Source organism: Kitasatospora sp. NPDC001132, assembly GCF_053598415.1.
Genome location: NZ_JBSFKF010000008.1, coordinates 192,315 through 246,883, shown reverse-complemented (window position 1 = coordinate 246,883; position 54,569 = coordinate 192,315). Strand labels below are relative to the sequence as shown.

At 71.4% G+C, this 54,569-nt stretch carries 57 protein-coding genes and 1 pseudogene (1 of these 58 only partly in view); 39 read left to right on the top strand and 19 right to left on the bottom strand.

From position 1 onward, the window contains the following. Positions 1-490: the final stretch of a serine hydrolase domain-containing protein gene (locus tag ACWDBE_RS14460; protein ID WP_449808167.1), read on the top strand. It extends 614 nt beyond the left edge of the window; the window shows 490 of its 1,104 coding nt (coding positions 615-1,104); the start codon falls outside the window, past its left edge; the stop codon is at positions 488-490. 114 nt (positions 491-604) lie between these two features. Next, the gene (locus ACWDBE_RS14455; protein ID WP_449808142.1) at positions 605-1,780 is read left to right on the top strand and encodes a serine hydrolase domain-containing protein; all 1,176 of its coding nucleotides are present in this window, start codon (positions 605-607) and stop codon (positions 1,778-1,780) included. A gap of 183 nt (positions 1,781-1,963) precedes the next feature. On the opposite strand, the gene ACWDBE_RS14450 is transcribed toward ACWDBE_RS14455, so the two are convergent. Together ACWDBE_RS14450 and ACWDBE_RS14445 are read right to left on the bottom strand one after the other, a co-directional pair. Further along, complete coding sequence (locus ACWDBE_RS14450) at positions 1,964-2,665, bottom strand: response regulator (protein ID WP_449790843.1); 702 nt, start codon at positions 2,663-2,665, stop codon at positions 1,964-1,966. Then, positions 2,662-3,891, bottom strand: a complete 1,230-nt coding sequence (locus ACWDBE_RS14445; RefSeq protein WP_449790842.1) for a sensor histidine kinase — start codon at positions 3,889-3,891, stop codon at positions 2,662-2,664. Before ACWDBE_RS14445 ends, ACWDBE_RS14450 begins: the two co-directional genes overlap by 4 nt. A gap of 397 nt (positions 3,892-4,288) precedes the next feature. Here ACWDBE_RS14445 and ACWDBE_RS14440 point away from each other — a divergent pair, with 397 nt between their 5' ends. Next, a complete protein-coding gene (locus tag ACWDBE_RS14440; protein ID WP_449808141.1) occupies positions 4,289-6,535 on the top strand; it encodes an MMPL family transporter in 2,247 nt (748 codons plus the stop codon). Between the two features lie 392 nt (positions 6,536-6,927). On the opposite strand, the gene ACWDBE_RS14435 is transcribed toward ACWDBE_RS14440, so the two are convergent. Beyond that, complete coding sequence (locus ACWDBE_RS14435; RefSeq protein WP_449808140.1) at positions 6,928-7,245, bottom strand: hypothetical protein; 318 nt, start codon at positions 7,243-7,245, stop codon at positions 6,928-6,930. Between the two features lie 202 nt (positions 7,246-7,447). On the opposite strand from ACWDBE_RS14435, the gene ACWDBE_RS14430 reads away from it, so the two are divergent. The 3 genes from ACWDBE_RS14430 to ACWDBE_RS14420 are packed head-to-tail and all read left to right on the top strand — an operon-like array spanning position 7,448 to position 10,171. After that, positions 7,448-8,773, top strand: coding sequence for a sensor histidine kinase (locus ACWDBE_RS14430; RefSeq protein ID WP_449808139.1), 1,326 nt, complete (start codon positions 7,448-7,450; stop codon positions 8,771-8,773). Further along, on the top strand, positions 8,764-9,408 hold the full coding sequence (locus ACWDBE_RS14425; protein WP_449790838.1) for a response regulator transcription factor: 645 nt from the start codon (positions 8,764-8,766) through the stop codon (positions 9,406-9,408). The genes ACWDBE_RS14430 and ACWDBE_RS14425 overlap by 10 nt, the downstream gene beginning before the upstream one ends. A 16-nt stretch (positions 9,409-9,424) precedes the next feature. Beyond that, positions 9,425-10,171 carry a DUF4097 family beta strand repeat-containing protein gene (locus ACWDBE_RS14420; protein ID WP_449808138.1) on the top strand — a complete coding sequence of 249 codons (747 nt, stop codon included), beginning with the start codon at positions 9,425-9,427 and terminating at the stop codon, positions 10,169-10,171. A gap of 69 nt (positions 10,172-10,240) precedes the next feature. Here the strand turns inward: ACWDBE_RS14420 and ACWDBE_RS14415 are convergent, their stop codons facing one another. Beyond that, positions 10,241-10,396 carry a hypothetical protein gene (locus tag ACWDBE_RS14415; RefSeq protein ID WP_449808137.1) on the bottom strand — a complete coding sequence of 52 codons (156 nt, stop codon included), beginning with the start codon at positions 10,394-10,396 and terminating at the stop codon, positions 10,241-10,243. A gap of 2 nt (positions 10,397-10,398) precedes the next feature. On the opposite strand from ACWDBE_RS14415, the gene ACWDBE_RS14410 reads away from it, so the two are divergent. The 4 genes from ACWDBE_RS14410 (at position 10,399) to ACWDBE_RS14395 (ending at position 12,348) form a co-directional block, all read left to right on the top strand. After that, on the top strand, positions 10,399-10,641 hold the full coding sequence (locus ACWDBE_RS14410) for a hypothetical protein (protein ID WP_449808136.1): 243 nt from the start codon (positions 10,399-10,401) through the stop codon (positions 10,639-10,641). 79 nt (positions 10,642-10,720) lie between these two features. Then, the gene (locus tag ACWDBE_RS14405; RefSeq protein WP_449790835.1) at positions 10,721-10,876 is read left to right on the top strand and encodes a hypothetical protein; all 156 of its coding nucleotides are present in this window, start codon (positions 10,721-10,723) and stop codon (positions 10,874-10,876) included. A gap of 46 nt (positions 10,877-10,922) precedes the next feature. Beyond that, positions 10,923-11,633: a class I SAM-dependent methyltransferase gene (locus ACWDBE_RS14400; protein WP_449790834.1), complete on the top strand. Its 711-nt coding sequence runs from the start codon at positions 10,923-10,925 to the stop codon at positions 11,631-11,633. Positions 11,634-11,652: 19 nt separating this feature from the next. Then, positions 11,653-12,348, top strand: a complete 696-nt coding sequence (locus tag ACWDBE_RS14395) for a hypothetical protein (RefSeq protein ID WP_449790833.1) — start codon at positions 11,653-11,655, stop codon at positions 12,346-12,348. Between the two features lie 73 nt (positions 12,349-12,421). Here the strand turns inward: ACWDBE_RS14395 and ACWDBE_RS14390 are convergent, their stop codons facing one another. After that, entirely contained in the window at positions 12,422-12,625 is a 204-nt protein-coding gene (locus ACWDBE_RS14390) for a cold-shock protein (RefSeq protein ID WP_045694210.1), read from the bottom strand. Positions 12,626-12,856: 231 nt separating this feature from the next. Next, positions 12,857-13,030 (bottom strand): 50S ribosomal protein L32, encoded by a 174-nt coding sequence (locus ACWDBE_RS14385; RefSeq protein ID WP_449808135.1) that lies wholly within the window; start codon positions 13,028-13,030, stop codon positions 12,857-12,859. 50 nt (positions 13,031-13,080) lie between these two features. Here ACWDBE_RS14385 and rpmG point away from each other — a divergent pair, with 50 nt between their 5' ends. Together rpmG and ACWDBE_RS14375 are read left to right on the top strand one after the other, a co-directional pair. Next, entirely contained in the window at positions 13,081-13,245 is a 165-nt protein-coding gene (gene rpmG, locus ACWDBE_RS14380) for a 50S ribosomal protein L33 (protein ID WP_030289986.1), read from the top strand. A gap of 30 nt (positions 13,246-13,275) precedes the next feature. Next, positions 13,276-13,539 carry a type B 50S ribosomal protein L31 gene (locus ACWDBE_RS14375; RefSeq protein ID WP_279094886.1) on the top strand — a complete coding sequence of 88 codons (264 nt, stop codon included), beginning with the start codon at positions 13,276-13,278 and terminating at the stop codon, positions 13,537-13,539. 193 nt (positions 13,540-13,732) lie between these two features. On the opposite strand, the gene dnaK is transcribed toward ACWDBE_RS14375, so the two are convergent. Further along, positions 13,733-15,589: a molecular chaperone DnaK gene (gene dnaK / locus ACWDBE_RS14370; RefSeq protein ID WP_449808134.1), complete on the bottom strand. Its 1,857-nt coding sequence runs from the start codon at positions 15,587-15,589 to the stop codon at positions 13,733-13,735. A gap of 112 nt (positions 15,590-15,701) precedes the next feature. Here dnaK and ACWDBE_RS14365 point away from each other — a divergent pair, with 112 nt between their 5' ends. Then, positions 15,702-16,043: a helix-turn-helix domain-containing protein gene (locus ACWDBE_RS14365; RefSeq protein ID WP_449790829.1), complete on the top strand. Its 342-nt coding sequence runs from the start codon at positions 15,702-15,704 to the stop codon at positions 16,041-16,043. A 46-nt stretch (positions 16,044-16,089) separates the two neighbouring features. Here ACWDBE_RS14365 and ACWDBE_RS14360 read toward each other — a convergent pair whose 3' ends face one another. From ACWDBE_RS14360 to ACWDBE_RS14350, 3 genes are all read right to left on the bottom strand, one after another. After that, positions 16,090-16,488 carry a DUF2267 domain-containing protein gene (locus ACWDBE_RS14360; protein ID WP_449790828.1) on the bottom strand — a complete coding sequence of 133 codons (399 nt, stop codon included), beginning with the start codon at positions 16,486-16,488 and terminating at the stop codon, positions 16,090-16,092. Between the two features lie 54 nt (positions 16,489-16,542). Further along, a complete protein-coding gene (locus tag ACWDBE_RS14355) occupies positions 16,543-16,947 on the bottom strand; it encodes a DUF2267 domain-containing protein (protein WP_449790827.1) in 405 nt (134 codons plus the stop codon). A 139-nt stretch (positions 16,948-17,086) separates the two neighbouring features. Beyond that, positions 17,087-17,521, bottom strand: coding sequence for an Hsp20/alpha crystallin family protein (locus ACWDBE_RS14350; protein ID WP_449790826.1), 435 nt, complete (start codon positions 17,519-17,521; stop codon positions 17,087-17,089). A 109-nt stretch (positions 17,522-17,630) separates the two neighbouring features. On the opposite strand from ACWDBE_RS14350, the gene ACWDBE_RS14345 reads away from it, so the two are divergent. The 4 genes from ACWDBE_RS14345 (at position 17,631) to ACWDBE_RS14330 (ending at position 19,518) form a co-directional block, all read left to right on the top strand. Then, positions 17,631-18,314 carry a type III effector protein gene (locus tag ACWDBE_RS14345; RefSeq protein WP_449808133.1) on the top strand — a complete coding sequence of 228 codons (684 nt, stop codon included), beginning with the start codon at positions 17,631-17,633 and terminating at the stop codon, positions 18,312-18,314. Beyond that, positions 18,289-18,540: a hypothetical protein gene (locus ACWDBE_RS14340; RefSeq protein WP_449808132.1), complete on the top strand. Its 252-nt coding sequence runs from the start codon at positions 18,289-18,291 to the stop codon at positions 18,538-18,540. The genes ACWDBE_RS14345 and ACWDBE_RS14340 overlap by 26 nt, the downstream gene beginning before the upstream one ends. Before the next feature lie 142 nt (positions 18,541-18,682). Then, the gene (locus ACWDBE_RS14335) at positions 18,683-19,204 is read left to right on the top strand and encodes a J domain-containing protein (RefSeq protein WP_449790823.1); all 522 of its coding nucleotides are present in this window, start codon (positions 18,683-18,685) and stop codon (positions 19,202-19,204) included. Further along, complete coding sequence (locus tag ACWDBE_RS14330) at positions 19,195-19,518, top strand: STAS domain-containing protein (protein ID WP_449790822.1); 324 nt, start codon at positions 19,195-19,197, stop codon at positions 19,516-19,518. Before ACWDBE_RS14335 ends, ACWDBE_RS14330 begins: the two co-directional genes overlap by 10 nt. A gap of 128 nt (positions 19,519-19,646) precedes the next feature. Here the strand turns inward: ACWDBE_RS14330 and ACWDBE_RS14325 are convergent, their stop codons facing one another. The 3 genes from ACWDBE_RS14325 to ACWDBE_RS14315 form a co-directional block, all read right to left on the bottom strand. Continuing rightward, positions 19,647-20,288, bottom strand: coding sequence for a hypothetical protein (locus tag ACWDBE_RS14325; protein WP_449808131.1), 642 nt, complete (start codon positions 20,286-20,288; stop codon positions 19,647-19,649). Positions 20,289-20,518: 230 nt separating this feature from the next. After that, positions 20,519-22,468, bottom strand: coding sequence for a molecular chaperone HtpG (htpG, locus tag ACWDBE_RS14320; RefSeq protein ID WP_449808130.1), 1,950 nt, complete (start codon positions 22,466-22,468; stop codon positions 20,519-20,521). A 191-nt stretch (positions 22,469-22,659) separates the two neighbouring features. Next, positions 22,660-23,346 carry a type III effector protein gene (locus ACWDBE_RS14315; RefSeq protein WP_449790819.1) on the bottom strand — a complete coding sequence of 229 codons (687 nt, stop codon included), beginning with the start codon at positions 23,344-23,346 and terminating at the stop codon, positions 22,660-22,662. Between the two features lie 115 nt (positions 23,347-23,461). On the opposite strand from ACWDBE_RS14315, the gene ACWDBE_RS14310 reads away from it, so the two are divergent. The 7 genes from ACWDBE_RS14310 to ACWDBE_RS14280 all read left to right on the top strand — a co-directional run bounded on the left by ACWDBE_RS14310 (position 23,462) and on the right by ACWDBE_RS14280 (position 29,829). After that, entirely contained in the window at positions 23,462-23,899 is a 438-nt protein-coding gene (locus tag ACWDBE_RS14310; protein WP_449790818.1) for an Hsp20/alpha crystallin family protein, read from the top strand. A 175-nt stretch (positions 23,900-24,074) separates the two neighbouring features. Then, entirely contained in the window at positions 24,075-24,509 is a 435-nt protein-coding gene (locus ACWDBE_RS14305; protein ID WP_449808129.1) for an Hsp20/alpha crystallin family protein, read from the top strand. 246 nt (positions 24,510-24,755) lie between these two features. Beyond that, positions 24,756-24,881, top strand: coding sequence for a hypothetical protein (locus ACWDBE_RS14300; RefSeq protein WP_449790816.1), 126 nt, complete (start codon positions 24,756-24,758; stop codon positions 24,879-24,881). 363 nt (positions 24,882-25,244) lie between these two features. Continuing rightward, the gene (locus tag ACWDBE_RS14295) at positions 25,245-25,454 is read left to right on the top strand and encodes a ferredoxin (RefSeq protein ID WP_449790815.1); all 210 of its coding nucleotides are present in this window, start codon (positions 25,245-25,247) and stop codon (positions 25,452-25,454) included. Beyond that, positions 25,444-26,814: an NAD(P)/FAD-dependent oxidoreductase gene (locus ACWDBE_RS14290; RefSeq protein ID WP_449790814.1), complete on the top strand. Its 1,371-nt coding sequence runs from the start codon at positions 25,444-25,446 to the stop codon at positions 26,812-26,814. Before ACWDBE_RS14295 ends, ACWDBE_RS14290 begins: the two co-directional genes overlap by 11 nt. A gap of 36 nt (positions 26,815-26,850) precedes the next feature. Further along, positions 26,851-28,050 (top strand): cytochrome P450, encoded by a 1,200-nt coding sequence (locus ACWDBE_RS14285; RefSeq protein WP_449808128.1) that lies wholly within the window; start codon positions 26,851-26,853, stop codon positions 28,048-28,050. 516 nt (positions 28,051-28,566) lie between these two features. After that, positions 28,567-29,829 carry a hypothetical protein gene (locus tag ACWDBE_RS14280; RefSeq protein ID WP_449808127.1) on the top strand — a complete coding sequence of 421 codons (1,263 nt, stop codon included), beginning with the start codon at positions 28,567-28,569 and terminating at the stop codon, positions 29,827-29,829. A 77-nt stretch (positions 29,830-29,906) separates the two neighbouring features. On the opposite strand, the gene ACWDBE_RS14275 is transcribed toward ACWDBE_RS14280, so the two are convergent. Next, complete coding sequence (locus ACWDBE_RS14275; RefSeq protein WP_449790811.1) at positions 29,907-30,815, bottom strand: LysR substrate-binding domain-containing protein; 909 nt, start codon at positions 30,813-30,815, stop codon at positions 29,907-29,909. 266 nt (positions 30,816-31,081) lie between these two features. Here ACWDBE_RS14275 and ACWDBE_RS14270 point away from each other — a divergent pair, with 266 nt between their 5' ends. From ACWDBE_RS14270 to aspA, 5 genes are all read left to right on the top strand, one after another. Next, complete coding sequence (locus ACWDBE_RS14270; RefSeq protein ID WP_449790810.1) at positions 31,082-31,870, top strand: gamma-glutamyl-gamma-aminobutyrate hydrolase family protein; 789 nt, start codon at positions 31,082-31,084, stop codon at positions 31,868-31,870. Further along, on the top strand, positions 31,867-32,034 hold the full coding sequence (locus tag ACWDBE_RS14265; protein WP_449790809.1) for a hypothetical protein: 168 nt from the start codon (positions 31,867-31,869) through the stop codon (positions 32,032-32,034). The genes ACWDBE_RS14270 and ACWDBE_RS14265 overlap by 4 nt, the downstream gene beginning before the upstream one ends. After that, complete coding sequence (locus ACWDBE_RS14260) at positions 32,031-33,470, top strand: amino acid permease (protein ID WP_449790808.1); 1,440 nt, start codon at positions 32,031-32,033, stop codon at positions 33,468-33,470. Before ACWDBE_RS14265 ends, ACWDBE_RS14260 begins: the two co-directional genes overlap by 4 nt. 108 nt (positions 33,471-33,578) lie before the next feature. Further along, complete coding sequence (locus ACWDBE_RS14255; RefSeq protein ID WP_449790807.1) at positions 33,579-34,595, top strand: asparaginase; 1,017 nt, start codon at positions 33,579-33,581, stop codon at positions 34,593-34,595. 37 nt (positions 34,596-34,632) lie between these two features. Beyond that, entirely contained in the window at positions 34,633-36,042 is a 1,410-nt protein-coding gene (gene aspA / locus ACWDBE_RS14250) for an aspartate ammonia-lyase (RefSeq protein ID WP_449790806.1), read from the top strand. A 103-nt stretch (positions 36,043-36,145) separates the two neighbouring features. Here the strand turns inward: aspA and ptsP are convergent, their stop codons facing one another. Together ptsP and ACWDBE_RS14240 are read right to left on the bottom strand one after the other, a co-directional pair. After that, positions 36,146-37,804 carry a phosphoenolpyruvate--protein phosphotransferase gene (gene ptsP / locus ACWDBE_RS14245; RefSeq protein ID WP_449808126.1) on the bottom strand — a complete coding sequence of 553 codons (1,659 nt, stop codon included), beginning with the start codon at positions 37,802-37,804 and terminating at the stop codon, positions 36,146-36,148. Next, complete coding sequence (locus ACWDBE_RS14240) at positions 37,801-38,073, bottom strand: HPr family phosphocarrier protein (protein WP_449790804.1); 273 nt, start codon at positions 38,071-38,073, stop codon at positions 37,801-37,803. Before ACWDBE_RS14240 ends, ptsP begins: the two co-directional genes overlap by 4 nt. Before the next feature lie 338 nt (positions 38,074-38,411). Between ACWDBE_RS14240 and ACWDBE_RS14235 the strand changes: the two genes are divergently transcribed. The 5 genes from ACWDBE_RS14235 (at position 38,412) to ACWDBE_RS14215 (ending at position 43,973) form a co-directional block, all read left to right on the top strand. Continuing rightward, positions 38,412-39,173 carry a DeoR/GlpR family DNA-binding transcription regulator gene (locus ACWDBE_RS14235; RefSeq protein ID WP_449790803.1) on the top strand — a complete coding sequence of 254 codons (762 nt, stop codon included), beginning with the start codon at positions 38,412-38,414 and terminating at the stop codon, positions 39,171-39,173. After that, positions 39,170-40,141, top strand: coding sequence for a 1-phosphofructokinase (pfkB, locus tag ACWDBE_RS14230; protein ID WP_449790802.1), 972 nt, complete (start codon positions 39,170-39,172; stop codon positions 40,139-40,141). Before ACWDBE_RS14235 ends, pfkB begins: the two co-directional genes overlap by 4 nt. 115 nt (positions 40,142-40,256) lie before the next feature. After that, the gene (locus ACWDBE_RS14225) at positions 40,257-42,275 is read left to right on the top strand and encodes a PTS fructose transporter subunit IIABC (protein ID WP_449808125.1); all 2,019 of its coding nucleotides are present in this window, start codon (positions 40,257-40,259) and stop codon (positions 42,273-42,275) included. 558 nt (positions 42,276-42,833) lie between these two features. After that, complete coding sequence (locus tag ACWDBE_RS14220; protein ID WP_449790800.1) at positions 42,834-43,232, top strand: hypothetical protein; 399 nt, start codon at positions 42,834-42,836, stop codon at positions 43,230-43,232. A 537-nt stretch (positions 43,233-43,769) separates the two neighbouring features. Next, positions 43,770-43,973: a cold-shock protein gene (locus ACWDBE_RS14215; protein WP_280697877.1), complete on the top strand. Its 204-nt coding sequence runs from the start codon at positions 43,770-43,772 to the stop codon at positions 43,971-43,973. Positions 43,974-44,073: 100 nt separating this feature from the next. On the opposite strand, the gene ACWDBE_RS14210 is transcribed toward ACWDBE_RS14215, so the two are convergent. Further along, the gene (locus ACWDBE_RS14210; protein WP_449808166.1) at positions 44,074-44,799 is read right to left on the bottom strand and encodes an RNaseH domain-containing protein; all 726 of its coding nucleotides are present in this window, start codon (positions 44,797-44,799) and stop codon (positions 44,074-44,076) included. A gap of 232 nt (positions 44,800-45,031) precedes the next feature. Here ACWDBE_RS14210 and ACWDBE_RS14205 point away from each other — a divergent pair, with 232 nt between their 5' ends. Next, the gene (locus ACWDBE_RS14205; RefSeq protein ID WP_449808124.1) at positions 45,032-46,933 is read left to right on the top strand and encodes a DNA/RNA helicase domain-containing protein; all 1,902 of its coding nucleotides are present in this window, start codon (positions 45,032-45,034) and stop codon (positions 46,931-46,933) included. Positions 46,934-46,968: 35 nt separating this feature from the next. Here the strand turns inward: ACWDBE_RS14205 and ACWDBE_RS14200 are convergent. Next, positions 46,969-47,257: pseudogene (locus ACWDBE_RS14200) on the bottom strand (phosphorothioated DNA-binding restriction endonuclease); the annotation flags it as partial. A gap of 520 nt (positions 47,258-47,777) precedes the next feature. Between ACWDBE_RS14200 and ACWDBE_RS14195 the strand changes: the two are divergent. Continuing rightward, positions 47,778-47,906 (top strand): DUF6408 family protein, encoded by a 129-nt coding sequence (locus ACWDBE_RS14195; protein WP_449808123.1) that lies wholly within the window; start codon positions 47,778-47,780, stop codon positions 47,904-47,906. A gap of 56 nt (positions 47,907-47,962) precedes the next feature. On the opposite strand, the gene ACWDBE_RS14190 is transcribed toward ACWDBE_RS14195, so the two are convergent. Further along, entirely contained in the window at positions 47,963-50,038 is a 2,076-nt protein-coding gene (locus ACWDBE_RS14190) for a DUF2075 domain-containing protein (protein ID WP_449808122.1), read from the bottom strand. 1,289 nt (positions 50,039-51,327) lie between these two features. Between ACWDBE_RS14190 and ACWDBE_RS14185 the strand changes: the two genes are divergently transcribed. The 3 genes from ACWDBE_RS14185 (at position 51,328) to ACWDBE_RS14175 (ending at position 54,439) form a co-directional block, all read left to right on the top strand. After that, entirely contained in the window at positions 51,328-52,083 is a 756-nt protein-coding gene (locus tag ACWDBE_RS14185; protein WP_449808121.1) for an oxygenase MpaB family protein, read from the top strand. Between the two features lie 251 nt (positions 52,084-52,334). After that, positions 52,335-53,042: a beta-propeller fold lactonase family protein gene (locus ACWDBE_RS14180; protein ID WP_449808120.1), complete on the top strand. Its 708-nt coding sequence runs from the start codon at positions 52,335-52,337 to the stop codon at positions 53,040-53,042. Positions 53,043-53,560: 518 nt separating this feature from the next. Beyond that, complete coding sequence (locus ACWDBE_RS14175) at positions 53,561-54,439, top strand: SDR family NAD(P)-dependent oxidoreductase (protein ID WP_449808119.1); 879 nt, start codon at positions 53,561-53,563, stop codon at positions 54,437-54,439. The last annotated feature ends 130 nt before the right edge of the window (positions 54,440-54,569 follow it).

The following is a 54,569-nucleotide window of genomic DNA, read 5'->3' as shown; positions in this document are numbered from 1 at the left end:
CCGGCGCGTCGTCGACCGCATCGGCCTGCGCCACACCTACTTCCCCACCCCGGGGGACACGAGCATCCACGAGGCCCACCCCAAGGGTTACCACCGGGACGCCGACGGCTCGCTCCGCGACTACACCGAACTGGACCCGTCCTGGGGCTGGGCGGCGGGCGCCGTCGTCTCCACCGACAGCGATCTCAACTCGTTCTACGCCGCGCTCCTAGGCGGCAGGCTCCTGCCCGCGGCGCAGCTCGCCGAGATGCGCACCACCGTCCCCGCCGACGTGGTGGCTCCGGGCATCCGCTACGGGCTGGGCCTGATGAGCCGGCCGCTGCCGTGCGGTGGCGTGTACTGGGGCCACGGCGGGACCATTCCGGGCTACGACACCGCCGGGGGCGCCACCGATGACGGCCGCGCCATCAGCATCACGGTGACCAGGATCCCGGATGACGCGGCCAAGAAGCACGTGGAAGCCACGGTGGACTCCGCCCTGTGCCGCTGACCCTCCCCGATCCGGCCTGAGCGTCCGCACCGGCACGACCAGCGGGTTCTGCGCGCCCCTGCGCGCAGAACCCGCGCGCCCCACCGATTCCCCCTCCAGCAGAGGAGTTCCCCCATGAACGAGCACGTCCAGCACGACCGGGCCCGCCGACGCCGCCGTGGCCGGCGCGGGTTGGCGGTGGCCGTGGCCTCCGTGGCCGCCGGCGTCGTGGCGGCCTCGGCACTGGCACCGACCGCGGCGTTCGCGGGCGGCAGGCCGGACAGCGTCCAGTCGAGCCTGAACGCGCTGGTGAAGGACGACGGCATGCCCGCCGCGCTGGCCTCCGTCAAGGGCCGCGACGGCCGCACCCGCAACTACACCGCCGGCGTCGGCGACCTCGCCACCGGAGCCAAGGTCCCCGTGGACGGGCAGATCCGCGCCGGCAGCAACACCAAGGCCTTCACCGCCGTCGTCGTCCTCCAGCTCGTCGCCGAAGGAAAGCTGGGCCTGGACTCCCCCGTCGAGACCTACCTCCCCGGCCTGCTGCGCGGCGACGGCATCGACGGGCGCGACATCACCGTCCGTCAGCTGCTCCAGCACACCAGCGGCCTGCCCGACTACATGGGAACCCCCGCACTCCCGGACTTCCCCACGATCCAGTACCGCTACTTCGAGCCCCGCGACCTCCTCGACAGCGCCCTCGCCCAGAAGGCCCACTTCCCCGCGGGTACCGGTTGGGAGTACAGCAACACCAACTACATCGTCGCCGGACTCCTCGTCCAGAAGGTCACCGGGCGGCCCGCCGGCGAGGAGATCACCAGGCGCGTCATCGACCGCATCGGCCTGCGCCACACCTACTTCCCCGCCCCCGGGGACATGAGCGTCCACGAGGCCCACCCGCACGGCTACTACCGCAGCTCGCCGGACGCGCCTCCGGTCGACTACACCGAGATGGACTCCTCGCCGGCCTGGGCGGCGGGGGCGGTCGTCTCCACCAACACCGACCTCAACTCGTTCTACGCCGCGCTCCTCGGCGGCCGGCTCCTGCCCGCGGCGCAGCTCGCCGAGATGCGCACCACCGTCCCCGCCGAGCCCCTGGGCCCGGGGGTCCGCTACGGGCTGGGCCTGCAGAGCAGGCCGCTCTCCTGTGGCGGCCTCTTCTGGGGCCACGGCGGGACCACCGCGGGATACCGCTCCCGCAACGGGGTCACCGACGACGGTCGCGCCGCCGCCATCACGGTCACCGCCGTCCCGGGCGAGGTCGGCGCGCAGCACATGGCGGACGCCCTGGACGCGGCCCTCTGCCGCTGACCCACCCCTCGGAGCGGAACGGGCCCAGGCCCCGGCAGTCACGGAGCGTCGCAACAACTCCGTGATCGCCGGGGCCGTTTGCCTGCTTTCCCGCCGGGGTCCCCGTCCATGCCCCGCTGCGCGACCTCTCAGCCGGGCCCGGTTCGACCCTGCCCGGCCCGGCGGCGGCCGGCCGGCCCGCTTTCAGCCCGCCGGGTTGGCGCGCCGGGCCTCCACCAGGCCCGACTCGTAAGCCGCGATCACCGCCTGGGCTCGGTCGCGGACACTCAGCTTGGCGAAGATGCTGGTGATGTAGTTCTTGACCGTGGAGACGCTGATGCCCATCGCCGACGCGATCTCGGCGTTGTCGAGGCCGGTGGCCAGCAGGTGCCACACCTCGATCTCACGGGGCGTCAGTTCACCCAGGTCGGACACCGGCACCGGTGAGGACGGCTGCGGCAGGCGGGGCGTGGTGACGTACGTGGAGATCAACCGGGTGAGCAGGCGCGGCGCCACCGCCGCCTCCCCGGTGTGCACGGTGCGCACGGCCGCCGAGAGCTCCTCCGGGGAGACGTCCTTGGGCAGGAACCCGGAGGCGCCGGCGCGCAGGGCAGCCACCACGTACTCGTCCATGTCGAAGGTGCTCAGCGCCAGGACCCTGCAGGCGGGCAGCTCCCGCGTGATCCGCTCGGTCGCCTGGACCCCGTCGAGAACCGGCATCCGGATGTCCATCACGACGACGTGCGGCCGGTGCCGGTGCGCGAGGTCGACCGCTCGCTGCCCGTCGTCCGCCTCGGCCACCACCTCGAACGCCGGGTCCGGTGCCAGGATCAGGGCCAGGCCCCGCCGCACCAGCGGCTGGTCGTCCGCGATCAGCACCCTGATCCGCTCCGGGGTTTCCGTCATCCGAGCAGTTCCTCTCCGTCGGCCGGCGCCACCGGCAGGCTGGCCACCACCCGGAAGCCACCACCGTCGACGCCGCCGGCCACCATGCTGCCGCCCAGCAGCGCGACGCGTTCGCGCATGCCGATCAGACCGTACCCGGTGCGGCCCGCCCTCGGTCCGGCCGCACTGCCCGCCCCCGCCAGGGCCCCCACCAGGGTGTCGGCCGGCGCGGCGGCGCCGTTGTCGGACACCTCGACGGTGACCCGGTCCGGGTGGTACGTCAGCTGGACCCGCGCCTCGGCCCGGCCGGCGTGCTTGCGGGTGTTGGTGAGGGACTCCTGGACGATCCGGAACACCGCCAGGCCGGTGCTCGGCGGCAGCGGACGCTCCTCCCCCAGGACGGCGAACTCCGTGGGCAGACCGGCCCTGCGGGACTCCTCGACGAGCCCTGCGACGTGCCCGACACCGGGCTGCGGCGCGGACGGCGCCCCGTCCGCCTCCTCCGGCGCGTCGCCGGCCCGGAGCACGTCGAGCAGTTGGCGCATCTCGCGCAGCGCCATCCGCCCGGAGCCCTCCAGCGTGACCAGGGCGTCGCGCACCACCTCGGTGTCATTCCCGAGGTTCGCTCTGGCACCGCCGGCCATCAGCTGCATGGTGGTGATGTGGTGCGCCACGATGTCGTGCAACTCCCGTGCGATGCGGCGCCGTTCCTGCGCCACCGCGCGGTCGGCCAGCAGCCTGCGCCTGACCTCCATCTCGTGCTGCCAACGCTTCAGCACCTCGGCCGCGGCGACGACCAGCGCCGCGGCGAACACGTTGACCGCCATCTCCCCCACCGGAGGGGGCAGCGGATGCCCCCGGCCCAGCAGTGGCACGGCGGCCGCCACCAGGGCGGCCGGCGCCGCCACCGCGATGCCGCGGGAGCGGGCCACGGCGAACAGCGCGACGCACAGCGTGGAGTTGAAGTGCTGCGGCACCGGCCCGCTCAGGTTCAGTGCCAGGCCGAGGACCAGCACACCCGCCAGTGACGCCAGCGGGTAGCGGCGCCTGGTGAGCAGCGGCATGGCCGCCAGTACGAGCAGAACCAGGGCGGTCAGGGCGATCGGCTGGCTTCCGTCCGGACCGCCGACCGTGTAGCCGAGGAGGTCCAGGGCGGCCGCCCCGACGGCCACCAGCGCATCACTGGCCGTCCAGGGCACGCCGTCGGCTCTCGGCGACGGCGGCAGGGGCCGGTGGTGCGTCGACATGCTGGTGCTGGTCCTTTCTGTGGCCGGTCGGCACTGGCCTTCGCCGGTTCACCGTGACCGTCTACCGTGAGTCGTGTGCCGTTCCCGCAACGGCCTGCGGTCCCCGGGGGAAAGCGTCCGCGGTCATTCTCGCAGCGGTTCCCGGTCCCGGGCAGGCACCCGGGACCGATCCCCGACCAGGCCCCTGGTCCTGGTCACCGCCGTGTGCCGGGCCCAGGTCCTGACGGCGTTCTCCTCCTCCGCTCGGACGAGAAGGCCCGGTACGGCGTGATGGTCTGGAGACGTGCCGGAACCCCCGGCGACAGCACCGCAGCCGGAGGACATCGTGATCCGCGCCCTGACCGGATTCTCCACCAGAAATCCGTGGAAGGTGATCGCCGCATGGGCGGTCCTGGGAATGCTCCTGACCGTCCTGAGCCAGACCCTGATCTACCGGGTGACCCAGACGCAGACGGCCGACTTCCTGCCGAAGAGCTACGACTCGGCCGCCGCCATGAAGATCGCCCACGACCACTTCGGGACGAAACCCGACGCCAACCCGGTGACCGTCCTGGTGGCGCGGACCGACGGCCGGGCGCTGACCCCCGCGGACCACGAGCAGATCGACGCCGGGGCGAAGCGGCTGAGCCGCTTGAAGGTCACCATGCCCAAGCCCAAGGACGCGGCGCCCCTTCAGCGGGACTACTCGCAGATCCCCCAGGTCGGCCCGGCCATGGCGGCACCTGACGGAACCTTCGAGCTGCTCTCCGCCAACCTCACCGGAAACCCCGCCGACCCGGGCCTGGAGAACACCTTCCGGGCGTTCCGGGACAACGCCCGGGCGGAGTTCGCCGCCCAGGGCCTGCGAACCGGCTTCACCGGCGCACTCGCCGACCAGGTCGACTCCGCCGACGACGGGAAGACCCTCGCGACCATCGCCTCCGCCTGCGCCGTCGCCCTGATCGTGCTGCTCCACGTCCTGGTGTTCCGCAGCGTCCTGGCCGCCCTGCTGCCGCTGGTCTCGGTGGCCCTCATCAGCGGCGTGGCCGCCGGCGCGGTCGTGGGCACCGCGCTGCTCACCGGCATCAAGCTCGACCCCTCCGTACCGAGCCTCATCGGCGTGGTGCTCCTGGGCATCGGCATCGACTACTTCCTGTTCCTGATGTTCCGCTTCCGCGAGCAGCTGCGGGCCCGACCCGATCGCCACCACCGCACCACCGCCGCCGAGGTCAGTCAGAAGGTCGGCACCGCGGTCACCTCGGCCGCGCTGACCATCGTCGCCGCCTTCGCCACCCTCGGGATCGCCGGCTTCGGCCAGTTCCGGGTGCTCGGCCCGGCCGTCGCGGTCTCGGTCCTGGTCATGCTGCTGGCCAGCCTCACCCTGATGCCCGCCGTGCTCGCGGCGTGCGGACGCAAACTCTTCTGGCCCTCACGCGCCCTCAAGGCCGAGCCCCGCGACGGCACCGCGGCCCGATTCGCCGACCTGGTGGCCCGCCGCCCGCTGACCATGGTCCTCGCCTCGATCGCCCTCCTGGGCGCCCTGGCCGGCGGGCTGGCCGGGATCAAGATGGACTACGGCCTGGGCGGCGGCCCACGCACCGCGTCCCAGACCACCGCCCTCGAAATCTCGCGCGCCCTGCCCGCCGGCGTGGCGGACCCGACCAGCGTCTACGTCGAAACGAAGAACGCCGGCCCCCTCTCCCCCGGCGCACTCGACGGCCTGGCCCAGCGCCTCACCCGGGTCGCCGGCGTCGGCCAGGTGGCCAAGCCGGTCCTGAGCGAGAGCCGGCAGGCCGCGCGGATCGACCTGTTCCTCACCGAGGACCCGCAGTCCCAGCAGGCCCGCGACCTGGTCTCCGGCCCGATCCGCGCAGCCGTCGCCCAGAGCACACCCGCCGACCTGACCGCGCACGTCGGCGGCACCCCGGCCGTCTTCGCCGACGTCTCCACCGCCGTCGGCCGCGACCTTCGGCTGGTCTTCCCGGTCGCGGCGGTACTGATCGGGCTGATCCTCCTCCTGCTGCTGCGCAGCCTGCTCGCACCGGTGGTCCTGATGCTCTCCGTCGGCCTCGGCTTCGCGGCCACCCTCGGCGCGGCCGCCCTGCTGTTCCAGCACGCGATGGACAAGCCGGGCGTCAACTTCACGCTGCCCCTGGTCCTGTTCCTGTTCGTGGTCGCGCTCGGCACCGACTACAACATCCTGATCAGCGACCGGATCAGGGAAGAGATGGAGCACCCCGGGCCGCCCCGGGCAGCAGTCGCGCGCGCCCTGCGGCACACCGCCCCGGCCATCGCGACGGCGGGCCTCGTCCTGGCCGGCTCCTTCGCCGGCCTCGCGGTGACGCCGCAACCCTCCACCCAGCAGATCGGCTTCGCCACGGCGCTCGGCATCCTGCTCTCCGCGTTCCTGCTGTCCATCGTGCTGGTGCCCGCCCTGGCCGCGGTCCTCGGCCGCGGCCTGTGGTGGCCCCTGCGCCCCGGACGCACGACCACCCGACCCACCGACCAGCACCGCACGGACACACCGCACTCACCGCAGTCGCCGCCCTGCTCCCGGTGGCCCGCGCCGCCGCACCAGGACGCCCACCCCTACCCCCAGCCGTACGCGCCCCAGGAGGAACGGGGCACAGACCCCTCCTGGGCCCACCGGAGCCACCACTCCTAGGAGGCGGGTCCTCGGCCACCGAGCGGTCGTCCTCCTCGAAGGGCGCCGAGGTGTCCGCACGCCAGAACTCGGCGACCCCGAGCAGGATGCCACGGGCCAGCAGCGGGGCCGCGATCATCGAGTGCACGCCGTGGTCCATCAGGGCGCGGGTGGCGGGCGGGTCGTGCTCCTGCCACGCGGTGGCGTCGGCGAGGCGGGGTTCGAGCCTGGACTGTCCGGTGCCCAGGCTCCAGCCCTGAGGGGTGGCCGGGCCGAAGGCGGTGGTGCGGCCGAGCGGGTAGAAGTGCCCGCCCCTGGGGCCCGCCGACCCGTACCGCAGCCGACTCGTCTGATCGCCCCTTGGCACAGCAGTCGCTCCGGAACGACTGCTGCACGCCGACACCCGCGGCCCGTCACGAGCGGCGCGGGATCCGGGCGCTCTGTGACAGCGACACGCAGATGACGGAGGTGGCGGCCCACACCAGGGGGACTGTCCCCGGGCTCCACCACATGAGCGCCAGCGAGACGGCCGCGGCCGCCAGCAGCGCGACGGTGACCGGCAGCACGACGTCGCGCCGGTACCCCCTCAGCTGCTCGCCGAGGACCTCCTCGACGATCTCGGCGACCCGGTCGTCGATGGTGTCCCCGTAGTGCGCGAGGAACTGCTCGATGTCGTCGGTCCTGCCGGCCGGGCCGGGGCGGACGGCGGCGCTCGAGTGTCGATCGGTCATGACCCCACGATGTCGCACCGGGCGGCGCCGGGTCGGCAGCGTGAACCCACCGGCCGGACGGGGGGTAGACCCTACCCCCCGCTGGTGGGCTCTCCTCGCTGTCGACGGGTGGTCGGGTTGGGTACCGTCCCCCTGTTGAACCGAGGCGCGGACGGTGACCTGGTCGCCGCCCGCACTGCCCACGAGAGCGGGTCCGAAGCAGTTGACCGAGAACATCGCCGGCCGTGCCACCGGCATGGCCTGGAGGGACGCCCGGCCACCCCGCGAGGTGGTGCCGGGCAATCCGCTGCGCGCGCTGGCCTCCCCCGTGCTGTGGCGGGCGTCGATCCACCTGGCACTTGACGGTCTGGTGGCGCTGGCGGGACTGGCCGTGCTGGTCGTGCTGGTCGTCGCCGTCTGCCTGGCGCCGGCCGGCCTGGTGGGCCTGCCGCTCACGGTGGCCGCGGGGTGGGCGCTGTTCCGGCTGGCCGCCGTCGAGCGCGCCCGGTTCGCCGTGACCTGCGGGCTGGAGCTGGACGAGCTGCCGGCGCCGGTCTCTTCGTGGCGGTTGGTCAAGTCGCTGCAGTCACTCGTCCACAACCCCTGCACCTGGCGGCTGATCGGCTACCAACTACTGCTGATGCCGGTGGCGGCGGTGACCGTGGTCGGGGTGGCGCTGATCTGGGCCGTGCCGCTGACCCTGGTGCTGCTTCCGGCCTACTACCGGGGCCTGCCCGGCGGGCAGGCCCAGCTCGGGCCGTTCCTGGTGGACTCCCTGCCCCGGGCGCTGCTGGTCGCGGCGGTGGCGCTGCCGGTCGGCGCGGTCCTCTCCCCCCTGATCGTCAAACTCCTGCTGGCACTGGACACCGCGCTGGCCGTCGCACTGCTCTCCAGGCCCCGCGGCATGGAGCTGGAGCAGCGGATCAACGATCTGACGGAGAGCCGCGCCCGGGTGGTGGACGCCGCCGAGGCGGAGCGCAAACGGATCGAGCGGGACCTGCACGACGGTGCCCAGCAGCGGCTGGTGGCGATGTCGATCACCCTGGGCCGGGTCAGCTCGCGGTTGAAGAAGTCCGGCGACCACGAGACCAACAAGCTGGTCGAGGACGTCCGGCGGGAAACCCTCAGCACCATCGCCGAGTTGCGCAACCTGGCCCGTGGCCTGCACCCGCCGGTGCTGACCGACCGCGGCCTGGAGGCGGCGCTCTCCGCCGTCGCCGCGCTGGCTCCAGTGCCGGTGCGCCTTGACGTCCTGGTGGAGCCGCGCCCCTCCCCCACCATCGAGGCGGTCGCCTACTTCACGGTGACCGAGGCGCTCACCAATGTGGCCAAGCATGCTCGTGCGACCCGCGCCTTGGTGGAGATCCGCCGGGAGGGCGCCCGATTGAACGTTAGGGTTGGCGATGACGGACGTGGCGGAGCCGATCTCACGGCCGGCACGGGTCTAACCGGTCTGGCGGACCGGGTGTCCGGGGTGGACGGGCGGTTTCGGCTCAGCAGTCCGGTGGGTGGACCGACCGTGATCGAGGTGGAATTGCCATGCGGGTAGTGCTGGCCGAGGACTCCGCGCTGCTGCGCCAGGGCATCGAACTGCTGCTCAGCGAACAGGGGATCGAGGTGGTCGCCGCGGTCGGCGACGGGGAGCAACTCCTGCGCGCGGTGGCCGAACACCGGCCGGACGCCTGTGTGACGGACGTCCGGATGCCGCCCACCTTCCTGGACGAGGGCCTGCGCGCCGCACTGGCGGTACGCGCCCGCTGGCCGGAGACCGGTGTCCTGGTGCTCTCCAACTACGTCGAGGAGCGCTACGCCATCGACCTGGTCAACACCAATGACAACGGGGTCGGCTACCTGCTCAAGGACCGGGTGTCGGACGCCGAGGAGTTCGTGGACGCGCTGCGCCGGGTCGCCGCGGGCGAGACGGTCCTCGACCCGGAGGTGGTCAAGCAGTTGCTGGCCGGCAGCCGGCAGCGGGATCCGCTGTCCACCCTGACGCCGCGCGAACGGGAGGTCCTCACGGCCATGGCGGAGGGCCGTTCCAACGCCGGAATCGCGGCCGATCTGGTGATCGGCACGGCGGCGGTGGAGAAGTACATCCGCAGCATCTTCGTGAAATTCGATCTGCAGCAGGAGGCGGGAGACCACCGCCGCGTGCTCGCGGTCCTGCGCTACCTGGGAGCTTGAGATCAGTACCACACCGATGAAGCGCCGCGGATGCCTCCTCATAGGGCTGGCCGCCCTCGTCGCGGTCGTCTCCGTGGCCAGTTGGATCGTGGTCGACTCGCTTCCGGCGCACCACCCGTACAGCGGCGACTGGCAGCAGGACGCGGCCGGCGCCGACCGGGTGACGGTCCAGACCGACCGACTCGGCGTGACGCTGAGCCAGGACGACTCCTCGCAGGTCACGGTGGCCATGAGCGGCAGCTACACGGGCCGTGTCCCGCAGGTCTCCGTCACCCGGTCCGGGTCGGACGTCACGGTCACCGCCGGCTGCTCCGACGACTGCTCGGGGCACCTGCAGGTCACGGTGCCGGCCGGCCTGGCCGCGCAGGTGAGCACCGGGGGCGCCGGGATCCAGGCGAAGGGTCTGACCGGCCGGCTGGATCTGGCCACCGGGCGGGGCGGGGTCGAGGTGGACCAGTCGTCCGGCCCGCTGACCGTGCGGAGCACGTACGGCGCGGTGACCCTCGCCGACAGCAGCGCCCCGGACGCCGAGGTGATCACCACCGACGGCGAGGTCAGCGCCTCCTTCACGGCGGCACCCGCCTCCCTGAAGGTCACCACGGACTGGGGCCGGGTCGACCTCAAGGTGCCTCACGACGCCTCCTACCGCGTCGACGCGCAGAGCTCCTGGTCGTCGCCGAGCGTCTCGCTGCCGAACACCGCCACGGACGCGCCGCACAGTGTGGTGGTGAAGACCACGCGCGGCGACATCGCGGTCCACTGAGAACGCCCGTGCCGCGAACGACGGTGGCGTCCCCGGGATCTCCCGGGGGCGCCACCGTCGTTCGGACGATCAGCCGGCGACCAGCGAGGGGTCGACGCTGATCTTCGCGTGCCGCTCCGGCGCGCCCAGTTCGGCGGTCGCCCCGGCCAGTCCGTCCAGGCCGATGACGCCGGCGATGACGGTGATGACGGCACCTTCCGAAACGGCGTGTCGGGGGTGGATCACGGATGCCGGATGAGTCCGGCGAGGAGGCGAAGTCGGCCGGTGCAGCGGTGACTTCGGCCGGTCGCCCCTGCTGGGTCCAGTGCCTCGTGGCCGCGGCCGCCGCCGCACCGGCGGCGATCACCCTCACCCTCGTCACGCCCGCCATCGCGTCCGGAGTCAGCGCCGCCGCGCAGCCGCGGGCCGCTGCCGCCCCGGCCGACACCACCGGCACCACCACCCCGCCCGACGACAACGGCGGGGACTGACAGGGGGGTTGTCCGTACCCCGGTTCGGTGGGCCTGCCACGTGTCCGGCCCGGCTGAACTGCTGTTGGCTGGAGGGCAGATGGTCGGTGCGACCTCGCGGGTGCCCTCGAGCACCGGCTACCGGATCGACGCCCACCGCAGCAGCTCCGCGCCGCGGATCGACCTGCCGAACTCCGACGGCGCGTCGACCTCCCTCACCGTGGCCGCCTCCGACGGAGGCATGCACATCCACTGAGCGGGCACCACCGCCCCACGCCGACGACCGACGTTGGAGAAGAACCATGCGCCACCCCTCCTCACCCCTGCGCGCCCCGTTCGGCAAGGCCGGCACCTGGGCCCTTGCGGGCGCCTCGGTCGCGGCCGCGGCCACCGCCTGGTGGGTGACCGACTCCGCGCCGTACCCCTACGCGCAGCACCGACTGCTCGACCTGCCGCTGCCGTTCCTGTCCTGGGAGCGGCTGGCCGAGCAGCTCCAGCCGCTGCCCGGCGAGCGGATGCTGGAGATCGGTCCCGGCACCGGGCTGCAATCGCTCCGGGTGGCGCCCCGGCTCGGCGCCGACGGCCGGCTGGACATCGTCGACATCCAGCAGGAGATGCTCGACCACGTGATGCGCCGGGCCGCCGGATCCGGCCTCGACACCATCGTCCCCACCCTGGCCGACGCGCGCGAACTCCCCTTCGACGACGCCACGTTCGATGCCGCCTACCTGGTCACCGCGCTGGGAGAGATCCCGGACGTCCCCGCCGCCCTGAGCGAGCTGCGCCGGGTCCTCAAGCCGACCGGTCGCCTGGTCGTCGGCGAGTTCTTCGACCGCCACCGGATCCGCCCGGCGACCCTGGCCCGGCACGCCAACGCCGTCGGCCTGCACGTCATCCGGCAGTCCGGACCGGCCCTGGCCTACTTCGCGCTGCTGCGGCCGTGCACCTCGGGCTCCGACGTCCGGCCGCCCGCCGGTGCCGCGGACCGGCGTGCGGCCACCATCGGCTCCTGATCGGGACTGGAGGACCGTCGTGAACGATCCCGGCATCCGGCGCGCGGCCGAGAGCGAGTGGGGCCCGCTCTACCGCCGTGCGCACGCCCGGCTGCGGGCCAGGGGCGCCGCCGCACTGACCCTCACCGTGGTCTCCAGCTGCCTGGTGCTGCTGTTCGCGGCGGTCGACGAGTTCCCGAGCGGGGCGGCCTTCGTCTCCCGGATAGGCGTGGTCCGGGCCGCCGAGCCGTGGGACGTCGCGCTGCCGCGCTTCCCGGTCTCGATATTCGTGCCGGCCCTGGGCCTCCCGGTCTGGGGGGCGCTGGCCCAGGTGTTCGTGGTCTTCGCGATCGCCGAGCTGACCCTCGGCCCGTGGCGCACGCTCGCCGTCGGGTACACCTGCTCGCTGGTGGGCACCTGCTACGCGCGCTTCGGGGTGTCCCGGCCGCCCGGCCACCTGCTCCACCTGCCCGCCGCGTTCGCCCAGGTCCGGGACACCGGGCCGTCGGCGGCCGTGATCGGGCTGGGACTGCTGGTCGCCTGGCGGTTCGGGGCGCGCTGGACCGCGTTGGGCGTGGTGCTGCTGACGGCCGCGATCACGGCGGTGGACCCGGTGTTGGCGGGTTACGAACACATGGCCGCGCTGGTGACCGCCGCCTTGCTGCTGCTCGCGGACGGGGTCGCCCGCGGGCTCACCGCCCGCGGTGCGCACGGCTCCGCCACCGTGGCGCGATGACCGAGGGGCCCGCACCGGGCACGTGTGCGCGGTGCGGGCCCCTCACTGCCAGGCGGGTGCCGTGGCAGAAGAACTACAGCGGGCGAATGTTCTCGGCCTGCGGGCCCTTCTGGCCCTGCGTGACGTCGAACTCGACCTTCTGGCCCTCGAGCAGCTCACGGAAGCCGTTGGCGTTGATGTTCGAGTAGTGGGCGAAGACGTCGGGGCCGCCACCCTCCTGCTCGATGAAGCCGAAGCCCTTCTCCGAGTTGAACCACTTCACAGTGCCATTAGCCATTAGAAATCTCCTTCAAGGGACTGTCCGAAGCACGCACGGCGCGGGCTTCGAGTCACCGCATGGAGCGCCCACCGGGGAAGAGCCGGGGAACAAAAAATGCGCCTGCAATACATCAGCAGGCGCACACAAAGTTCATGGGAACCACTACTGCAACTCCCACGACTGTAGCAGGCCAGGGCCCTGCGCGGCGGGAAGGCCGGCGCCCTGCCGATGCCGGCGCCCCCGCCGTGCTCACCTCTCGTCGGCGGCCAGCAGGCCGCGCTGGTAGGCGCGGACCAAGTGCTTGGGGACGAGGTGGCGACGGCCGTCGATCTCGATCGGGACCAGGATCGCGGCCTCGGCCCGGGAATGCCGTGGCCGCAGGTGACGTTGCCACCCTGCACGCCTAATGGAAACGAAAACCATTTCGCTATGATGGTGGCTCAACCGTCACCGATCCGCCCCAGGAGGACGCCGTGGCCCGCAACGACCTGCGCCCGATCATCAAACTCCGGTCCACCGCCGGTACCGGCTACACGTACGTGACCCGCAAGAACCGGCGCAACGACCCGGACCGGCTCGTTCTGCGCAAGTACGACCCCGTGCTCGGTCGCCACACCGAGTTCCGCGAGGAACGCTGACCCCGACCCCGCCCAGCCAAGGAGAATCCGATGAAGCCCGGCATCCACCCCGCCTACCGCCCCGTCGTCTTCCGTGACCGCGTCGGCGGGCTGACCTTCCTCACACGGTCCACCGTCACCAGTGACCGCACCATCGAGTGGGAGGACGGCAACACCTACCCCGTGATCGACGTGGAGATCTCCTCCGCCAGCCACCCCTTCTACACCGGCCAATCCCGCGTGCTCGACACCGCGGGCCGTGTCGAGCGCTTCGAGCGCCGCTACGGCGCCGCGGCCGCCCGCCGCAAGGGCTGAGACCGGGACCGCGTACGAATGCCGGTGCGCCCTCTCGGATCCGAGGTGGCACACCGGCGTTCGCGCGTACCGGGGCGGGTCATCGCGGCCGCAGGTGCTCGATGCGGGCGAAGGCCTGGTCGAGCGGTTCCGCCACGCGGTGGTCGTGAAGGGCGCGGACGACCCGCCGCCACCGCCGGCGGGCAGCCCACCGTCAGGGTGCGGTGCCGCCTCCCTTGTGCTCGTCCTCGTCCACGATCTCGGCGTCCACGACCTCCTCTTCCGAGCCTTGCGGACCGGTCGCGCCGCCCGGTGCACCGGGGGCGGTCTGGGCGTACATGGCCTGGCCGAGCTTCTGGCTGACCTGGGCGACCTTCTCGCTCGCCGCGCGGATCGCGGCGGTGTCCTCGCCCTTGAGCTTCTCTCTCAGCTCCGTCAGAGCGGCCTCCACCTCGCTCTGCACGTCGGCCGGGACCTTGCCCTGGTTGTCCGTGAGGAACTTCTCGGTGGTGTAGGCGAGCTGCTCGCCCTGGTTGCGGGTCTCGGCGGCTTCCTTGCGGCGGCGGTCCTCCTCGGCGTGCTGCTCGGCCTCGCGGATCATGCGGTCGATGTCGTCCTTGGGCAGGGCGGAGCCGCCGGTGACGGTCATCTTCTGTTCCCTGCCGGTGCCGAGGTCCTTCGCGCCGACGTGCATGATGCCGTTGGCGTCGATGTCGAAGGTGACCTCGATCTGCGGCAGGCCGCGCGGGGCCGGGGCGATGCCGGCCAGCTCGAACATGCCGAGCTTCTTGTTGTACGCGGCGATCTCCCGCTCGCCCTGGTACACCTGCACGGTGACCGAGGGCTGGTTGTCCTCGGCGGTGGTGAAGACCTCCGAGCGCCGGGTCGGGATCGTGGTGTTGCGCTCGATGAGCTTGGTCATGATGCCGCCCTTGGTCTCGATGCCCAGCGACAGCGGGGTGACGTCCAGCAGCAGGACGTCCTTGACCTCGCCCTTGAGGACACCCGCCTGGAGCGAGGCGCCGATGGCGACGACCTCGTCCGGGTTGACGCCCTTGTGCGGGTCCTTGCCGGTGAGCCTCTTCACCAGGTCCGTGACGGCCGGCATCCGGGTCGAGCCGCCGACCAGGATCACGTGGTCGATGTCGGAGACCTCGATCTTGGCGTCCTTGACGGCCTGATGGAACGGGCCCTCGCAGCGGTCCAGCAGGTCGGCGGTGAGCTGCTGGAACTGGGCGCGGGTGAGCTTCTCGTCCAGGTGCAGCGCGCCCTCGGCGGAGGCCGTGACGTAGGGCAGGTTGATCGTCGTCTCGGTGGCGGCGGACAGCTCGATCTTGGCCTTCTCGGCGGCCTCGCGGAGGCGCTGCACGGCCATCTTGTCCTTGGACAGGTCGATGCCGTAGCCGTTCTTGAACTGCTTGACCAGGTGGTCGATGATCCGCTGGTCCCAGTCGTCACCGCCGAGGTGGGTGTCGCCGGAGGTGGCCTTCACCTCCACCACGCCCTCGCCGATCTCCAGCAGCGACACGTCGAACGTGCCGCCGCCGAGGTCGAAGACCAGCACCGTCTGGTCGTTCTCCTTGTCCAGGCCGTACGCCAGGGCGGCGGAGGTCGGCTCGTTGATGATCCGCGCCACCTTCAGGCCCGCGATCTCGCCGGCCTCCTTGGTCGCGGTGCGCTGGGAGTCGTTGAAGTACGCGGGCACGGTGATCACCGCGTCCGTCACGTCCTCGCCCAGGTAGGACTCGGCGTCGCGCTTCAGCTTCTGCAGCACCCGCGCGGAGATCTCCTGCGCGGTGTAGCTCTTGCCGTCCACGTCCCCTTTCTCCGGGAAGTGCCAGCCGCTCTCGCCCATGTGCCGCTTCACCGAGCGCGCGGTGCGGTCAACGTTGGTGACGGCCTGCCGCTTGGCGACCTCGCCGACCAGCACCTCGCCGCCCTTGCCGAAGGCCACCACCGACGGGGTGGTGCGCGCGCCTTCGGCGTTCGTGACGACGGTCGGCTCGCCGCCCTCCAGCACGCAGACCACCGAGTTCGTCGTTCCCAGGTCGATACCGACTGCGCGTGCCATCACGGGCCTCCTCTCTTGCCATCCCTCCCGTCTTGCCTCACCGGGAGGAAGGAAACTTGAGCCTCATGACATCAAGGGTAAGTCGACGCCGTGGCTGGAGGAAATCTGTAACGTGGAAGTGAGGTTTCATTTCATCGAGCGGCGAGGTGAGGTCGCGGTGGTGGAGCTGCCCATTGATGACGCGGATGCCGCGCTGTACACGGTGGGGCAGGTTGCCGCGATGCTGCACGTCCGGGTGGCGTTCCTGAGGCGACTGGACGAGCTGGGCGCGGTGGTGCCCGTGCGCTCGGCAGGCGGCCAGCGGCGCTACTCGCGCCGGGAGATCAACCGCATTGCCGCACTGGTCAAGCTGATCGGCGAGGGACTGACCCTGGAAGGGGCGCGCCGGGTGCTCGATCTCCAGGCCCGAGTGGAGGAGCTGGAGGCCGACCTGGGGCGGACCCGCGGCCGGTGACGTCCGGCGCCCGCCGCCTGGACCCGCCCGCGCTGCTGGGTGGGGTTCAAGCGGCGGCGGCGAGGTCGGCGCGGCCGAACAGGAGCGCGTAGCCGCTGGGCAGGCAAGCGAGAAGGCGGTCGGTGAGCCTATCGCCGGCGAGATCGGCGAGGGCGGCCAGGACGGAGGAGGCATCCCAGCGGGCGCTGGTGAGGCTGATGTTCAGGGCTCGGGCGACGGCTTCGACGAAGGCGGGGGCGGCGACGGGTTCGGGCAGGGGGATCTGCGAGGCGAGGACGGCGCGGGCCCGCTCGGGCAGCGCGGCGGCCAGCTCGCAGCGTTCGTCGCCGGTGAGCTGGGAGCCGAGGACGGCCAGGACGGTGTCGAGGACTCGTTCCGCTTCCTCGTCGCTGGGGTGACGGCCAAGGGTGCGGACCTGCTGGATCAGGCGGCGGTGCCGGGTCATGGCGGTGGCCTTCCGATACGGGCCGCCGCGGTGCACGCGGCGGCACGAAAGCGGTCAGGATCGGTGGTCGGGGGCGGGGCGGCCGAACAGGACGTCGTAGCCGGGCGGCAGCTGGAACAGCACGCGCTCCAACAATTCGTCGCCGGCGGCGTCGGCCACCGTGGACAGGACGGCTCCGATGTCCCACACGGCGGTCTTCTCGGTGGCGCCCTCGATCCAGGCGGCGGTGGCGCGTACGAACCGTTCGGGACTGAGCGGCTCGGCGGCCTGCAAGGGGTTCAGCAGGATCAGGGCGAAGGTCTCGGGCAGACGGGCCGCGAGCTTCGCGCGCACGTCGCCGACCAGGTGGGCGCCGAGCAGGGCCAGCACGACGCGGGCCGCGCGATCGGCGTCCTGGGGTGTGTCGTACTCTCCGCGTTCCTGGACCTGGTCCAAGAAAGCTTCCCATCGAAGAGTCACCGCGATTCCTCCCTGTCGATTTCACCGAAGGCCCTCACCACGAACGGTGCCGGTCCGGGCGGCAGGGGGCCGACTGCGGGAGTGTTCCGCGCCGTCCGCTCGGGGGGTGCGGGCGGCGCGGAACGGCAGAGGGACGCCGTCAGGCCTTGATCTCCTTGCGGCTTCCGCCGTGGCCGATGGCGATCTTGCGGGGCTTGGCCTTCTCGGCGACCGGGATCTTCAGGGTCAGCACGCCGGAGTCGTAGTCGGCGACGATCCCGTCGGGGTCGAGCGTGTCGGAGAGCATGACCTGCCGGGAGAAGACGCCGAGCGGACGCTCGGACAGCTCCCACTTCACGTCCTCGCCCTGGTGGCGGGGACGGCGTTCGGCCTTGACGGTCAGCATGTTCCGCTCGACATCGATGTCGATCGCATCGGGGGCCACCCCCGGCAGGTCGAAGCAGATCACGTACTCGTCGCCGGCGCGGTAGGCGTCCAGCGGCATCGGGGTCGGCCTCGACCAGGTCCCGGTCGTGCCGAAGAACTGCTGGGTCAGCCGGTCCAGCTCGCGGAACGGATCGGTGCGCATCAGCATCGCGAAACACCTCCACTGATCGATGGGTGCCAGTGCGCTTCACCTGAAACCGTTCTAACATGTCATCCATCCAATGACAAACCCTGATGTCGCCAAAGGAGTGACACCCATGAGAAAGCGGCCCCAAGAACCCGCCACCAGTGGCGGACCGTCGAGGGGCCCGGCGTCCTTCCTCGCCGCCGCCGCGGCGCTCGCCGCCATAGACGACGCCGTCCGCACCGCGCAGGACACCGAAGCCACGACCCCGCCCACCACCCAAACCGACCCCGAGCAGGCACTGGCCGCCCTGCTGCTGCTGCGCGAGCTGCGTACCGAACTCGCCGACTGGGAGGCCCCGCTGGTGGAGACCGCCCGCGCCGCCGGCGCCACCTGGGCCGACCTCGCCCGCCCCATGGGCGTCGCCAGCCGTCAGGCCGCCGAGAACCGCTACCTGCGCCTTGCGCCACCCGCCACCGGCACCCCGGGCACCACCGGGGCCAAACGCGTCAAGGCCGTACGCGACCGCCGCGCCGCGGAGCGCTCCGTCGCCGACTGGGCCCGCGCCAACGCCGCTGACCTGCGCCGGCTCGCCGCCCAGGTCGCCGCCCTGACCGACCTCGCCCCGGCGGCCCGCCCCGCCCTCGACCACCTCCACACCGCGCTCGGCGCCCCCGACGCCACCGAACTCCTCGCATCCCTGGCCGCCGTCCGCCCCCACCTCGGCGCCCACCACTCCCAGATCGCCCACCGCCTCGACGACCTCGCCCAGCACACCGACCGACTGCGCCATGACAGCGACCACCGGCGCGCCTGACCCCCTGGCCGCCGCCGAAGAGCGCTGGCAGCGGATCGAGGACCAGCTCGTGGCCGTCGGGCACCGGATGCGGACCGACGGCGACGCCGCCCTCGCCTCGCTGGACGCCTGCCTCGCACGCCTGGAAGCCATACGCGAAGCCCTCCACACATCCCTGGCACAGGTCGCACAGGACATCGCCGCGCAGACCGGGGCCGGCGCGGCGCATCACACCGCCGGATACTGAGGGGGGTCATGCCGACGGCAGTGGGGGCACCCATAGCCCGTATACCCCCATTTCGGACATCTTGACAAGCGTTGGCCAAGGTTCTATCCAAGTCAATGAGGAGGTTTGCCGGGGTCGCCGGTCGCCCGGGAGGTGGTCCGCCATGACGGGATCGCGAGACCGACGCGATCACTACGCGGTGCTGGGAGTGGAACCCACGGCGTCCGCGCGGCAGGTCACCTCGGCCTATCGCACCCTGGTCCGGCTGCTGCACCCGGACACCCGCCCCGTCGAACCGGGATCGGCGGAGCGACTCGGCGCGGTGGTCGCCGCCTACGAGGTCCTGCACGATCCCGAGCTGCGCGCCGCCTACGACGCCGAACGCGAGACCGCCCGGCCCCACCCGGGGACCGCCCGCGCCTCGGCCCCTCCCCCGACCGCCGGCCGACGGGTGCCCGTACGAGTCGTCCGGAAAACCGGTGGGGCGGGGCCTGCGCGCACCGCGCCGACTCCCCTCGTCGGAGCGATGCCGCGAGGAACCGAACCGCTCGTTCGAGTGGGCCCCGTGCGGACCGCACCGCCAGGTGCGTCGACGTGGGCGCGGGATGCCGGCGACCTCTGGGAGTGGGGCGACTTCTGGGAGTGGATGGTGCACCGGCTGTGGGAGGTGGAGCCATGGCTGTGAACGGCAACGACTTCCGCACCGCCGTCTCCCGGTGGGACGGCCAGGTCACCATCGCGATCACGGGCGAGATCGACCTCGCCACCGCCGCCGAGCTGGAGAGCCGCGTCAAGGAGTTCCTGGCGAACCGGCCCAGGCGCATCGACCTCGACTTCGCGCAGGTGAGATTCTGCGACTGCTCGGGCGCGCACGCCCTGGAACGGCTCCGTCACCAGGCGCAGGAGGAAGGCGTCGTCCTGAAGGTCACGGATGTGCGGGCCCCGCTCGTCGCCCGGGTGATCGACCTTTTCGGCCTCGCCGACCTGGTGGAAGGCTGACGCCGGGCCGCGTACCGCGGCGCTGCCACCATCGCGCGCTCCGAGGCACCGATGGCGCGAGTGCGGGCCGCCGCTTCAGGACCATCCTCCCGGCCGCCGGTCAGACTCCCGGCACCGGCCCGTCGTGTTCAGCTGGCCGTGGCCCACCGGGTGGCCCGCGCGCGCAGAGGGGAGACGACGGCGGCGTAGCAGTGTCCGGGCAGGTCGGTGACCCAGTCGAAGGTGTCGAGGGTGATGCCGTGCCTGGCCGCGGCGTGGAGCATGTCGGCCAGCAGAGCCGTCGCTGCGGCTTTCTGCTCCTCCGTGCCGGGAGTGGTGCGGCGCTCGGCGGCCTCGTTGACGCGGTCGGTGAGCTCGCGGCGCCGCAGGACGGCGCGGTAGCAGGTGCCGGGCAGGTCGGTGACCCAGTCGAAGGTGTCGAGGGTGATGCCGTGCTGGGCCGCGGCGTGGAGCATGTCGGCCAGCAGAGCGGTCGCGGCGATCTTGTCCTGCTCGGTGCCGTGGTCCGGACGGCGCTCGGCGGCGGCATTGATCCGGTCGGCCGGGGTGCGGTGCCTGACGATGGCGCGGTAGCAGGTGCCGGGCAGGTCGGCGACCCAGTCGAAGGCCTCGAGGGTGATGCCGTGCTGGGCCGCGGCGTGGAGCATGTCGGCCAGCAGAGCGGTCGCGGTGACCTTGTCCTGCTCGGTGCCGTGGTCCGGACGGCGCTCGGCGGCGGCGTTGATCCGGTCGGCCAGGGTGCGGTTCTTGCGGTCGGTGTACTCGTACACGCGCGGATGTCCTCGGTCGGTCGGGTGGCTGTCGGCGGTGGCCGGCTTCCGTCCCCGGCTGCCGAAACGGGTGAGGGAAGCGGTGCTGCGGGCCGCACTCCTGCCAAGGGTGATGCAGCCCGGCCCCGGGCCGGTGCGCGCCCGCCCGCTGGCGGGCGGGTCTGGCCAAGCGGCGTGGGAGTGCGGCCGGCCGGGCTCTGTCAGCCGCGGCCGGCCGCACCTGCAGGGGGTTAGAGGGTGTGGGTGAGGCGGTCGGTCAGGAGACGGGTGAAGCGGGCCGGGTCGGGCAGGTCGCCGCCTTCGGCGAGCAGGGCGCTGCCGTGGACGAGTTCGGCGGTGTCGGCGAGCGCGGGGTCGTCGGCGTTCGCCGCGTGTGCCTGGTGCAGGGCGGTGATGAGGGGGTGGGTGGGGTTGAGTTCCAGGATCCGCTTGACGGGCGGGAGTTCCTGGCCCATGGCCCGGTACATCTTCTCCAGGGTGGGGGTCAGGTCGTGGGCGTCGCCGACCAGGCAGGCGGCGGAGGTGGTGAGCCGGGTGGAGAGGCGGACCTGCTTGACGTGGTCGGCCAGGGCGTTCTGGAGCCAGCCGAGGAGGGCGGCGAAGTCCTGCTCGCGCTGGGCCTTCTCCGCCTTCGCCTCGTCGCCGGCGTCGCTGTCGGCATCGCCGTCGAGGTCGACCTGGCCCTTGGCGATGGACTGGAAGCGGTGGCCGTCGAAGGCGGGGATCTGGTCCGTCCAGACCTCGTCGACGGGGTCGGTGAGGATCAGGACCTCGTAGCCCTTGGCGGTGAAGGCCTCCATGTGCGGGGAGTTCTCCACCATCTGGCGACTCTCGCCGGTCAGGTAGTAGATGGTGTCCTGGCCGTCCTTCATCCGCGCGACGTACTCGCGCAGCGTGGTCGCCTTCTCCGGGTCGTTGGTCGAGGCCGCCGAGACCAGCTCCAGCAGCGCGTCGGTGTTGTCGCGGTCCTCGATCAGGCCTTCCTTGATCACCCGGCCGAACTGCTCCCACAGCTTGGTGTAGGTGTCGGACCTGCCGGCCTGCATGTCCTTGAGGGCGCCGAGGACCTTCTTGACGAGGCGTCGGCGCACGGCGGTGATCTGGCGGTCGTGCTGCAGGATCTCGCGGGAGACGTTCAGCGACAGGTCGTGGGCGTCGACGACGCCCTTGACGAACCGCAGGTAGTTCGGCATCAGCGCGTCGCAGTCGTCCATGATGAACACGCGCTTGACGTACAGCTGCACGCCCCGCTTGGTGTCACGGGAGAACAGGTCGAACGGGGCGTGGGCGGGGATGAACAGCAGCGCCTCGTACTCGAAGGTACCCTCGGCGCGCATGTGGATGGTCTCGGCCGGGGCCTGCCAGTCGTGGCTGATCTGCTGGTAGAAGTCGTGGTACTCGGCCTCGGTCACCTCGCTGCGGGGACGGGCCCACAGCGCCTTCATCGAGTTCAGCGTCTCCGGCACGACGACGGCCTTCTCGTCCGTGGCGGATTCGGCGCCCGCCTCGACGGGCTCGACGGGCTCGGCGGCCATGCGGATGGGCCAGCGGATGAAGTCCGAGTACCGCTTGACGATCTGGCGGATCTTCCACGCCGCGAGGTAGTCGCCGAGCCCGTCCTCGCCGTCCGCCGGCTTGAGGTGCAGCGTGACCGAGGTGCCGACCGGCAGATCGTCGGCCTGCGCGATGGTGTAGGTGCCCTCACCGTCGGACTCCCACACGGTGCCCTGCTCGGTGCCGGCCCGGCGGGTCCGCAGAGTGACCTTGTCGGCGACCATGAACGCGGAGTAGAAGCCGACGCCGAACTGGCCGATCAGGCTCTGCGCCGCGTCCGCGTCCTTGGCCTCCTTGATCTTGGCCAGCAGACTCGCGGTGCCGGACTTGGCGATGGTGCCGATCAGGTCGACGACGTCCTCGCGGGTCATGCCGATGCCGTTGTCCCGCACCGTCAGGGTCCGGGCGTCCCGGTCGACGTCCAGCGTGATGTGCAGGTCGGAGGTGTCGACTGCGGGGCCGCTGTCGGTGAGGGATTCCAGGCGGAGTTTGTCGAGGGCGTCGGAGGCGTTGGAGATCAGCTCGCGCAGGAAGATGTCCTTGTTCGAGTAGATCGAGTGGATCACCAGCTGCAGCAGCTGGCGGGTCTCCGCCTGGAACTCCAGCGTCTCGGTCGGGCTGGCCACGGGAGGCGTCTCCTTCATGTGCGGGTAGGGGAAAGGGTCACGGACGACGCGGCGCCGTCACGGGGAGTGGTCTTCACGTCGAGGGCCTCAGGGCCTCTCGACTCGCACCTCGCGGGCCGGGCAGGCTTTACGACGGTGAACAGGTCCGCTGACATGCGGGCCGCAGCCCGGCAGGGCCGCGGCCGGGGTGCTCACGGGCCGGCCTGGGGTGTGCGGCGCAGCCGGTCGCTCTCGGCACGAAGCTGTTCGGTTCGGGCGGTGAGTTCGTCGAGGCGGTCGGCGATCGCCGGGTGGTCCGCCTCCAGGAGGGGCCGGGTCTCGGCGAGCGGGGCGAGCAGGCGGGCGGGGTCGTCGTGACCGAGCGCGTCCAGCAGGCGTTCCACGGCAGGGGCCGCCGAGGCGGTGAGGTCGTCCAGGGCGCCGATCTGTCCGGCGAGGCGGCGCAGGTCCGCGGCGTTGTCGCGGGCCCAGGTCGTCACCGCGCGGTCGGCGGCACGCTGGTCGCGGGTGGCCTGGACACGCTGCTCGCCGGTGCTGCCCGCCTCGGTGCCGGCATCGGCGTTCGGGCGCATGCGCAGGTAGCGGCGCTCGGCGGCCTGGCGGCTCTGGACGCCCATCGGTTCGGCGAGGTCGGCCCAGGTGGCGCCCGCGCCGCGGGCCGTCTCGATCAGACCGGTCTCCCAGCCGGCGAGTTCCTCGCGAAGGTGGCGCAGCATCAAGAGCGCGGACAGGGCAGGGTGCGGGTCGCTCTGGCCCGCGTCGTCCGGGGGTGCGTGGCGGGCGGTGCGGGCGGCGGCGTCCATCATGCCCAGCGCGGCGGCGGCGGCCAGGAACGAGGCCGGCCCCACCCCGGCCGCGCCGGTGTCCTGCGTATCCATGTCGTCACTCTTTCGCTGACTGGGTGTTTGTCATCACCTGGACGACATGTTACAACGGTTCGTGTCGCGCCGCACCGGTGCGAACAAGACCTTCTGGACCGGAGGTGTTCCGACGATGTCCATGCCCACTGCGGTGACCCACCAGGCGCCCCCCGGGTCCTGGTCGCGGCCGGCCCCGATTCCGATGGACGCCTGGCGCGAGGACGAGCGCTTCGTGATCGCACTCGACCTGCCCGGTGTCGCACTGGAGGCGATCGACGTCGACGTGCTGGGCCGGATGGTGACCGTGAAGGCCGAACGCCGTCCCACCCCGCGCGGCGAGGGCGCGCGCACCCGGCTCGCCGAGCGGACCCACGGGGTGTTCGAGCGCCGGATCCAGCTGGCCGACAGCCTCGACCCGAGCCGCATCGCGGCCCACCTGCAGGACGGCGTCCTGACCCTCACCGCCCCCGTCGCCCCGGCTCACCGGCCCCGCAAGATCACCGTCCGGGCCAGTGAGGCCGGCCAGTCGCCCGAGGAGAGCAGCCAGGCCGTTGTCGCCGCGGCGGCGTGAACCCGCGCGGGCCCTGAAGGCCACTGACACCGGGGCCCGGCCCCAGGACGCCTGACCATCCGCTCTGTCATCTATCCGGCGACATGTGCGACGAGTCGCCGAGAAGGTGACATACCAGGAGGGATGTGTGAGCGCGTCGAAGTCGCCCGTTGATTCGACGAGGAGGTATTCGACGATGTTGATGCGCACTGACCCGTTCCGCGAGCTGGACCGACTCACCCAGCAGTTGTTCGGCACGGCCGGCACCTGGTCGCGCCCGTCCGCGATGCCGATGGACGCCTGGCGCGACGGCGACACGTTCTACGTCCAGTTCGACCTTCCCGGCATCAGCCCGGACGCGATCGACCTGGACGTCGAGAAGAACGTGCTCACCGTCAAGGCCGAGCGCCGCCCCACGCAGCGCGGCGGCAACGCCGAGGTCCAGCTCTCCGAACGCCCACTCGGAGTCTTCTCCCGGCAACTGTTCCTCGGCGACGCCCTCGACGCCGAGCACATCACCGCCGCCTACGAGGCCGGCGTACTCACCCTCACCATCCCGGTCGCCGAGACCGCCAAGCCCCGCAAGATCCAGATCAGCGGCGGCAGCGACCGCAAGGCACTCCAGGCCTGACCACCCGTCGGACCTGGTCCCCCAAAGGGAAACGGTGCCGCGCGGGCGGAACACCCTTCGGCCGCCCGCGCGGCGCCCCGACCCGAGACCCTGCGCCGAACGGCGCAGGCCACGAATTTCCAGGCCCGACCTTGGCCCTCGGGCCTGGAACCCACGGAAAGTGACAGGGTCGGGTGCCGCGCGGAACCACGGGCTCCTTCCCGGGACCCACCGCGCGGCACCCCAGTCAGCCGCGGTCTGCGCGCCATGACCGCGCAGACCGCCGAAGCCGTGGACGAGGCGCTCTGGGGCCTGGTCTGTGACGACCCGGCCGCCGCCGAGCAACTCGCCCGCGTCATCGACGCCCACCACCGCCTGACCGACGCCCTTTGACCGCCATGGCCGACGGTCCGCACGCCGGCCCCGCAAACACCAGCCGCTCGGCCACCGGTCACCCGTCCGGAGCAGCCGCACGGGGCGACGGTCGTCGCGGGTCCTGCCCGCATCAGCCCCCTGCCCCGATGACCTCGCAGGCCCGGCCTTCCGCCCGGCTCCCGGCCGCTCGACAGCCGGGAGCCGGGCCGGCTTCGTTTCAGCCGGTCGCGGTCCGGGGCGACGTCACCGCCAGGACGCGCCGGATGATCGGCCGGCGTTCTCCGCTCCCCGGCCCTTCTCGCCGCGGATGGCCCGTAGCCATGCGAAGGTCCGGTCCATCCCCCACTCTGGAACGGAGGGGGTGACGGAGGGAGTCATGGGATGCAGATCGTTGTGGACCTCACACGCTGCCAGGGCTACGCGCAGTGCGTGTTCCTCGCGCCGGAGGTGTTCCAGCTGCACGGGGAGGAGGGGCTGCTGTACGCCCCGGCCGTTCCCGATGACCAGCTGGATCGCGTGCGCCAGGCCGCGGCGGCGTGCCCGGTCCAGGCCATCCTCCTCGGCAAGGAGGTGAGCCCCGATGGCCGCTGACCTTCGAGAAGGCCGGATCGTCATCGTCGGCGCGTCGCTGGCCGGGTTGCGGGCCGCCGAGGCGCTGCGCGAGGAGGGCTTCACCGGCTCCCTGACCGTGGTCGGGGACGAGCCCCATCCGCCCTACGACCGGCCGCCGCTGTCCAAGCAGGTCCTGCTCGGCAAGGTCGCGGCGGACTCCACCGCCCTGCCGATGCGCCGGGACCCGGACGCCGACTGGCGGCTCGGGGTCCGTGCCACCGGCCTGGACCCTCTCGGGAAGCGGGTGCTGCTGGCCGACGGCGATTCGCTGCCGTTCGACCGGCTGCTGATCGCCACCGGCACCCGGGCCAGGCCCTGGCCCAAGGTGGCGGAGGCCGCCCTGGACGGAGTGTTCACGCTGCGTACCCGCGAGGACGCCGCCGGGCTGGCCGAGCGGCTGGCAGCGGGGCCGCGGCGGGTACTGGTGATCGGCGGGGGCTTCACCGGTTCGGAGATCGCCTCGGCCTGCCGGGAACGCGGTCTCGACGTCACGGTCACCGAACGTGGCCCCGCCCCCCTGGTGGGCGCGCTCGGCGGCACCTTGTCGAAACTCGCGGCCGCCATGCATCGCAACCACGGGGTGGACCTGCGCTGCGGGGTGACCGTCACCGCCCTGAGGGGCAACGGGAACGGCCGGTTCACCGGTGCGGACCTGTCCGACGGCAGCCGTGTGGAGGCGGACGTGTGCGTGGCGGCCCTGGGGGCGGTCCGCAACGTCGAGTGGCTGGCGGACTCCGGACTGGCGGCAGGCCCGCGCGGGATCGCCTGCGACGCCGGGTGCCGGGCCTTCAACATGTACGGCATCGTCACCGACGACGTCTTCGTGGCCGGTGACGTCTCCCGGTTCCCCCACCCACTGTTCGGCTACCAGATGCTCTCCCTGGAACACTGGGGCAACGCGGTCGCGCAGGCCGAGGTGGCCGCCCACAACATGGTCAGTCCCGGCCCTCTGCGCCGCCCGCACCTTGCCCTCCCGACGTTCTGGTCGACCCAGTTCGGGCTCAACATCAAGTCCGTGGGCGTGCCCACCTTCTCCGACCACGTGGTCATCGCCCAGGGCAAGCTGGAGGAGCGTCGCCTGGCGATGGTCTACGGCTACCAGGGCCGGGTCACCGCCGCGGTCACCGTCGACATGGCCAAGTCACTCGACTACTACGCGCACCTGATCGAGACCGCCGCCCCCTTCCCACCCGCGCCCGGCGCGTCCGACCGCCCGCTCGCGGCCGAGCTCCCGCTCCCCTCCGACGTGCCGGATCCGAAGGGGCTCTCCCACGGCCCGACCGTCGCGCTCACCGGCCACCTGCCCGACCGCCGACTGACCCTGGTCCAGCCCACCTGACCCACCACCCCGCCCAACCACGAGGAGCCCCACCCCATGGCCGCCGCCGACACCCTCCTGGAACGGATCACCGACTACGCCAACCGCCCCGACCCCTACCCGCTCTACACGGAACTGCGCGAAGCCGGTCCCGTCGTGCGGCAGGCGGACGGCAGCTACCTGGTCGGCACCTACCACGAGATCACCGCGCTCCTCCACGACCCACGCATCAGCGCCGATCCCCGCAGCCTCGCCACCCCGCCCGAGGGGGCGCCGAAGCCGCCGTTCCTACGGCTCGACGACCCCGAGCACCACAGACTGCGCGGTCTGGCCATGCGGCCGTTCGGCCCGCCGCACAGCGCCGGCCGCGTCGACGCCATGCGCGGCCAGATCACCGAAATCACCGAAGAACTGCTCCAGAACCTCCAGGACCGCACCCCGATCGACATCGTCGACGACTTCGCCTACCCGCTGCCCGTCACCGCCATCTGCCGACTGCTCGGCGTCCCCCAGGAAGACGAACCGCAGTTCCGGCAATGGTCCGACGCGATCGTCGCCTCCGCCGACGTCAGACCCGACGAGGAGTCCTCCGCCGAGCGGGACCGGGCCGGTGAGCAGGCGCGGATCGAGATGGGCCAGTACCTGGTGAACCTCGCCGAACAACGCCGCGGCCACCCCACCGACGACATGCTCTCCGCCTACATCAACGAACCCGACCCGGCCATGCGGCTCACCCACGAGGAACTCGCGGAAACCGCCGTACTGCTCCTCATCGCCGGACACGAAACCACCGTCAACCTCATCACCAACGGAGTCCTCACCCTGCTGCGCCACCCCGACCAACTGGACCGGCTGCGCCGCGAACCCGACCTGCTACCGGCCGCGGTGGAGGAGCTGCTGCGCTACGAGCCCCCGGTCCACATGCGGCAACGCATCCCCCTCGCCGACGTGGACATCGCCGGCACCACCCTCCCCAAGGGCACCTCCGTCGTGCTCGCGCTGGCCTCCGGCAACCGCGACCCCAAGCGGTTCCACGATCCCGACCGGTTCGACCCCACCCGCCCGGACAACCAGCACCTCGGCTTCGGCGGCGGCGTCCACCTGTGCTACGGCGCACCCCTCGCCCGTATCGAAGCCCAGGCCGCGCTCGGCGCACTGATCCCCCGCCTCACCAGCGCAACCCTCCTCCAGGACCCACCCCCCTACCGGCACGCCGCCATGCTCCGCGGCCCCCGCCACCTCCCCATCCGATTCTGACCGCGACGTTGCCCGCGACCTGCTCCGGCCCGCGCGAAGTCTCGGTAACGGCTGGTCCGTCTCGACCGACGCCCAGTCACCAAACGTGTCGCCAAAGGGAGTTGGCCCCGTTGCGGCCAACCGTCAGACGGTCGCCACAAGTGAAACTGACGGCATTTCAGCTACCTCCTCGCCGATCCACCTCACTCTCTCGCCGGACAGGTGAGTCATAGCGCGTGCGCCCAACTGGCCTCTCCGACCGCCGCGGTTGGCTCTTCAACGGGCGGTCATCCGGAGCGGATCCCGGCGCGCCCCCAGCGCAGCGCCGCCTGTTGGTCGACCGGTCCGAAGGTTCCGGGACCCGGCGGGCAGCGTTCCACGATCGCCTGTCGTCAGCCCCGTCGCGTTCGCACGTGGGCGGACTTTCCTTGGGCGACAAGTCCACAAGTGATCGGATTTGATCGCAACAGCTCCCACAGGGCAGGCTCGGTGCCGCACAGTGGCGGATCCGCCACTGTCCGGCGCGGAGGGAGTCGCATGTCCGGGACCGAGAACAGCAAACCGACTGCACATGTCGTTGTCGGGTACACCCCGCAGGACGGTTTCGTCGCCGTCCAACTCAATCCGCCCCCAGCGGAATACGTGTGGCACGACCAGCGGGCCGAGCACGACCGGGAACGGTTCGGGCCGGGCAACGGCTACCAGCAGTGGCTCGCCGTCGACGCCGCCACCGGTGCCGTTTGGTTCGGGGACACCGACTGGCGAACCCAGGACGAGGGCACCGCCCCCTGGCTTCCGGGGCACCGCCGGGCCGCGGCCGGCGATGGCGCTCTGCCTTCCCCGGCCGTGTTCGCGCTCCTGCTCACCCACCGCACTGTCGACGAGCAGGGCGCCGATACCTGGCGCTTCTTCAGCGCGGAGGAGCTCTACGCACTGGTCCGACGGATCCTGCCCGTGGTCCAGCGGGTGATCGGCTCGCTGCACCGTGTGGGCCCGGCCGGGGATCTGGAGTGGTCCGCCGAGGCTGCCACGGCCTGGACCGATCTCGAACAGGCCTGCCTCTACACGTTCGACGCGACGGGCACGGTGGCCTGGTCCGAGCCCCGCATGAGCCCCGTTCCCGGATGGCGGGTGGAAGTGGCGGACTTCCTCGCCCGGAATCCGGAGCTTTGCGATCCGGATTGGGCGACGGCTACCGACGCCGAGCTGGACACCTACGCCACGTACGAACCCGATTCCGGCTACGGCGGCGTTCCGGGACGCATGTGCACTCCGGCGGGCGTCCGGATCGAGGAGGGCTACACCTTCTACGGTCACCGTGCGGCTCTGTACGCCTACCGCGCGGCCGCTTGCGGCGACCGCGCCCCGGTCGAAGCCGGGCTCTGGCTGCGGACCAGCGATGCCGGACGGAGCAGTTGGGAGGACGCGAAGGTCGTGGGAGCGAGTCTCGCCGACGCCACTGACTGGGTGTTGGACCACCTCGCCGAGACGTTCCGCAGCGCCGCGGCCGACGACGGTGTGGTCCTCACCGGCCTGGCGGCCTACCTGCGGCAACAGCGGGCCGAGGAAAGGGCGGCGGTCGATGACACGCTTTCCGCCACCGGGGAGGAGCTGAAGCGCTTGGAGGAGTTGCTCAAGGAGGTCCGCCTGGTCCGGAACACCGTCCTGACCCGGGTCCTCAGCTGGACCGACGGGCGGGACGACGAGGTGATCGCCCGTCTCGCGGCGATGTCCCCCGTCGCCGTGGCCGAGTGGCGGGAGCGGCTCACCGCCGACCGGATTGTCCGACCGGAGGGGTGAGAGGCTGCCCGGAGGGCCCGGCCCGCAGGCGGGCCGGCGACGTTCGGGTCCGAACTCGTCGGGGCATGGTCCCCGCCTCATGAGAGGGCGGTCAGTGCCTGCGCGGCGAGCATGCGTTCCAGGTCCAGGAGGGCGCGTGGGGCGTGCCGGGTGTCGATGCGGACGGTGTAGATGAAGCGCGTCAACTCCGGTCCTGCGAGGGGGCGCGCCACCACCTGGGTGCTGCCCGGGGGGAGGGCCAGCCGCGGCATGACGGCGACGCACAGGCCCGCGGCCACGAAGCCGAGCACGGTGTTGAAGTCGTCGCCGTCGTATTCCAGGCGGGCCTGGAAGCCCGGTGTCTTGGCCATCTGAGCGAGCAGTTCCAGGCGCAACGCGGCCTCCGGAGCCGCTATCCAGGTCTCGGCCGCGAGGCCGGCCAGGTCGATGACGTCCCGGTGGGCGAGGTGGTGGTCGGCCGGGACCACCGCCACGACCGGGTCCCGTGCGACCAGCGTTCGGCGCAGCGTCCGGGGCGGTGGCACCGGGATGAAGTCGTAGTCGTAACTGAGGGCCAGGTCCATGTCTCCCCGCTTGAGTCGGCTGTAGCCGGCTTCGGGCTCCACTTGGGAGAGGCTGACCTCCACACCGGGATAGGCCGCGTGAAGCTCTGCCAACGCCTGCGGGACGATGCCGGCGGCGGCCGAGGCGAAGGCGCCGAGCCTGATCCGTCCGGCAGTGCCCGCACGCATGGCGTCGAGTTCCACGGAGGCCGCCGCCAGTGCGCTTCGGACGCGCTGTTCGGCGTCGAGGAGGACCGTGCCGGCCGGGGTGGCGCGTACGGGGCGGCGCTCGATCAGGATGAGACCGGTGCGGCGTTCGAGTTCGGCGATCTGTTGCGAGACGGCGGGCGCGCTGTAACCCAGCTCGCGTGCGGCGGCGTTGAAGGAGCGGTGGCGGACCACGGCTTCGAGGGTGGCGAGCAACCGGGGGTCGAGTCTCTGCACGGAGTTAAGGCTCACTTATCTGTCGCGAAGATGTCTTTTCTTGTGCTTAAGCATGAACGGCAGCAGGATTCTTGCTCGCGGCCCGGATGCGCAAGCCTCCGCCCCCCGGGTCCGCGACCCACCACCTCCCTCGTCGGGCGCTTTCGTGCGCCCGCGGCGCCGTGCACCCCCTCTTCCGCAGCATTCCTGACCCGCGTCCGTCGGGTGGGTGGGCTGCGGAGGAGACGGCCGTCGACGATCGACTCCCGCCCCTGAAAGGAAGTGGTATGCCCAAACCACTCATCGGACTGACCACCTACCTCGCCGACGCTCAGTGGGGGGAGTGGGAGCTGCCCGCCGCGCTGCTGCCCGCGGCGTACATCAGCTGTCTCCAGGCGGCGGGCGGCCGCGTGGTCCTGCTGCCGCCGGACGCGCCGGAAGCCGCGGCCGATGTCGTCGCGCGCCTGGACGCGATCGTCCTGACCAGCGGCGAGGACGTGGATCCCGCGCTGTACGGGGCGCGGCCGCATCCGTGCACGGGACCGCCGGTCCGCGAGCGCGACCAGTGGGAGTGGGCGGTGCTGGCCGAGGCTCTCGCGCGTGACATACCGGTGCTCGGAGTGTGCCGGGGAATGCAGTTGATGAACGTGCACGCCGGCGGCACCCTGATCCAGCACCTCCCCGAAACGGTGGGTCACCACGGGCACAACCTGCACGGCGGCCACTTCTCCCCCCATGCCGTCACCACGGTGCCGGGGACGCGGATCGGCGCACTCATCCCGGGGACCCGCCAGGTCGCCACGCACCATCATCAGGCGGTGGACTCCCTCGGGGCCGGCTTGATCGTGGGCGCCCGCACGGCGGACGGCACCATCGAGGCGATCGAGAGCACCCGGCACCGCTTCGCGGTCGGCGTGCAGTGGCACCCCGAAGTGGCTTTCGATTCGGCCGTGGTGCACGCCCTGGTGGCCGCCGCCAAGTCGACCCCGAACCCCGCTCCGGGTCGCGTCGCCGAGAGCGAGGTGCGCATCCGGCGGGGTACACCGGAGTCCGCTCCGTCGACCCCGGTGTCTTGACGCCGCTGCGCCCCGACCCCGGCGACTACGCGGCCGGCGATCTCCTGGAGGTGTGCCGGCACGTGGCGATGTCCCACCGCCTCCACCGCGTGGAGGCCACCCTCACCGACATCGTGCGCCCCCAGCGCGCGGACACCTCAAGAGAAGGCAGAGCCGAGGCGTGAGCGAGCAGTTCCTCAACGACGAGAAGCGCCCCACGACCCGTCACGTCGACGCCGGTGACACCGGCTACAGCAAGTCCCTGAAGCCCCGGCACGTCAACATGATCGCCATCGGCGGTGCCATCGGCACCGGCCTGTTCCTCGGCGCGGGCGGACGGCTCGCCGACGCCGGGCCCTCCCTGTTCGTCGCGTACGCCGTCTGCGGCGTCTTCGCCTTCCTCGTGGTGCGCGCGCTCGGCGAGCTCGTGCTGTACCGCCCGTCCTCCGGCGCCTTCGTCTCGTACGCCCGGGAGTTCCTGGGCGAGAAGGGCGCGTACACCGCGGGCTGGATGTACTTCCTCAACTGGGCGACCACCGGCATCGCCGACATCACCGCCGTCGCCACGTACACCCACTACTGGCACCTGTTCTCCGACGTCCCGCAGTGGGTGATCGCTCTCATAGCCCTGGCCGTGGTCCTCACCGTGAACCTCATCTCGGTGCGGATCTTCGGCGAACTGGAGTTCTGGTTCGCCATCGTCAAGGTCGGCGCCCTGGTCGTCTTCATGGGCATCGGGATCTTCCTGCTCGTCACCCGGCACCCGGTCGACGGCGTCGTACCCGGCCCGTCCCTGATCGCCGACAACGGCGGGATCTTCCCCAACGGCCTGCTGCCGATGCTGCTGATCATCCAGGGCGTCGTCTTCGCCTACGCCTCCGTCGAACTGGTCGGCGTGACGGCCGGGGAGACCGAGAACCCCGAGAAGATCATGCCGAAGGCGATCAACTCGATCATGTGGCGCGTGGGCCTGTTCTACGTCGGCTCGGTCCTGCTGCTGTCGATGCTGATGCCGTGGAACAAGTACACCTCCGGCCAGAGTCCCTTCGTGACGGTGCTCTCCCACATCGGTGTCCCGGCGGCGGACAGTGTGATGAACCTGGTCGTCCTCACCGCGGCGATGTCCTCGCTCAACTCCGGCCTCTACTCCACCGGCCGCATCCTGCGCTCCATGGCCGTCAACGGATCGGCCCCGCGTTTCACCGCACGGATGAGCCGCACCCAGGTGCCCTACGGCGGCATCCTGCTCACCAGCGGCATGTGCGTCCTCGGTGTCGGCCTCAACTTCGTGGTCCCCGCCGACGCGTTCGAGATCGTGCTCAACCTCGCGGCCATCGGCATCATCGCCACCTGGGGCATGATCATGGTCTGCCACCTCCTGTTCTGGCGGAAGACCACGGCCGGCGAACTGACCCGCCCCGGCTACCGCCTGCCCGGCTCGCCCTGGACCGAACTCGTGACGCTGGCCTTCCTCGCTGCCGTCCTGGTCCTCATGTACGCCGACGGCGGCGCCGGACGCACCACCGTGCTGTGCGTACCGCTCATCGCTGCGGCACTCGTCGCCGGCTGGTACGCGATCCGCGGGCGCATCGCGCGCGCCGCCGCCGGAGCCGACGACTGAACCCGGGCGGCCCGGGGGACCCCGCGTACCCACCGCTCGTCCGCCCGGGCCCGCCGCCTCCAGGCACACAGCTCACCAGCCCCACGCCAATCACCGATCGAGGCAGTCATGCTCACCAGCCCCCTCGCGGACGCGCCCGCGGTCCGCGAGCCCCGCCACACGCCCGTCGCCCACGTCACCCGGGGCGGCGTGGTCGAGAGCACCCACTACGGTTCCGTCGTCGTCCTCGGTGGCGACGGCGAGGTCCGGTTCCACCTCGGCGACGCGGAGGCCGCGTGCTACCCGCGATCGGCCCTCAAGCCCGTCCAGGCCGTCGCCATGGTCCGGGCGGGACTGCCGCTCGACGGCGAACTACTCGCCCTCGCCATGGGCAGCCATTCCGGCGAGGAACGCCACCTCGCCGGTGCCCGGCGGATCCTGGCACTTGCCGGCCTCACCGAGGACGACCTGCGCAACGTCCCCGACCTGCCGTACGACCCGGCCGTCCGCGACACCTGGATCCGGGAGGACCGCCCGCCCTCCCGGCTCGCCCAGAACTGCTCCGGCAAGCACGCCGCGATGCTCCACCTCTGCAAGCTCAACGGATGGCCGCTGCAGGACTACGACGCCCCTGAGCACCCGCTCCAGCGGATGATCGCGGAAGTCGTGGAGGACCTCACCGGCCAGCGCATCGCGCGCGCCACCGTGGACGGCTGCGGCACCCCCCTGTTCGCCGTCTCCCTGCACGGCCTGGCCCGCGCGGCCGCGCGCATCGCCACCGGCGCGCCCGGGACCCCTGAATTCCGGGTGGCGGACGCGCTGCGCACCCACCCGGAGATGGCCTCCGGTGCGGGGCGGGACGTGGCCGTGCTGATGCGCGCGGTACCCGGGCTGCTCGCCAAGGACGGCTTCGAGGGCGTCCAGATCGCAGCGCTGCCGGACGGCCGCGCCGTCGCCCTGAAGATCGCCGACGGGGCGAACCGGGCGCGCATCCCGGTGGCGGCGGCCGCCTTGGCGCTGGCGGGAGTCGACCCCCGGCTACTGGCCGGGTTCGCGGGGGAGCCGGCGACCGGCGGCGGCCGGCCCGTCGGCGGCGTGCGGCCGGTGGCGGTGCTGGACCCGTCGGCCCTGTTCGCCCCCGCGTGACCCGACCCACCACTCCGAGAAGAGGACCCGCACACCCATGACCGCCGCCACCCGCAGCGAACACGATCTGCTCGGAGACCGCGACGTCCCCGCCGACGCCTACTGGGGCGTCCACACCCTGCGCGCCACCGAGAACTTCCCCATCACGGGCACGCCCATCTCCGCCTACCCGCACCTGATCGACGCGCTGGCCGCGGTGAAGGAGGCAGCCGCCCTCGCCAACGAGGAACTCGGCCTGCTGGAACCCGCGAAGGCCTGGGCCGTCGTCGCCGCCTGCCGCGAGATCCGCGGCGGAGAGCTGCACGACCAGTTCGTCGTGGACGTCATCCAGGGCGGCGCCGGCACCTCGACCAACATGAACGCCAACGAGGTCGTCGCCAACCGGGCGCTGGAGCTGCTGGGGCACGCCAAGGGCGAGTACCGGCACCTGCACCCCAACGAGGACGTCAACCTCGGCCAGTCCACCAACGACGTCTACCCGACCGCCGTCCGGATCGCGACGGTGTTCGCGGTACGGGGCCTGCTCGACGCGATGGCCGTCCTCCAGGACGCCTTCGCCCGCAAGGCCGTCGAGTTCCGCGACGTGCTGAAGATGGGCCGCACGCAGCTGCAGGACGCCGTACCGATGACGCTCGGACAGGAGTTCTCCGCCTTCGCCGTCATGCTCGACGAGGACCGCAGCCGGCTCGCGGAGGCCGTCGAGCTGATCCACGAGATCAACCTCGGCGCGACGGCGATCGGCACCGGCCTCAACGCCCCCACCGGATACGCCGAGGCCGCCCGGCGCCACCTCGCCGACATCACCGGGCTGCCCCTGGTCACCGCGGCCAACCTGGTCGAAGCCACCCAGGACTGCGGCGCGTTCGTCCAGATGTCCGGGGTGCTCAAGCGCATCGCCGTCAAGCTGTCCAAGACCTGCAACGACCTGCGGCTGCTGTCCTCCGGGCCGCGCGCGGGCCTCGGCGAGATCAACCTGCCGCCCGTGCAGGCCGGTTCGAGCATCATGCCGGGCAAGGTCAACCCGGTGATCCCCGAGGTCGTCAACCAGGTCGCCTTCGAGGTGATCGGCAACGACGTCGCGATCACCATGGCCGCCGAGGCCGGTCAGCTCCAGCTCAACGCCTTCGAGCCGATCATCCTGCACTCGCTGTCGGAGTCGATCACCCATCTGCGCGCCGCCTGCCTCACCCTCGCCGAGCGTTGCGTCGTCGGCATCACCGCCAACACCGAGGTGCTGCGCGCGACCGTCGAGAACTCCATCGGCCTGGTGACCGCTCTGAACCCGCACATCGGGTACACGGCGGCCACCGACATCGCCAAGGAGGCCCTGGCGAGCGGCCGGGGCGTGGCCGAACTCGTCCTGGAGAAGGGCCTGCTCCCGGCGGAGCGGCTCGCCGCCCTGCTGCGGCCCGAGGTCATCGCCGGCAGCGGTGCGGCCGTGGCCTGAGGACGACGCCCCGGCCGGCCGCCCGGTCGCTCCCGGGCGGGCGGCCGGGCGGGCCCGGCCGCCCTCGGTGAGGCGGGCCGGGCCCGGCGCCCGGAGGGGTGGATCAGCCGCCGGCGATCCTCGACCGGACCTTGCCGCGGGCGTCGGCGGCGTCGTCGGCCCGCAGGGCGAGCTCGGCGAGTTCGCGGCATTCCTCGAGGGTGTGGGCGGCCAGCGCGGCCCGTACCTCGGGGAGCGAGGAGGGTGCGGCGGACAGGCTCGTGACCCCGAGGCCGACCAGGACCAGGGCGAGGGCCGGGTCGGCGGCGGCCTCGCCGCACACGCCGATGGGGCGGCCGTGGTCCGCCGCGGCGCGGGCGGCGGTGGCGACCAGGGTGAGCAGGGCCGGCTGCCACGGGTCGAGCAGTTCGGCGAGGGCGCCGAGGGTACGGTCGGCGGCGAAGGCGTACTGGGCCAGGTCGTTGGTGCCGACGCTGAAGAAGTCGCAGACCTCGGCCAGCCGGTCGGTCCGCAGGGCGGCCGCCGGGACCTCGATCATCGCGCCGGCCAGCGGCAGCCCGTGCGCGCGGACCCGGGCGGCGAACTCGGCGGCCTCACGGGGGACCGACACCATCGGCGCCATCACCCACACCTGTGCACTGCCACTCCCGGCGGCCTCGGCGATCGCGGCGAGCTGGGTCTCCAGGAGCTGGGGGTCGCGGGCGGCGGTCCGCAGGCCCCGGACGCCCAGGGCCGGGTTCTCCTCATCGGTGGAGGTGGCGAAGGACAGCGGCTTGTCCGCGCCCGCGTCGAGGGTGCGGACGACCACCCGGCGGCCGGCGAAGGCGTCGAAGACCTGCCGGTAGGCGGCGGCCTGTTCGGCGAGGCCCGGTGCTTCGGCGCGGTCCAGGAAGAGGAACTCGGTGCGGAACAGGCCCACGCCCTCGGCGTCGGCGGTGGCCGCGCCGGCCAGTTCGTGCGGCGCGCCGAGGTTGACCAGCAGCGCGACGGGGTGGCCGTCCGCCGTCCGGCCCGGTCCCCGGACCGCGGCCGACAGCGCGCGGCGGCGTCGCTCCCGTTCGGCGGCCCGCCGGAGCGCCTCCGGGCTCGGGTCGGGTTCGACCACGCCGTCCGCGCCGTGCACCAGGACCTGCCGGCCGTCCTCCAGCACCATCGCGCCGGCGCAGCCGACCACGGCGGGCACGCCGAGCGCCTTGGCGAGGATGGCGGTGTGGCTGGTCGGTCCGCCGCGGACGGTGACGAGGGCCAGCACCCGGGCGGGGTCGAGCAGCGCCGTGTCGGCGGGTGCCAGGTCGTCGGCGACCAGGACGTACGGGTGCCCCGGGTCCGGCAGGCCGGGTACGGGCAGGCCGAGCAGGTGCGCCACTGCGCGGTCGCGGAGGTCGTCCAGGTCGGCGGTCCGTTCCGCGAAGTGACCGCCGGCGGCGAGCAGTGCGGCGCGGAAGCCGTCGAAGGCGCCGGCGAGCGCGTGGGCGCCGTCGGTGCCCCGCTGGACCAGCGCGGCCGCCTCGTCGGCGAGGACGGGGTCGGCGGCCATCATGGCTTGCGCGGCGAGCACCTCGGAGGCGGGGCCGCTCACGCGGGCGGCACGCTCGTCCAGGTCGGTGACGACGGCGGTGAGGGCGGCGCGGACCGCGGCCGCTTCGGCCGTCGGGTCGGGGACGGGCCTCGGGGCGGGCAGCGCGGGTGCGGGCGCCATCCGGGCGACCGGGCCTGCCGCGCTGCCCGTACCGACGCCGATCCCGCGGATCGGAGCGCTCATGCCGCTGCGTCGAGGTCGGAGGCGAGCAGGTCGGCGAGCGCCTTCAGCGATTCCTGGGCCTGGTCGCCGGCGGCGGTGAGCTCCAGGGTCTCGCCGCGACCGGCAGCGAGGGCGAGGACGGAGAGCAGGCTGCGGGCGTCGACCGAAGCCTGGCCCGGGCGGCCGACGGTGACCTTGACCGGCTGGCGGGCGGCGGCCTGGACGAACAGCGAGGCCGGGCGGGCGTGCAGGCCGCTACGGGATCCGACGGTGACCTGGATCGAGTGCATGGGAGTCCTTGAGGGAGAGGGAAGCGCCGACCCGGGTGGGAGCCGGGTCGGCGGACGAGGGGCACGGTGGCCCCGCGCGGAGGGTGAGCGGGGTGAGCCGAGGGGAGCCGGTCTCCGCGGTACGGGGGCGGTAGCGGAGAGACCAGGCATTCTGTGGCTTCACGCCCGCTAGCGTGTTGTTTTGATTGGTTCTATGCCCGATCTGCAAGTGGTGTCAACACGTTCGGGCAAACTCAAAGATGACGGTACAAGTCGGTGCGACCTCTTGCTTTTCCGCTCCGAGCGCGTATGGTCGGCCTGAACCAAGCGCGAACAGACATGAACGGACCCAATCCCACATGTATGCACCCGAGCGGCAGCAAGAGATCCTCCGCCTCGCCCAGGAACAGGGCCGGGTGGACGTGCCGACGCTGGCCGAGGAGTTCGGCGTGACGCAGGAGACCATCCGGCGTGACCTGAGCGCCCTCGACCGGGCCGGTCTGCTGCACCGGGTGCACGGCGGCGCGCTGCCCGCCGGCGCGCTGCACCTGGAGCCCGGCCTCGCCGAGCGCGACTCCACGGCCGCGGCCGAGAAGGAACGCATCGCCAGGGCAGCCCTGGCCCTGCTGCCCAGCGAGGGCAGCGTCATCCTCGACGCCGGCACGACCGTCTCGCGGCTGGCCGGCCTGCTGCCCGCCGACTGCACGCTCACCGTCGTCACCAACGCCCTCCCGGTCGCCGCCCGGCTGGCCGACCACCGCGGGCTCGCCCTCCACCTGGTCGGGGGTCGGCTGCGCCACCGCACCCAGGCCGCCGTCGACGCGTGGGCGCTGCGCGACCTGGCCGACATCCACGCGGACGTCGCGGTCGTCGCCACCAACGGCTTCTCACCGGAGGGCGGCCTCTCGACGCCGGACCTCGCCGAGGCGGCCGTCAAGCGGGCCATGCTCGCCGCTGCCCGGCGGGTGGTCCTGGTGGCCGATTCCTCCAAGTACGGCGCCCGCCACTTCGCCGGCTTCGGCTCGCTGGACCAGGTGGACGTGCTGGTCACGGACACCGGGCTGACCGACGAGCAGACCGCCGAGATCGAGAACCACGGACCGGAAGTCATCCGCGCATGATCGTCACCATCACCCCCAACCCCAGCCTCGACCGCACCTACGAACTGGGAACCCTCGTCCCGGGCGAGGTCAACCGGGCCTCGCATGACCGACTCGACCCCGGCGGCAAGGGCGTCAACGTCTCCCGCGCGCTCACGGCCGCCGGCCACCGCACCAGCGCCGCCCTCCCCCTGGGCGGCCCCTCCGGGCAACTGCTCGCCGACCTGCTGCGCCGCCAGGGCATCGATGTCGCGGCGGTCGCGATCGCGGGCGACACCCGGATCAACGTCTCGATCGCCGAGGACGGCGGCAGCCTCACGAAGATCAACGCGGTGGGCCCCGAGCTCAGCGCCGCCGAGTCCGCCGCACTGCTGGCGCTCGTCCGCGACGTCCAGAGGACCGGACAGGACGTCGGACAGGGCACCGGGAACGACGTGGACTGGCTCGCCTGCTGCGGCAGCCTGCCGCGCGGACTGGCACCCGAGTGGTACGCCGAGGTGGTCGCCCAGGTGCACTCGGGCGGCGCCCGGATCGCCCTGGACACCTCCGGCCCCGCGCTGCTGGCCGCGCTCTCGGCCCGTCCCGACGTGGTCAAGCCCAACCGGGAGGAACTCGCAGAGGCCGTGGGCCGCCCGGTCCTCACCATCGCTGACGCCGTGGACGCGGCCGAGGAGCTGCGCGAGCGCGGCGCCCAGCAGGTCCTCGCCAGCCTCGGTGCGGACGGGATGCTGCTGATCGCCGGGGAGGGCCGCTGGTACGGCAGAGCGCCGGTCGCCGCCGTCCGCAGCGACGTGGGCGCGGGCGACGCCTCACTCGCGGGCTTCCTCGGCGCGGGCGGCACCGGCCCCGAGGCGCTCGCGGCGGCACTGGCGCACGGCGCCGCCGCCGTACAACTGCCGGGGAGCGTCATGCCGACCCCGGCCGATCTGGACCCGGCCGCGGTGGTCGTGACGGCGGACCTCCCGCTCGACCGACCGCTCAGCGGCTGAGAACGTCCTCCGGCGGCCACCGCCGGAGGCAGCACGCCCGACCGTGTGGGACGGGAAGGGCGGCAATTCCCGGGGGCAAGGGACACCGTCAGGCACCAGTCGAAGGACCGACACGATGAGCGACACCAGCGGACTGATCACACCCGCACTCGTTGACCTCTACCTCGCCCCCGAGGACAAGAGCGAAGCCCTGCACGCCCTCGCCCAGCGGCTGGTCGCCGAGGGCCGGGTCACCGACCTCGAGGGTTTCCTCGCCGACATCGCCGCCCGCGAGGCCCAGACCCCGACCGGGATGGGCGACGGGATCGGCATCCCGCACTGCAGATCGCCCCACGTCACGCAACCGAGCCTGGCCTTCGGCCGCAGCGCCAGGGGCGTCGACTTCGACGCCCCGGACGGACGGCCCGCCGACCTGATCTTCATGATCGCGGCACCGGCGGGTGCGGACGACACCCACCTGCAGATCCTCGCCGCGCTGGCCCGCCGGCTCATGGACCCCGCCTTCACCGGCGCCCTGCGCGAGGCCGAGAACCCGAGCGCGGTCGCGGCGCGGATCAACGGTGAGGAGGCACCGGTCGCCGCGAAGGAGGCGGACCCTGCTCCGCAGACGCCTGCCACTCTCCAGCCGACCGCTGCCGACGGCGGGCTGCGGCTGGTCGCGGTCACCTCCTGCCCGACCGGCATCGCCCACACCTACATGGCCGCCAAGGCCCTGGAGCTCGCCGCCGCCCGGGCGGGCGCGCGGATCCAGGTCGAGACCCAGGGCTCGGCCGGGACGACGCCGCTCGACCCCGAGGTGATCGCGGCAGCCGATGCGGTGATCTTCGCCCATGACGTCGAGATCCGGGACCGGGCCCGCTTCGCCGGCAAGCCGACCGTGGACGTGGGCGTCAAGGCCGGCGTCAACCGCGCCGACGACCTGATCGCGCAGGCCGCCGGGCTGGTCACCGGCGCCGGCACCCGTCCCACCACTGCCGCGGTCACCGCTCCCGCCCCGGTCGTCACAGCGAGCGCGCCGGGTGAGCACTGGGCCCAGCGGCTGCGCACGTACCTGATGACGGGCGTCAGCTACATGATTCCGTTCGTCGCGGCCGGCGGTCTGCTGATCGCCCTCGCCTTCGCGATCGGCGGCTACCGGATCGCCTCCGCGCCATCCGTGCTGGGCCACTTCGACTGGACCTCCTCGCACAGCTGGGCGGCGATGCTGTTCCAGACCGGCAAGACCTCGTTCGGCTTCCTGGTCCCGGTCCTCTCCGGGTACATCGCCTGGGCGATCGCGGACCGGGCGGCACTGGCCGCCGGCATCGCCGGGGGTGCCGTCTCGGTGGCGGTCGGCGCGGGCTTCCTCGGCGGCCTCGTGTCGGGCCTGGCCGCGGGCTTCCTGGTGCTGTGGATGATCCGCTGGAACGTGCCCCGGGCGATCAGGGGCATCATGCCGGTCGTGGTGATCCCGCTGCTGTCGGTGGCCGTGGTCGGCTTCCTGATGTTCGTGGTGGTCGGCTCGCCGATCGCCTCGGCGATGAACGGCCTGACCGACTGGCTGAACGGCCTCTCCGGCTCCAATGCGATCATGCTCGGCGCGCTGCTCGGCGCGATGATGGCCTTCGACATGGGCGGTCCGCTCAACAAGGTCGCCTACACCTTCGCGGCCGGTGCGCTCACCACCGCCGGAACCACCCCGGATGCCGGCAGCCTCAAGGTGATGGCTGCCGTGATGGCTGCCGGCATGACCCCGCCGCTCGGCCTGGCGCTGGCGACCGTCGTCCGGAGCAGGCTCTTCAGCCCCGAGGAGCGGGAGAACGGCAAGGCGGCCTGGGTGCTCGGTGCCTCGTTCATCACTGAGGGCGCGATCCCGTTCGCGGCGGCCGACCCGCTGCGGGTCATCCCGGCGGGCATCGCCGGCAGCATGACCGCCGGTGGCTTGTCGATGGCCTTCGGCTCCACCCTGCGTGCCCCGCACGGCGGAATCTGGGTGCTCCCGCTGATCGGCAGCCCGTTCCTGTACCTGGCCGCGGTCGCGGCGGGCACGGCGGTCACCACGGCGGTGGTGGTGCTGCTCAAGGGAATGCGGAAGCCCGCCCCCGCGGCGGCGCCCGGCTCCCCGGTCGCGGGGAAGGAAGCGGTCGCCGCCTAACCTGCCGGCCCATGAGACGCGTCGAGGTGCGTCCGGATCCGGCAGGCCGAATCCGAACCGGTTCGGGGCGCCCGCTCGTACGAGAGGGCGCCCCGAAGGTCGAGAAGCACGCAGCGTGACCCTCCCCCGGCGGACAGCTCAACGGTCTGACTGACACCGAGAGCGAAGTCCGGCGAACCAGCGAACCAGCCGGGCCCGCCTAATGCGTAAGAGTTCAAGGCCCGGACAGAGACGATCTTCACCGAAGGCCGTGGCGGGCCGGAACCCGCTGGACGCCTCCGGGCGAACACCCGCCGTGAGGGCGAGCGCCGCAGCCCATGTGGGCAAGGGCCACATGGGCCTGATCGAGGGACGGGACGGACCACCAGACGGGCCGGAGGGCAACCGCGACGCGGAGCATGACTCGCCATGGTCTTGCTGCCGCCAACCACTTGGGCAATAACGGAGTCGGACCGCCCCGCACGGGGAACGGGATGGCGGTGGCGACGATTCTCGAACGAGCTCGAAAATCAATAGGAGGGGGCCTGACCGGTTTCCCTTTCTCGGTAGGCTGCAGGTATGACGGATGACTATCAGCAGCGGGAAGAGTGGCGGGCCGCCTTCGCCCAGCAGGTCATCACCGACTGCCTGGGCCAATGGCTGCGGTCGGCCAATGAGGCGGCGGTGGCCGCGGTCGGCTCGGAGCACGCCGCCGAAAGTGCCCGCCTGGCCCGGCAGGCCAAGGACAAATTGACCCGCTGGCGGGACAAAGGCGACCTCGGCGGCGACACGGCAGCCCGGATCGCCGACGCCGTGGTCGAGAGAATGGAGCACGGCGAGAAAGCCTCCCCGCCTCCGGAGAAGGCTGACGAGTCCTTTCCCTCCTTCGACAGCGGTTACCGGGCCGCGGTGACCTGTCAGTGGCTTCGCGACCAGGGCTACGACATCCCCACCTATCCCGGGGACCCCGAGCTGTGAGCGGGATCCCGCGGACCTGCGCGGGTAGCCAACAGTCGGACCCCAAGAGCGTTCTCCTTGCACAGCCCGGCCGCCGACCCCCGGCTCCGCCTTCCCGAAGTGTCAGTCCGTCGCCTCGCTCACCCCGGGTCCGCCTCGTCCCGGCGGATCCGGTTCCGCGGACCGAATGTCTCGTTGGGCGCCGACGCCACTCCAACGGGCGATCGCCATCGCCTGAGGCCCATCGACGCCGACGGGATGCGGTCGCTCTCTCAACCAGCCTGCCCGCCAGGTGTGTTGACAGCGTTGGGGTCCCACCGCCGACGGCCCCGGATAAAGACTCCACGGAATCTGGGGAGTGACATATCCACCCGCGGCGAGCCCAGGCCTGCTAGGGTCTGAAGTTAGTTGCAGTAGTGTTCCCATGAACTTTGTGTGCGCCTGCTGATGTATCGCAGGCGCCTTTTTCTTTCCCGGATTTCCCCGGGTGGGCGCTCATCGCGGCGACTCGAAGTCCGCACTGTGCGGGCTTCGGACAGCCCCTCGAAGGAGATTTTTATGGCTAATGGCACCGTGAAGTGGTTCAACTCGGAAAAGGGCTTCGGCTTCATCGAGCAGGACGGTGGCGGCGCTGACGTCTTCGCCCACTACTCGAACATCAACGCCAACGGCTTCCGCGAGCTGCTCGAGGGCCAGAAGGTCGAGTTCGACGTCACCCAGGGCCAGAAGGGCCCGCAGGCCGAGAACATCCGTCCGCTGTAGTTCCTCCCACGGCACCCGCCTGGAGCGAGGGGCCCGCACCGGGTACACGATGCCCGGTGCGGGCCCCTCGGCATAGCGCCATCAAGCGCATCCCCGGCCTTCAGCCCCTGGCTCCGCCACCGGGGCAATGACTGTCGCCCTCCACCTCCGAACCGTCCGGCTCCTCCAGGTCCGGCAGTGGCTGATCCTCGGGATCCGGATCAGCGGCAGGCTCGGCCGATGAGCCGGATCCCACCCACGCCTCACCGGCCGCGCCTTCCTCGTCGGCCGCGTCGCCGGACTTCGGTGTCGGCAGGACGTACTCCTGCGCAAGTGCGGCCAGATGGAGAGGGAGCGGCAGGGCCGTCGCCTGGGTGTAGTCCGGGGACTGGCGCAGGAGGTGGGTGAGCAGGGCGAAGGCGCGGGGATCGTCGCCGGCCTCCTCATGGCAACCAAGGACGACGATCTCCAACAAGCCTCGCAGCCAGGCGTTCTGGTCGGTGTCGATGGTCGGCTCACCCTTACGCTTGCCCTGCAGGATCGGGCGGGTTGAGAGCTTGTCGGCGGTGACGGCCGAGTGCCTGGCCGTCACCGGCTTCGCGGTCGTGCTGTTGAACACGCGGGCTCCATCCGGGGCTTCGTCAGGCTGCCATACACCCTGCTGGATGCCGTTGGGCTTGCCCCCATTGGCCAGACCCCACCACTGAGGTGTCTCGCCCCGCGCACCGGCCCGCACCCTGACCAGCCGCAGATCCGGATCGAGGTGCCTGGCCGGTGCGAAACCGTCCTGGATCCGGTCGCGCTCGACGCGACCGTCCTGGAGCCAGGTCCCGCGCTCCCCCGCGATGAAAGCCTGAGCCCGACCCCTCCGATGCTGTCAGCCGTGCAAGCCGCCTGTACCGGGCCGATCGGGGCACAAGCCGCTCCCGTGGACGCTGGCGCTTTTCGCAGGACGTTCGGGTACGAGCTCAGACTCCCCGTTGTAGGTTTGGCCCTGTCATCAGCGCGGCCCGCCGGGCTTCCCTCCAGGGACATGCCCCCACCCGCACGAGTCACTTCGTGCTGCCTGGGAGCATGTCTTGCTGTTCCGCGACTCCGCGTCCGCGGTCGCTGCCGAGAGCTTGTCCGGATCACTGTTCGTGCGCCTCGTCGACCAGTTCGTCCACAAGCACGGCCACAAGCCCACCTCATCCGAGGTGCGCTCCTGGGAGCGGAGCATTCCGGCCCTGACCAACGCTCTCATCGACGCCGGTCTCGGCATGGTCGAGGTCCTCCTCGAGTACTCGCTGCCGCTGAACAGCAAGCGCGCGGACGTCATACTCGCCGGCGTCCACCCGAAGACGGGCGAACCGTCGTACGTGGTGGTCGAGCTCAAGCAGTGGAGCAGTGCGCTTCCGGAGGACGGCGAGCCGCTGCTCTGCCGGGTGGACGCCTACGCCCGGCCGGTGCTGAACCCGATCGAGCAGGTCCGCGGCTACTGCGACTACCTGGTCTCCTTCAACGGCGCGCTCGCCGCGCATCCCGAGCGGCTGTCCGGTGTGGCCTTCCTCCACAATGCGACGGAGTTCGGCGTTCAGGGCCTCTACGAGGTGCAGCAGGACGAGCGTGGCCGGCTCTTCACTGCCGAGCGCCGCGGGGAGTTCATCCAGTACCTCCAGTCAAAGCTGAAGCCGGTCTCTGGTGCGGAGGCGGCGGACCAGTTGCTTGCGGGCAAGGTGGCGCCGTCCAAGCAGTTGATGGCGGTCGCCGCCGATGAGGTCCGCGAGCGCGAGCAGTTCGTCCTGCTGGACGAGCAGCGGGTCGCCTACGAGCTGGTGCTGCGCGCGGTCCGTCAGGCGCAGCAGTCCGACCACAAGGAGGTCGTCGTCATCACGGGCGGGCCCGGCACCGGGAAGAGCGTCATCGCGCTCTCCCTCCTCGGCGATCTGTACCGGCGCGGTGTCACCGCCCTCCACGCGACCGGATCAAGCTCCTTCACCACCACCATGCGCCGGATGGCCGGGGCGCGGAAGAAGCAGGTGCAGGAGCTGTTCAAGTACTTCAACAGCTTCATGACCGCCGAGCGCAACGGGCTGGACGTGCTGATCTGCGACGAGGCCCACCGGATCCGGGAGACGTCGGCGAACCGCTACACTCAGGCCGCCCAGCGCACCGGCAAGCCCCAGATCGAGGAGCTGATCGACGCCGCCCGGGTGCCCGTGTTCCTGTTGGACGAGCACCAGGTCGTGCGGCCGGGTGAGATGGGCACGGTGGCACAGATCCGGGCCGCCGCCGCCGTCAAGGGCCTGGACTGCCAGGTGGTCGAGCTGGACAGCCAGTTCCGCTGCGGCGGTAGTGACGCCTACCTGCACTGGGTGGTGCGCCTGCTGGACCTCGAGCCCGGCGGCCCCGTTGTCTGGGAGCCCGACGGCAAGGTCGCCCTGGAGGTGGTGGACAGTCCCCAGGAGCTGGAGGCGTTCCTCGACGCCCGCCGTGCGGAGGGGTACGGCGCCCGCATGTCGGCCGGATACTGCTGGAAGTGGACCACGAAGGTGGCTCCGGGGGACCCGCTCCCTCTCGACGTGCGCATCGGTGACTGGGCCCGTCCGTGGAACGTGTACGGCAACCGCTCGATCGCCGGTGCCCCGCCGGCCGCGCTGTGGGCCACCGACCCGGCCGGCTTCGGCCAGGTCGGCTGCGTGTACACCGCCCAGGGCTTCGAGTACGACTGGAGCGGCGTCATCCTCGGACCGGACCTCGTCTGGCGCACCGATCACTGGATCACCGACCGGACGGCTTCCAAGGATCCGGTCTTCCGCAAGTCCACCACCGACGCCGACGTCGACCGCCTGATCCGCAACACCTACAAGGTGCTGCTGACCCGTGGAATGATCGGCACGGTGGTGTACTCGACGGACCCGGAGACGCGTGCCAAGTTGCGGGACCTGGTGGCCGGCCAACAGGTGGAGCAGATCGAGGTGGCGCACGGTCGTCGCGGCTGATCGGCACTCACCGCGCCAGGCCGACGGACTCCCGGGGGTTCGCCTCGGAAGACCTGTTCGCCGTGCCACCGCCGGTGCAGGCCTGCGACCAGTGGAGTCCCTGCCTGCAGACCGACGACCAGCTGTCCGGCCAACGCCAGCACGTACTGCCGGCTTGCCTCGCTGCGTCCGACGAAGCGCTGTGAGCGGGGTATGCGGCGCCCCTCCCCAAGGCGGGCGGGCGGGCGGGGTGCGCTTGTCGAAAGGCTTGTGGTGCAAGGAGCGCAGGCACAGACCGCTGTCGACCTCAGCCGGCCCGTCGTGGGATCACCAACGCACATGCGCCCGCTTCCGGTCCCGTGCTCGTTCCCGGTACTCCCCGGATGAGGGCGAGCCTCATTCAGATGTCGCACGCCTCTCACCGCACATCGAGCTCGTTCTCGTCGCCTGCGCTTGCTCCCTGGCCGACGATGTCCGCTTTGAGCGGGGATCCGCGGAACTCCGCCGCGAGCAGGCCATTGATCTGGCACCGCCATGCGCCCCCTGCCCATCCCACGGCAGCGCTGACGCGACAGCTTCGCGCGCCGACGGTGAGCCCTTTGCCTCTGCCACTGCGAGGTGTGGCGGAGGAGCGGCGTGCGCTCTGCGAGGTTCCGCTCGCTGATCCCGACACCAACGCGTCCACGCGGTAGCATCATTGCGCTGCGCACCTTCCCGGAGGGTACGAGGCCTAGGTTCCGTGCGCCCTCAACAGGCGGCGATTGACGAATGGTTGTGCCCGTCAGGTGGTCAACATCTGACGTGAGCGTGGTTGCCCGGTAGGGCGCCCCCTGCCATTCCGATATCACTACCTGGGGATGGTCGCATGACCTCGATCGAGTACAAGCCTGCGCGTCGTGGATGGATCCGCGAGATCCTCACCGACATCGCTGTCGGAGTCGCCTCCAACATGCTGGTGGCGGCGCTGACCTCGGTGGCGCACCTGCTCTTCTGATGCAGGTCAGTGGCGGGCCCGGAGAGCCCGCCACTTCCACCTTTCCACACCTGCCGTCAGAACAACCGAAGGTCGTTCTTGGGCCTCTTCCGTCCCCGCTTCGGACGGGCGTGATGCCATGGCAAGCTCTCCCGAGTCGGCCGCAATCCGTGGATCTCGGTCTCCCCGACAAGGCCCTTGAGGTAGGCCCGGGTCTCCTCGTCCGTGGAATAGAGCACCGTCGCCCGGCTGGCCCGGGTCAACAGCACGTGGTAGGCGTGCCGAATCAGGCGGGCGAACTCCTCGTCACCGACGCTGCTCGCACTGACCTTCGGATCAAGCGATCCTGGAACTCTCACCCGTCTCACACCTTGCGCGGACTTCTCCGTCTCCTTGCCTCGACGGAACACCCACTGGTCGTCCCGGCGCACCATGTCATCGCCCATGATCACTCCGCACCAGTCCCACTCGAGGCCCTGTGCGGTGTACACACAGCCGATCTGGCCGATGCCGTTCTTGTGCATCGCCCACCTGACACCGGGCGGGACGCCGTCCGCGCAGAAGCTGTCGCTCTTCGCGTTCCACGGCGCGTGCCAGTCACCGATCCTGACATCCCGCTCCAGTCGCTTCTCCCGGCCCAGGGGCTCGGTCCACGGCCAGCAGTAGCCGGCAACCATACGCGCGGATGCCCCTGCGCTCTCCTCGCCGAGGATGATGTCCCTGAGCGCGTCCGGCGTGTCCACCACCTCGACATGCATCAAGCCGTCCGGCGTCCAGTGCTCAGGTTCGTCATCCGACATACCGAGCAGCGCGTGCACCCAGCGGACGTACGCGTCACTGCCACCGCATCGGAACTGCTCGCGGAGGCCGTACCGCACCACCCTGGCTCCGCGCCGATCAGCCGCCTTCTGGATCAGGTCGACCGTACCGACCTCCTTCGGACGAACGACCTGGCCTTCGTCGAGGAAGAACACCGTCAGCCGGGACGCATCGAGGAGTTCGTCCACCTGCGGCCGAGATCCCTGCTTCTCCGGCGGCCAGAACCGGTTCTCGGAGCGGTCACGGAGTCGGTGCGCTTCATCGCAGATCAGAACATCGAGCAGCGGGTCGGGCGTCGTGACGTAATCGAAGAAGTAGGTGAAGGTCTCCTTGAACTCCCGGTCACCGACACCGACATGCTCCTGCATAGCCGCGTTGAAGGCTCTGCTCCCGCTGGCGTAGTTGACGTTCCGGCCAGCGGCCTCCAGCTCCGCCTTGATCTGCAGGCCAATGGCGCTCTTGCCGGTGCCTGCGCCACCGGTCACCAGGAAAACCACTCGTCGCTCGTCCGGAACCAGCGCGGACTGCTTCGAGGAGGGAAGCACCTTGGCAGCTGTCTCCAGGATCTGATCAGCCACCTCCTTCTGCCGCCCGCGCAGGGTGAAGACCGTGTCCGTGCCCCGGGACCACATCATCGCGTCGAGCAGCGGTGCGTTGCGCACGCCGATGCCCTGCAGTAGCAGCTCGGCCTCCGTGCCGCCGCCGTCGGCGGCGAAGTGTTCCTGCAAGTCGGTCAGCAACTGGCGGCGACGATCACCGGTGTACACCTGCGCATAGGCGCCCGTCGGTGCGTCCACATCGAGCAGTGGACGGACTGAGTCCTCGGTGGCGTTGTGCAGGTAGGCAAAGCCGCCGCACTCAATGTCGACCGTGCCGAAGGGGCCCCGACTGCCGGTGAACGCGAGATAGTACTCGCGCAGTTGCAGCGCAGGGTGCTTCTTGGGCTTCGCCAGGCCCGCCACGTAGATCTGGTCCGCAATGGCCCGCTCGACCCTGGTCACCGTCGACCAGCGCTTCAGCTCCACCAACTGGACGGACGGCCGATTCTCGCGCGGATGGCGGCCCACCAGGACGACGTCGACGAGCCTGGGACTGCTCCCCTTGATGTCCTCGTCGACAGTCGCGGCGCACTCTACGACCATCTGCACATTGCCACGATCAGCGGCGACCAAATCGTTCGCCAGACAAATCAGACTCTCCGCCCACGCGAACCGCTCCGTCTCCGAAGCCTCGTGCTCCCGGAACTTTCGCCACCGTTCGGCAAGATGCGGCACCATCCGGCGACGCGAGTTCAGAGCGAGCAGATCCTGCGCCGACAACTTCAGCAGGAGCATGGGCACGAAGGGACTCCCCCAGACCAGACCACGAGTGATTCGTGCGGGTTGGAGGCATGTCCTCAGCGGGAAGCCTGTCGGGCCGCAAGCAGTACCACCGATCCTACGCACAGAAGCGGCCGTCAGCGCCCAATGCTCAGCGGCGATACGTACATCAAGAGATCACCCTCATCCCGGGCGAAAGGCCCAGCCGCGCAATACCCCCAGCCCGCCCGGCCATTGCCATCACTGCACGTCAGACGGCAGACGGCCCGCGCTGATCGCTCACCCAAAAAGCTTTCAATGGCGGAGGCGAATAGCGCGTGGTCCCCAGATTGGCCCCCGACTGGTGCACTGACCAGCGTCTCCAAGGAGCTGAACCAGTCGATGCCCCGGCCGGCAGCTACAGGCGCCCACCCTCGCACGTCAGCCCCGACGAGGACTCATCCGCCCGCGTCACTGACTCCCCGCCGCGGCCACCAGTTGCTTTCCGTTGCGACACGGTCCTGGGAGGGCTTCACCGGCCTTCTCTTCGATGTGTGCAGCACACCGCGGCTGCGTACGTTTCAGGAGGACAGCACATCACTCGACCCTGCCCTCGACGAACCCCTAAGCCTTTGGCCAACGTTTACTCGCCAGCCCCCGTGGAACGCCGCCGGCAGTTCGATGGCGAAGTGCGAGGTATGCCCTACGTCCGGGTACACCAGCGCCCGTCCGCGTATGTCCCAATAGTCCCGAGTCATAGTTTCAGGCCGCCCGGAGCAAGAACCTCATTGGTTGAGACAATCCGACCGCCGCTGAGTCGAGGTCCACGAGTTTGGTGGCGAGTGTGGCCATGGCCAGCCGCTCGGGGAGGGCCTCGGGGAATTTCAGGCCGCGCATGGCTTTCACGTCGACGTCGGGCAGGCACGGGCATGAGACCGCATCCGCCGTTCCGGCCGGTCGAACGGGGGCAGGCTGTTCCAGCCCTGGTTCCAGAGTCCTTGGGCGATCTTGTGTTCTTGCAGGCTGAGGGCCAGGAGTTGCTGGGCGACGATGTGCCGGGGCTCGGGCGGGGCGGTGACCGGTTCGATGTAGCCGCGGCCCCATCCGGGACCGCACCGGGAAGGCTGTGACGGGCTGGCGCTTCCGTTCAGCGACTTCCGCGCTTGGATCTGGAGGTTGTGAACTGGACTGGGACGGTCCACGCTCGGTCACCCTTGCGGGCGGAACAGGTTCTGTCGGAGCAACGCCAGTACCAGTCGGCCTTGCCCCGCCTGAGGTCGAGCTGGTCTCCCTGGCAGCCGGCGCATCTCGGAGGGCGGGGGTCGATGCAGAACATGCATCCGGGTATCGGCGCCGCCGTGGTGCAGCACTCCCAGTTCTTCGAGGAGCGCTGGTCGCGCGTGTTGCGGTCCTTCTATCCGGTCCTCGGCGTGGTCTACGCCGGACCGCAAGCTCCCGACACCGCGGCCGACGTGATCTCCTACCACCGCAGCCTGGGCGGGGCCGACGAGGCCGGACGCCGCTACCACGCACTCGCCCCCGACACCTTCTACTGGGCGCACGCCGTCTTCTTCATGACCATGATCCGGTTCGGCGACAGGTTCATGGGTGGCGTCACCGACACCGAGCGGGAACAGCTCTTCACCGAGCACGTCGGCTGGTACCGGCTGTACGGGCTGACCATGCGCCCGGTCCCCCGGTCGTGGGAGGAATTCCAGACGTACTGGGACCACATGTGCGCCGACGTCCTGGAGGACACCCAGGCGGCCAGGTACGTGCTCGACCTACGGGACCTGGAGCAGCCACGGTCGCTGCAGTGGGTGCCCCGACCGCTGTGGGACCGGGCTTGGCGGCTGTGCGCCCGGCTCCTCACCTGGACCACCACAGGACTCTACGACCCCGTGATACGCAAGCGTCTCGGCCTCACCTGGAGTGCCCGGGACGAACGGTGGCACCGCCGGGCCGGACGACTCGTCCACGCGGTCTTCAGATGCTTGCCCCGCCAACGCCGCTACCACCCACGCGCCCGCGCAGGTTGGCGCAGGACCCGAGGCCGGGCCGCCGGCGAGCCGTCGCCGTGAGCGTCCTGCGGACTCCCCATCGGTCCGGATGCGGGCGCAGCATCCGCACGGTGACGATCGGTCATTACGGGGTTCTTTCGGCAACCCCGTCGGACTCCCGCCGCAGCCCGGCAGGAAGCAATTCAGTCATCACGAAATCCCTTTTCCAGCTAGGAGTTTGACCTGCGATTCACTGCGAACAACCTGCGCGGGTCGCCGAGCACGGTGCGCTGACCGACCCGTCCACGGTGGTCTCCGGCGGCACCCACCCGGTGAGTGTCACCGTTCACGGCGACCTGGTCTACGTCCTGAACGCCGGCAGCGGCACGATAACCGGCTTCCGCCTGCACCACGGCGTGCTGACCCCGCTGGCCGACTCGACCCGGGCCCTGTCCGCGGGCGCGGCCGGGGCGGCCGAGGTCGCGTTCTCGCCCGACGGCGCCCGCCTGGTCGTCACCGAGAAGGGCAGCAACTCCCTCGACACCTTCACCGTCGACCGCCACGGCGTGACCTCCACTGCCTCCCCCACCGCCTCGGCGGCCGCCGTGCCGTTCGGCTTCGACTTCGACGACCGCGGTGACGCGGTGGTCTCCGACGCGGCTGCCAGCGCGGTCACCACGTACTCCGTCGCCTCCGGCACGGCCCGCCAGCTGGACTACCTGCCGGACGGCGGCGGTGCGGCCTGCTGGCTGGTGGTCTCGCACACCACCGGTACCGCCTACGTGGCCAATGCCGCCACGGGGACGATCTCCACGTACCGGGTCCGCAGCGGCACTCTGCCCCTGACCGCCCCGATCGCCGCCACGGTCGGCGGCCACCCGACCGACGAAGCGCTCGGCCGAGGCGACGTCCTCTACGTCCGCGACGCGACGAACAACCGCCTGCAGGCCGTGCGCTTCGGCGCCAATGGCGCGCAGGTCGTCGACGGCCCGTCAGCGCTTGCGGCGAGCGCCGCCGGCATCGCGGTCGTGAACGGGTAGCCAACTGACACCCCGCACGCCCGGCGGCCCTCGCGCACCGCCTCGACGCCGAACGCGCGGTCGCCGTCGAACACCACCTCGGTCACCGTCGCATGCGTGCGCACCGTCAGATCCACTGCCCTCGCCGAGGGGCGCCCAGCGCACGGCAGGGCGAGCGCCGGGTGCCATCCTCGACGATCTCATCCCTGACCGCGCACCCGGCGCCGCGCTCGGCCAACTCGCCGTTCGGGCTTTCCGTAGCGGCGGAGCCCGGTGGACCGCGCCCCAGCCGGCATCGCCTCGTGAGCATCACATCGGACGAGGCTGTGCGCCCCAGCCGGAAGGCCAGGGGGCAGGCAGTGTCCATGCTTGAACCTCGGCGCCAGAAAGCCCTCGCCGGGGCGACGCAGGCGGGTTGGACGGATCCGCGACTGCCGGATTCCGACGACCACCCGAAGCCCTAATCGGATAGGTCATCCGGTTGTGCTATGGTCCCACTCAACCGGATGACCTATCCGATTATTCGCATGGAGGGGCTCATGACGAAGACAGCCGTGGTCACGGCCGGCACCGGGGGCATCGGCCTCGAGACGGCACTGGGACTGGCCACCGCGGGATTCGCCGTCACCGTGGTGGGGCGCGACGCCGGCCGGGGAGCCAGCGCGGTCGAGCGGATCAACGCACGGCAACCCGCGCACCCCGGCCGGTTCCTGCGCGCCGACCTCGCCTCGCTCGACCAGGTCCGCACGCTGGCCCGCACCATCGCCGCCGAGCACGCCGCCTCGGGGCAACCGCTGACGGTGCTGGTCAACAACGTGGGGGCGATGTTCGCCGAGCGGCAGTACATCGACGGCGTCGAGGCGTCCTTCGTCGTCAACCACCTGTCGCCGTACCTGCTGACCGAGCTGCTACTGCCCACGCTCACCGCCGGGGCGCCGAGCCGGATCGTCAACGTGACCTCGGCCGCGGTCGGCGTCGCCAAGCGGGTGTTCGACGCCGCCGAGCCACCGGGCGGCTACTACGGCTTCCACTGGTACGGGCGCGCCAAGCTCGCCAACCTCGCCTACACGCTCGACCTGGCGAAGCGGCTGGAGGGAACGGGGGTGTCGGTCTTCGCCGCCGACCCCGGAGGCGCCGCGACCGACATGACCAATGGCACTCTGACCGACCCGAAGATCGTCTCCCCGCCACTGCGGCTGCTGTGGCCGCTGGTGCGCCGCCGCTTCGAACGTTCCACCTCCGGTCCGGCATCCACCGCGGCCATGCCCTCGATCACCGCCGCCACCAACCCCGCGCTGACCGGCCGGACCGGTCTGGTGATCGGCCCCCGGGCACACCCGGTCGCCCCGCTCCGTGCGGGCGCCGACCCTCGCATCGCCGAGGCCGTGCGCCTGATCAGCCAGACCCACGCACGCTGACTCCCTGGTGGTGGGGGGGGGGGGGGGCGCCCCCCCCCCCCCGCCCACCCCCCCCCCCCCCCCCCCCCCAAAAAAAAAATGTGGTGCCCGGATAAAGATGTGCAGAACTGGTTAGAGACCCCCCGCGGGC

What these genes read in the sequence shown, in the direction of transcription:
- ACWDBE_RS14185 (WP_449808121.1), top strand. Translation starts at nt 51,328, where the DNA reads ATGCAGAACATGCATCCGGGTATCGGCGCCGCCGTGGTGCAGCACTCC.
- ACWDBE_RS14285 (WP_449808128.1), top strand. Translation starts at nt 26,851, where the DNA reads ATGGCCGCCGCCGACACCCTCCTGGAACGGATCACCGACTACGCCAAC.
- ACWDBE_RS14375 (WP_279094886.1), top strand. Translation starts at nt 13,276, where the DNA reads ATGAAGCCCGGCATCCACCCCGCCTACCGCCCCGTCGTCTTCCGTGAC.
- ACWDBE_RS14280 (WP_449808127.1), top strand. Translation starts at nt 28,567, where the DNA reads ATGTCCGGGACCGAGAACAGCAAACCGACTGCACATGTCGTTGTCGGG.
- ACWDBE_RS14270 (WP_449790810.1), top strand. Translation starts at nt 31,082, where the DNA reads ATGCCCAAACCACTCATCGGACTGACCACCTACCTCGCCGACGCTCAG.
- ACWDBE_RS14425 (WP_449790838.1), top strand. Translation starts at nt 8,764, where the DNA reads ATGCGGGTAGTGCTGGCCGAGGACTCCGCGCTGCTGCGCCAGGGCATC.
- ACWDBE_RS14220 (WP_449790800.1), top strand. Translation starts at nt 42,834, where the DNA reads ATGACGGATGACTATCAGCAGCGGGAAGAGTGGCGGGCCGCCTTCGCC.
- ACWDBE_RS14410 (WP_449808136.1), top strand. Translation starts at nt 10,399, where the DNA reads ATGCCGGATGAGTCCGGCGAGGAGGCGAAGTCGGCCGGTGCAGCGGTG.
- ACWDBE_RS14390 (WP_045694210.1), bottom strand. Translation starts at nt 12,625, where the DNA reads ATGGCTAATGGCACTGTGAAGTGGTTCAACTCGGAGAAGGGCTTCGGC.
- ACWDBE_RS14240 (WP_449790804.1), bottom strand. Translation starts at nt 38,073, where the DNA reads ATGCACTCGATCCAGGTCACCGTCGGATCCCGTAGCGGCCTGCACGCC.
- ACWDBE_RS14195 (WP_449808123.1), top strand. Translation starts at nt 47,778, where the DNA reads ATGACCTCGATCGAGTACAAGCCTGCGCGTCGTGGATGGATCCGCGAG.
- ACWDBE_RS14345 (WP_449808133.1), top strand. Translation starts at nt 17,631, where the DNA reads ATGAGAAAGCGGCCCCAAGAACCCGCCACCAGTGGCGGACCGTCGAGG.
- ACWDBE_RS14340 (WP_449808132.1), top strand. Translation starts at nt 18,289, where the DNA reads ATGACAGCGACCACCGGCGCGCCTGACCCCCTGGCCGCCGCCGAAGAG.
- ACWDBE_RS14455 (WP_449808142.1), top strand. Translation starts at nt 605, where the DNA reads ATGAACGAGCACGTCCAGCACGACCGGGCCCGCCGACGCCGCCGTGGC.
- ACWDBE_RS14290 (WP_449790814.1), top strand. Translation starts at nt 25,444, where the DNA reads ATGGCCGCTGACCTTCGAGAAGGCCGGATCGTCATCGTCGGCGCGTCG.
- ACWDBE_RS14335 (WP_449790823.1), top strand. Translation starts at nt 18,683, where the DNA reads ATGACGGGATCGCGAGACCGACGCGATCACTACGCGGTGCTGGGAGTG.
- ACWDBE_RS14440 (WP_449808141.1), top strand. Translation starts at nt 4,289, where the DNA reads ATGCTCCTGACCGTCCTGAGCCAGACCCTGATCTACCGGGTGACCCAG.
- ACWDBE_RS14435 (WP_449808140.1), bottom strand. Translation starts at nt 7,245, where the DNA reads ATGACCGATCGACACTCGAGCGCCGCCGTCCGCCCCGGCCCGGCCGGC.
- ACWDBE_RS14175 (WP_449808119.1), top strand. Translation starts at nt 53,561, where the DNA reads ATGACGAAGACAGCCGTGGTCACGGCCGGCACCGGGGGCATCGGCCTC.
- ACWDBE_RS14215 (WP_280697877.1), top strand. Translation starts at nt 43,770, where the DNA reads ATGGCTAATGGCACCGTGAAGTGGTTCAACTCGGAAAAGGGCTTCGGC.
- ACWDBE_RS14360 (WP_449790828.1), bottom strand. Translation starts at nt 16,488, where the DNA reads ATGACCCGGCACCGCCGCCTGATCCAGCAGGTCCGCACCCTTGGCCGT.
- ACWDBE_RS14445 (WP_449790842.1), bottom strand. Translation starts at nt 3,891, where the DNA reads ATGTCGACGCACCACCGGCCCCTGCCGCCGTCGCCGAGAGCCGACGGC.
- ptsP (WP_449808126.1), bottom strand. Translation starts at nt 37,804, where the DNA reads ATGAGCGCTCCGATCCGCGGGATCGGCGTCGGTACGGGCAGCGCGGCA.
- ACWDBE_RS14255 (WP_449790807.1), top strand. Translation starts at nt 33,579, where the DNA reads ATGCTCACCAGCCCCCTCGCGGACGCGCCCGCGGTCCGCGAGCCCCGC.
- ACWDBE_RS14330 (WP_449790822.1), top strand. Translation starts at nt 19,195, where the DNA reads ATGGCTGTGAACGGCAACGACTTCCGCACCGCCGTCTCCCGGTGGGAC.
- ACWDBE_RS14305 (WP_449808129.1), top strand. Translation starts at nt 24,075, where the DNA reads ATGTTGATGCGCACTGACCCGTTCCGCGAGCTGGACCGACTCACCCAG.
- ACWDBE_RS14405 (WP_449790835.1), top strand. Translation starts at nt 10,721, where the DNA reads ATGGTCGGTGCGACCTCGCGGGTGCCCTCGAGCACCGGCTACCGGATC.
- ACWDBE_RS14350 (WP_449790826.1), bottom strand. Translation starts at nt 17,521, where the DNA reads ATGCTGATGCGCACCGATCCGTTCCGCGAGCTGGACCGGCTGACCCAG.
- ACWDBE_RS14225 (WP_449808125.1), top strand. Translation starts at nt 40,257, where the DNA reads ATGAGCGACACCAGCGGACTGATCACACCCGCACTCGTTGACCTCTAC.
- ACWDBE_RS14420 (WP_449808138.1), top strand. Translation starts at nt 9,425, where the DNA reads ATGAAGCGCCGCGGATGCCTCCTCATAGGGCTGGCCGCCCTCGTCGCG.
- ACWDBE_RS14310 (WP_449790818.1), top strand. Translation starts at nt 23,462, where the DNA reads ATGTCCATGCCCACTGCGGTGACCCACCAGGCGCCCCCCGGGTCCTGG.
- ACWDBE_RS14300 (WP_449790816.1), top strand. Translation starts at nt 24,756, where the DNA reads ATGACCGCGCAGACCGCCGAAGCCGTGGACGAGGCGCTCTGGGGCCTG.
- ACWDBE_RS14450 (WP_449790843.1), bottom strand. Translation starts at nt 2,665, where the DNA reads ATGACGGAAACCCCGGAGCGGATCAGGGTGCTGATCGCGGACGACCAG.
- aspA (WP_449790806.1), top strand. Translation starts at nt 34,633, where the DNA reads ATGACCGCCGCCACCCGCAGCGAACACGATCTGCTCGGAGACCGCGAC.
- ACWDBE_RS14235 (WP_449790803.1), top strand. Translation starts at nt 38,412, where the DNA reads ATGTATGCACCCGAGCGGCAGCAAGAGATCCTCCGCCTCGCCCAGGAA.
- ACWDBE_RS14190 (WP_449808122.1), bottom strand. Translation starts at nt 50,038, where the DNA reads ATGCTCCTGCTGAAGTTGTCGGCGCAGGATCTGCTCGCTCTGAACTCG.
- dnaK (WP_449808134.1), bottom strand. Translation starts at nt 15,589, where the DNA reads ATGGCACGCGCAGTCGGTATCGACCTGGGAACGACGAACTCGGTGGTC.
- ACWDBE_RS14400 (WP_449790834.1), top strand. Translation starts at nt 10,923, where the DNA reads ATGCGCCACCCCTCCTCACCCCTGCGCGCCCCGTTCGGCAAGGCCGGC.
- ACWDBE_RS14295 (WP_449790815.1), top strand. Translation starts at nt 25,245, where the DNA reads ATGCAGATCGTTGTGGACCTCACACGCTGCCAGGGCTACGCGCAGTGC.
- ACWDBE_RS14315 (WP_449790819.1), bottom strand. Translation starts at nt 23,346, where the DNA reads ATGGATACGCAGGACACCGGCGCGGCCGGGGTGGGGCCGGCCTCGTTC.
- pfkB (WP_449790802.1), top strand. Translation starts at nt 39,170, where the DNA reads ATGATCGTCACCATCACCCCCAACCCCAGCCTCGACCGCACCTACGAA.
- ACWDBE_RS14385 (WP_449808135.1), bottom strand. Translation starts at nt 13,030, where the DNA reads ATGGTTTTCGTTTCCATTAGGCGTGCAGGGTGGCAACGTCACCTGCGG.